Source organism: Streptacidiphilus cavernicola (assembly GCF_042510955.1).
GTDB lineage: Bacteria > Actinomycetota > Actinomycetes > Streptomycetales > Streptomycetaceae > Streptacidiphilus > Streptacidiphilus cavernicola.
The window spans coordinates 170,002-226,428 of record NZ_JBHFAB010000007.1; the positions used below are offsets into that span (position 1 = coordinate 170,002).

A 56,427-nucleotide genomic window follows, 5' to 3' on the forward strand; every position below is an offset into this window, starting at 1 on the left:
GGCACCGCGCCGCCGAAGGAGCCGGAGTGGATGTCCTGGGCCGGACCGGTCAGGTCGATCTGCAGTTCCACCATGCCGCGCATGCCGGTGCACACGGTCGGGGTCCGCTCGCCCCACATCCCGGTGTCGGAGATCATCACCACGTCCGCCGCCAACTGCTCGGCGTGCTCCCGGATCAGCGCGCCGAAGTGCGGCGAGCCCGACTCCTCCTCGCCCTCGACCAGCAGCTTGAGGTTGACCGCGGGCGTGCTGCGGCCGGTCGCGGCCAGGTGCGCGCGCACCCCCAGGGTGTGGAAGAAGACCTGCCCCTTGTCGTCGGCCGCGCCGCGCCCGTACATCCGTCCGTCGACCACCACCGGCTGGAACGGGTCGGTCACCCAGCCGTCCGCGCGGTCGGCCGGCTGGACGTCGTGGTGGCCGTAGACCAGCACGGTCGGCGCGTCCGGGTCCCCGGAGGGCCACTCGGCGAAGACCGCCGGCAGGCCGCCGTCCGCGGTCTCCCACACCTCGGCGACCGGAAAGCCGGTCGACCGCAGTCTGGCGGCGAGCCACTCCGCGGAGCGGCGCACCTCCCCGGCCCGGTCGGGGTCGGCCGAGACCGAGGGGATGCGGAGCCACTCCGCGAGTTCGTCGAGGAAGGCGGGGCGGTGCTCGGCGATGAACTCGCGGACCGCGCTGTCCGGGGAAGTCGTCATGGGGACGACTCTAGTTCGAACCCGGGACCGCCCCGGAACCGCGTCCCTCCAGCCCCCCGGCCGGAGGGACGCGAACCGGTCGGTTCAGCCCGCCCGGCGGGTGAGCACCACCCGCGAGCGGGTGAAGCCCGCCGCCAGCAGCCAGGCCAGCAGCGGCAGTCCGACCACCACCAGCGCCATCGGGCCCCAGGGCACCAGCAGCGCCGCACCCGACTTGACGTCGATCACACCGGTGCCGAAGTCGTAGGACATCGAGCCCGAGCCGCCGCCGTGGATCCGCCACAGCGCCGCCGCGGGCACCAGGCCCGCCGCGGAGCCGAGCAGCGCCCCCATCGCGGCGATCACCGCGCACTGGAAGCCGGACAGCGTGCGCCGGATCCTGGCCGCCGCGCCGACCGCCGCCAGGGTCGCCAGATCCGCCTGGGAGTCGGCCGCCGCGAGGCCGGTGGCGATCCCGGCCGCGGCGACCGCGACCACCGAGGCGGTCAGGATCAGGCCGAGCTCGATCGCGGTGGACTCGCTCTGGAAGCCGCGCTCCACCGTGATCGAGGCGTCGTCGACCCGCTCGGCGGCGGCCTGCGCCCGCTGCTCGTCGGCCTTGCCCGGCATCCGCGGCGGCAGCCAGACCGAGCCGGTCGGGTTCACCGCCATCCCCATCCGCCGGGCGGTCTCCGGGGTCATCATCCCGGTGAAGCTGCTGACGTCGCTGGAGACGGCGAAGCCGGGAGCCCGGTACGTCTTGACGCTGCCGTTGTCGTTCGGGTTGTCAGGAGCGGGCGAAATGTCGACCGAGACGGTCACCATGCCGTCGTGGCCGATCAGTTGCGGGCTGCGGACCAGCACCTTCCCCTCGGCCAGGGCCCGCACCGCGGCCGGGTCGGTGACCCCGGCCAGATTGCGCAGCGTGGTGGCGTCCCCCGCGGTCAACGCGTAGCCGCTGTAGTTCGGCCCGGTGCCGTACGCGATCCGGCAGCGCGGGTCGGTCCGGCTGAGCGCCTTGATCTCGTCGGTGCTCCAGACCCGCGCGCCCTTGGCGTAGGCCGGGCAGACCTGGTCCTCCGGCAGGCTGACCGAGGCGTAGCCGCACGGGTCGTCGCCGGTGCAGTCCGCGCCCGGTGTGGTGACCGCGCCGAAGTCGCCGCGCGGGCCGAGCCCGGGGACGCTGCGCTGCACCGCGGCCCGCTGCTGGGCCAGGTCGGCGGCCGAGGAGCTCTGCGAGACCTGCATCACCAGGGAACCGACCGGGGCCGAGGCGCTGTACCCGGCCCGCTGCTCGGCCGTGCTGCTGCCCTGGTAGGCGACCACGGCGACGGCCCCGGCGACCGCCGCCATCACCGCGGCCACGGCCGGAGCCGTCCGCCCGCGATGCCGGGCGGAGTCGCGCAGCGCCAGCCTGGGGCCGAGCGGCAGCCAGCGGCTGAGCTTCCCGAACAGGCCGACCAGGAACGGGGTGCAGGCGACCACGCCCAGTTCGGCGATCATCGAGCCGCCCATGATCGCGGCGGTCTGGTCGCCCATGCCGACGCCCAGCAGCGCCATCGCCGCACCGGCCGCGACCGCGAGCGCGCCGAGCAGGGTGAGCCGCTTGGACGGCGGCTTGACCGAGCCGCGGCCGGTCAACGAGGCCACCACATCGGCGCGGGCGGCCTGGACCGCCGGGACGATCGCCGCGAGCAGCCCGGTGAGCAGGCCGACGCAGACGATGCCGAGCAGGTCGAGCGGCTGCAGCGCGAAGCTTCCGAACCGCGCGCCGACCCGCTGCTCCAGCGGGGTCCGGCCGATGGCGACCGTCGCCGCCCCGACCACCAGGCCGAGCACGGCCCCGACCGCGCCCAGCACCACACCGCCGCCGAGCACCACGGCGCCGATCTGGGACCGGTCGCCTCCGCCCGCGGCGAGCAGCCCGAGCTGCCGGCGGGAGCGGCGCGCGCCGACCGCGAAGGCCGGTCCGGCCAGCAGCACAATCTCCAGCAGCGCCATGCCCACCACGGTCGCGGCCACGGTCACCCCGGTGGCCGAGAGCGGGACGCCGCCGTCCGCACCGCGGTCCCGGAAGTAGGGGACGGCGCTGCGCGGCGGCGGGTCGGCCAGCACCGCGCGGGAGCTGACGGTGAAGCCGAACCCGTTGGCCCTGACCACGTCGGCCCAGCCGAAGGCCGCGCCGCCGGGCAGGGTGACCAGGTAGTCCGGCTGGCTCATCGGGGCCGGGGTGCCGCCGGGAGATGCCGCCGCGGCGGCGAGCGCGGCGATGTCGGCGGGCCGCCCGACGAGCCGGTCGCTGCCCAGGTCGCTGGGGAACTCCACCACGGCGGTGATGGTCAGCGGCCGGGTGGTGCCGCGGACCGTGGTGGTGCCGCCGAGCTTCAGCCCGGTGTCGGCGAGGAACGCCGAGGTGGCCGCGACCTGGTCGGCGGCGGCCGGGGGGCGGCCCCGAAGCACCGTCACCAGGCCGTGCAGCAGCGGGTCGCCGAGGTCCAGGCCCTGCACCCGCGTGGTGGTCTGCCCGTACGCGGTGGAGACCGAGAGGTAGTCGCTCGCGTTGACCGGCGTCACCCGCGCACCCGCCGGGAGCGCCCGCGCGAGCACCTGGCCGACCGGCTCCTTCGCGACCGCCTGCTGCTGCGCCGTCGGCTTGTCGCCGCCCGGCTCATCGGTTCCGTCGTCGGGATCGGGCGCCTGCTCGACCGGCCGTCCCAGGTCGTAGACCGAGACATACGCGGCAGCCGCGCCCATCTGCCGGTCGGCGGCCTGCTGGGCGCTGAGGTGGGCACTGCGGTAGGTGACGTCGGCGGCGGTGACGCCCAGGATCGGCAGCGCGATCATGGCGACGACCAGGGCGCTGCGCCCCTTGGCGCGCAGCGCGTCTCGGCGGGCGATGCGGAGCGCCACCCGGCAGGCGGAGAGCTTCACAGCGCGTCGCCCGTCCCGAGCAGGGCCTCGGCCGCGACCGGGCCCGACTCGTCCACCAGCCTGCCGTCGCGGAGGAAGACCACGCGGTCGGCCCAGGCGGCGTGGCCCGCCTCGTGGGTGACCATCACCGCCGCGGCGCCCGCGTCGCAGCGGGCCCGCAGCACGGCGAGCACGGACTCGCCGGTGCTGGAGTCCAACGCGCCGGTGGGCTCGTCGGCCAGGACCAGTCGGCGGTCGCCGATCAGCGCGCGGGCGATGGCCACCCGCTGCTGCTGGCCGCCCGACATCTCGTCGGGGAAGCGGTCGGCGAGGTCGGCGATGCCGATCTCGGCCAGCGCGGCCAGTGCCTCGACCCGGGCCTTGCGGGCGCTCAGGCCGTCCAGCTCGCGGGGCAGCGAGACGTTCTCCGCCGCCGTCAGCGCCGGGATCAGGTTGAAGTCCTGGAACACATAGCCGATGGACCGGCGGCGGACCGCGGCCAGGTCCTTCCGTGACAGCGCGCCCAGTTCCCGGCCCTCGACCAGGACCTGGCCCGAGGTCGCCGCGTCCAGGCCGCCGGCCAGGGTGAGCAGCGTGGACTTGCCGGAGCCGCTGGGGCCCATCACCGCGACGAACTCGCCCGGCAGCACCGCCAGGTCGACCCCGCTCAGCGCGTGCACCTCGGCCGCGCCGCGGCCGTGCACCCGGGAAGCCCCCCGCAACCGGAGTATCGCCGTGTCGGCGGCCCCCGGCCCCTGCTCTGTGCTGCTGCTCATCACTGCTGTTCTTCCCCTCGTACGGTCGCTTGCGCGGCGACTCTCGCGGCGTGCCTGGTCAGGCGGGTCTCGCAGTTGTTCAACCAGTGGATCTCGGCTTCGGCCTGGTAGACCCGCTGGTCCAGGACCAGCAGCCAGGCCAGGTCCTGGCTGGAGGAGTCCGGGCGCTCCAGCGCCGCCATGGCCTTGACCTTCAGCCGGGTGAAGCCCTGCATGGCGGCCATGGTGTGCCGCCGCTGGCCCTGGACCACGGCGGTGACGTCGACGCCCGAGCCCTCCAGCGCGCCGACGGTCACCGCCATCGCCAGCTTTATCGCCAGCTCGTCGCGCGGCGGCGTGCTCCGGTCGACCGGGCTCTCGAACCAGCTGCGCAGCTCGATCCGGCCGGCGTCGGTGACGGCGTAGAAGACATGCCCCTCGGCGTCCTCGCCGTGCGGCTTCACCAGGCCGTCGCGCTCCAGCCGGCCGAGCGTGGTGTAGACCTGGCCGACGTTCAGCGGCCAGGTCGCACCGGTGCGGGCCTCGAACTCGGCGCGCAGCTGATAGCCGTAGCGCGGCCCCTGTTCGAGCAGGGCGAGCAGGCCGTGGCGGATAGACATACTGCGTATGTATACCCGGTATGCACGACCGCTTCAAGCTGCGCTGCTGACCGGTACGGGCGTTCACCCGGGGCCGATAGGTTCTGGGGGTGAGCCAACTCCGTATCGCAACGTTCAACCTGCTGCACGGTCAGCCGCTCGGCCCGGACGGCAGCCCCCTCCCCTACCCGGCCGACCCGGCCGCCCCGCTCGCCGACGCGGTGGCCGCGCTGGACGCGGACGTGCTGGCGATGCAGGAGGTCGACCGCAACCAGGAGAGATCGGGACGGGTCGACCAGACCGCGGTCGCCGCGAAGGCGCTCGGGGCCGGGGACTGGCGCTTCGCCGCCGCGCTGCACGGCCGCCCGGCGCCCGGCGCGGGCTGGATCCACGAGCCCGGGGTCCCCGGCTTCCAGGTGTACGGGCCGGACCGCGGCGGCCCCGGCGACCGGCTCCCCTCCTACGGGACCGCCCTGGTCACCCGGCTTCCGGTGCGGCACTGGCGGGCCCGGCGGTTCGCCCCCGCGCCGTTCGGACTGCCGCTGCGGGTCGCCGGACGGCGCGGCCTCACCCCCGTGCCGGACGAGCCGCGGGCCGCGGTCGCCGCGGTGCTGGAGGGGCCGGACGGCCCGTTCACCGTGGTCGCGGCCCATCTGTCGTTCGTACCCGGCTGGAACATGGGGCAGTTGGCCGGGATCCGCCGCTGGATCGCCGACCTGCCCGCGCCGTACCTGCTGCTCGGGGACTTCAACCTGATCGGCCCGGTGCCGCGGACCGTGCTCGGCGGGGCGGCGATCGTGGACGGCCTCGGCCCGGAGCGCTGGCGTGGAGCCGGCGCGGAGCGCGGACGGGAGGCCCGCGAGGCCCGGCGCGAGGCCGCCCGCGAGGCCCGGCGCGAACTGCGCGGCCGGCGGGCCCGGCGCGGGGTGTACCTGCGGTCCCGCCCGGCGGCCCAGCGCGGGCAGCTGCCGCGCCGGGCGCTGCTGCAGGGCTGGCACGACCTGGCCAGGACGCCGACCTATCCGGCGCACCGGCCCTCGGTGCAGTTCGACCACGTGCTGGCGGTGGGCGTGCCGCGCAGCGCGGTGCAGGGCACCGGCACCCCGGCCCTGGGCGTCTCCGACCACCGCCCGCTGGTGGTCGAGCTGGAGCTGTGACGGCCCGTCAGTGCTGCGGCGGCGTCCGGTCGGTCCGGTGCGCCCGCTGCGGGCGTGCGCCCGGTCCGCGGCGCGGGCGGCCGACGAAGCCCAGCCCGCCGTGGCCGCCGTCACCGCCGCCCGCGCCGTTGCGGGAGGCAGGGACCGCGGGCGGCTGCGGGCCGCCGCCCACGCCCCGGCCGACCCCGAGGCCCTCCCCGGCCGGCCGCGGCAGCGGCGGCGCGTACTGGAGCAGCAGCATCGCCGCGTCGTCGCCGAGCTGGCGGCCGACGTGGCGGCGCACGTCCTGGTGCACCCGGGCCAGCACCTGGTCCGGGTCGTCGCCGGCGGCGCAGTCCGGCAGCCGCTCGGCCAGCGGGTAGAACACGCCCCAGCGGTCGCGGGCCTCGATCACCCCGTCGGTGAACAGCAGCACCCGGTCGCCGTCCAGCAGCGGCAGTTCCAGCACCGGCGGGGCGACCTGGTCCGGCTCCAGCACGCCCAGCGGAGGCACCGGCCAGGCCGGGTCCAGCGCCCGCACCGGTGCCCCGGGGCGGAGCAGCAGCGGCGAGGGGTGGCCGCAGTTGACGATCTCGGCCACCCGGTCCGGGCGGACGCTCACCAGCGCCAGGGTGACGAACTCCTCCTCGGTGCCCTCGTGGTCGTTCTCGTGCAGCGCCCGGTGCAGGCTGTCCGCCAGCCATGCCGCGACCCGGTCCAACTGCGGCTCCTGGTGCGCCGCCTCGCGAAAAGCGCCGAGCACGGCAGCCGCGGTCTCCACCGCCTCCAGGCCCTTGCCGCGGACGTCGCCGATCACCGCGCGGACGCCCCAGCGGGTCTGCACCACCTCGTAGAGGTCGCCGCCGATCCTGGCGTGCGCCGCCGCCGCGGCGTAGTGGACGGCGGTGCGCACCGGTCCGATCCGGGCCGGGATCGAACGCAGCAGCACCCGTTGGGCGACCTCGGAGACCAGCCGGGCGTCGGCCAGCGCCCGGGTCTGCCGGTTCCGCAGCAGCACGCTGGTCGCGCCGATCAGCGCGATCAGCACGATCGCGAACACACTGGCGGAGTGGACCGACTGGCCCAGGGTGTGGTCGTAGGCGGCGAGGCCGAAGGCGGCGCCGACGGTGGCCGCGCCCACGCCGAGCGGGTACCAGGTCCGGTCGGTGACGACGGCGGCGAGGGCGGGCCCCGCGGTGAGGGCCGGTTCGAAGGTCCGGTCGGGGTTGCCGCTGGAGAGGTCGATGGCGATCACCAGGACGATGCCCAGGAAGGGCAGCATCCCCACGATGCGGCCCCAGCCGATCAGCTGACGAATCCTTCCGGCAACACTCAACTCGCCACTTCTCTCACTAGGCCGAAGTTGACTGGTTACTGACTCCACATTAGGCACGAAAAGGACAAGCTGCACAGCCTTTTCACGAATGTTCCGTGTCCTCTACACCCATGGACAGCCCGTTTGGCGTAACGCCTGTCATCAGCTGTTCCAGCTGTTCCCGGCCGGGCAGACGGTCCGGACGCACCACGCTGCCGCTGCGCACGTAGAGGAACGCCGCGGAGACCCGCTCCAGCGCCACCCCCGCCGACTCGGCCCAGGCCAGCCGGTAGACGGCGAGCTGCAACGGGTCCGCGGTCTGCTGCCGGCTGGTCTTCCAGTCGACCACCTCGAACCCGCCGTCACCGGTGCGGTAGACGGCGTCGATCCGGCCACGCACCACCCGCCCCGCCAGCAGCAGCTGGAACGGCGCCTCCACCCGGTACGGGGTGCGCGCGGCGTAAGGGGTGCGCAGGAAAGCCTCCTTGAGCCGGGCCAGATCCCGTTCGTCCTCGATCCCGTCGTCCTCCGCGCCCGGAAGTTCGTCCGCGCCGAGCAGCATCAGCGGCTCGAACCGCGCCTCCACCCAGGCGTGGAAGCGGGTGCCGCGGCGCGCGGCCGGCTGCGGCGGACGCGGCATCGGCCGGGCCAGCTCCCGGGCGAAGCCCTCCGGGTCGGCGGCGAGCCGCAGCAGCTGGGAGGCGGTCAGCGAGGCGGGCAGCGGGACGTCCCTGACCGTGCGCCGGGCCCGCAGCAGCTCACCGGCCAGGGCGTCCAGGTCGCGGTCCCAGGAGGCCACGACCCGCGCCTCCTCCGGGACCAGACCGCCTCCTGACGGATCGTCGAACGCCTCGTCGTAGGGCCCTTCGTCCCACACCTCGTCCGGCGGCTCCGCGGCCTCCGCGGCCGTGGACTCCGCCAGCCCGGCGAGCACCCGCAGCCCCACCTCGCGGCGGGCCGCCTGCGCCGCCGGGTCCAGCGGCAGCGGCCAGACCTGCTCCGGGCCGCGGCTGAGCGACGGGTTCTCGGCGTCCTCGGCCGGGGCGTCCGCCCAGACCTCGATCTCGCCGCCGGTCCCGCGCTCGCAGTACCCGCGCAGCTCCTCCAGGAACGCGGAGGGCCCGCGGCGGCGCTTCTGGGCCGGCCCCCACCAGTGCCCCGAGGCCAACAGCAGCTCCCGCGGCCGGGTGAAGGCGACATAGCCGAGCCGCAGCTCCTCGGTCTCCGCGTGCTGCTTCATCGCGGCAGCGAACTGCTTCATCCCGGCGGCGTTCCACCGCGGCGTCCCGGGCAGCGTCGCCCCGTCCCCGCGCAGCTCGTGCGGCAGCGCCTCGGGCCTGCTGGTCCACCGCTCCCGCCCGCGCTCGCCCGGGAACACCCCCTTGGCCAGGCCGGGGACGGCCACCACGTCCCACTCCAGGCCCTTGGACCGGTGCGCGGTGAGCACCTTCACGGTGTCGTCGCCGCCGGGCAGGCTGTTGTCCAGGCCGCGGTCGAACTCCTGGGCCGCGCGCAGGAAGCCGAGGAACGCGGACAGCGACGGGTCGCCGTCCAGGTCGGCGAACCCGGCCGCGACGTCGAGAAAGGCATGCAGGGTCTCCCGGCGGCGGGCGGCCAGCGCGTGCGGCGAGGCCGACAGCTCGACTTCGAGGCCGGTCACCGCCAGCACCCGGTGCAGCACGTCCATCAGCGGTTCGGCCAGCGCCCGGCGCAGCTCGCGTATCTCGGCGGCGAGGGCGGCGAAGCGGGCCCTGGCCTCGTCCGAGAACGGCAGCTCCCGGCCGTCGGCCGGGTCGGGGTGCAGGAACGTCTCCAGCGCGTCGGCCAGCGAGACCACCTCGGTCGGGTCGGTGCCCGCGACCGCCCCGGCCAGCCGGTCCCCGTCCTCCCCGCCCCGGGCGACCCGGACCAGGTCGGCGGCGCGGCGGCCGAGCAGCGCCAGGTCGCGCGGGCCGATCCGCCAGCGCGGGCCGACCAGCAGCCGGACCAGCGCCGCGTTGGCGGTCGGGTCCTGCAGCACCTCGCAGACCGAGACCAGGTCGGCGACCTCGGGCAGGTCGAGCAGCCCGGACAGGCCGACCACCTCCACCGGGACGTCCCGGGCCACCAGCGCGGCGTGGATGTCCGGGAAGTACTCGCGGCCGGCCCGGCAGAGCACCGCGATCCGGCCCGGCGGCACCCCGCCGCGGTGCACCAGGTGCGCGACGGAGTCGGCCAGCCAGGCCACCTCCTGCTCGTAGGTCTCCAGCAGGGCGCAGCGGGAGAAGCCGTCGTGCTCGGCGCCGGGGGCGGGGCGCAGCGCCTCGACCCCCTCGTGCATCTCCCGCAGCGGCGCGGCCAGGGTGTTGGCGAAGTCCAGCAGCCGGCCGCCGCTGCGGCGGTTCTCGCTGAGCGAGTAGCGGGCGGCCGGGCCGCCGTCCGCCGCCGGGAAGTGCCGGGGGAAGTCGTCCAGGTTGGCGACGGACGCGCCGCGCCAGCCGTAGACGGCCTGGCAGGGGTCGCCGACCGCGGTCACCGGATGGCCGCCGCCGTGGTGCTCGCTCCGGCCGAACAGCCCTGCCAGCAGCAGCCGTTGGGCCACCGAGGTGTCCTGGTACTCGTCCAGCAGCACCACCCGGTACTGCTCCCGCAGCAGCCGTCCGACCTCGGGGCTGCCCTGGGCGAGCCGGGCGCAGGCGGCGATCTGGTCGCCGAAGTCCATCAGCCCCGCCTCCTGCTTGCGGCGGCGGTAGCGGCGGACCAGGTCGGCCAGCGCGATCCGGGCGGCGGCGGTCTGCGGCACCTTGCGCAGCTCGTCGTTGCTGAGCCTGGCCCGCCCCAACTCGTCCAGCAGCGCGGTGTCGTAGTCGGTGAGCGCGTCCGGGTCGACCAGATGCTCCGCCAGCTCCCCGTCCAGGGTCAGCAGTTGGGCAATCAGTGTGGAGAAGCCGCCGGTCAGCGCCGGGTAGGGGCCGGGGGCCTGGCGCAGCACCCGGGCCGCCAGCTGGTAGCGGGTGGCGTCGGCGAGCAGCCGGACGTCGGGTTCGAGACCGATCCGCAGGCCGTGGTCCTTGAGCAGCCGTCCGGCGAAGGCGTGGTACGTGGAGATCTCCGGCTCGCCGGGCACGTCCTCGGACGGCAGCGGGTCCAGCTCCACCACCCCGGCCTGCACCAGCGCCCGACGCACCCGCTCGGCCAGCTCCCCGGCCGCCTTGTTGGTGAAGGTCAGCCCCAGCACCTGCTCCGGCCGCACCTGCCCGGTGCCGACCAGCCAGACCACCCGGGCCGCCATCACCGTGGTCTTGCCGGAGCCCGCGCCCGCGACGATCACCGCGGGGGCCAGCGGCGCGGTGACCGCGCCCAGCTGCTCCGCGGTGAAGGGGATCCCGAGCAGCTGTTTCAGCTGGTCCGGACGGTCGATGACAGGGCTCACCCCGGAAACGCTAGCGGTCGCCGCCGACAGCCGGGGCCACGACCGGGATGAGCCCGGTCACTCCACGACCTGGCGGCCCTCCGGCTGGCCGCTGCAACTGCGGCGGAAGGAGCAGTGCTCGCAGCCGGGGCCGACGCCGGGGGTGAAGCGCTCGTTGACGATCCGGTCGGCGGCCTCGGCGAGCAGGTCCTCGATCCAGCCGGGGTCGCCGCGCAGCGAGGGCTGCGGCTGCACCTTGGGGCTGTCCTCCCGGCCCCGGCCCGCGATCTGCCGCAGCTGCACCAGCTCCGCGCCGCCCGGCTCGGCCGGCTCCCCGGCGAACGCCTCAAGCCCGTCCACCGCGCCCTCGGCGACCGCCAGCTGGTACACCCCGAGCTGCGGGTGGGTCAGCAGCTCCGGGCCGCTGACCACGGTCCGCCCGGTCTTGAAGTCGACCACGAAGGCGGCCCCGCTGGCGGTGTCCCGCTCGACCCGGTCCATGCTGCCGCGGATCCGGATCAGGTGGTCGCCCACCTTCAGCTCCACCTCGAACGGGTGCTCGGTCGCCACCGGGACCCGGCCGCGCTCGCTCGCGTGCCAGCTCAGGAAGCGCTCCAGGGCGGCCCTGGCCTCGCCCTTCTGCTGCTCGGACTTCCACGGGGCGTCGAAGGCCAGCGCGTCCCAGACCGTGTCCAGGCGCTCCATCAGCACGCCCAGGTCGGCTGGGGTCCGCCCGGAGCCGACCTCCTCGGCCAGCACGTGCAGGACGTTGCCGAAGCCCTGCGCCCCGCTGGACGCCTGCTCCGCGTGCACCTCACGGCCGAGGAACCAGCGCAGCCCGCAGCTGTTCACCGCGTCCAGGGCGCTGCCGGAGAGCGCCAGCGGCTCCCCCGGGTCGCGGACCGGGACCGCGTTCTCGGTGCTGTCGGCCATCCCCCACCAGCGCCGCGGATGCGCCGCCGGGACCAGCGGGTAGCCGTCGTCGTCCACCAGCGCGGCCAGCCGGACCAGCCGCCGGGTCGCCGCGTCGCGCAGCCCCGGCGTCCGGGACGGGTCCACCGCGACCGCCCGCAGCTCGGCCACCAGCGCGGCGACCGCGAGCGGACGGCGCGGGCGGTGGGCCACGTCCTCGACCAGCACCGCCGGGGTCCGGCTGCCGTCCGCGGCCTCCCGGTACAGCTCGCGCAGGAAGCGCGAGGGCTCGTCGCCGTCCTCGGCCGGGGCCTTCACCGCGGTGACGATCAGCCGCTCGCTGGCCCGGGTCGCGGCGACGTAGAACAGCCGGCGCTCCTCGGACAGCAGCGCGCCCGGGGTGAGCGGCTCGGCCAGGCCGTCCCGGCCGATCCGGTCCGCCTCCAGCAGCGAGCCGCGGCGGCGCAGGTCGGGCCACAGGCCCTCCTGCACCCCGGCGACCACGACCACCCGCCACTCCAGCCCCTTGGACCGGTGCGCGGTCAGCAGCCGCACCGCGTCCGGGCGGACGGTCCGTCCGGACAGGGTGTCCGCGGCGATGTCCTGCCGCTCCAGCTCGGCCAGGAAGTTCAGCGCCCCACGCGGGCCCTTGACCCGCTCCTCCGCCCTGGCGGCGGTCTCGAACAGGGCGCAGACCGCGTCCAGGTCCCGGTCGGCGTTCCGCCCGGCCGTGCCGGGACGCAGCGCCGCGGCCTCCAGTCGGCGGCGCCAGCGCTCGGAGCCGTCCCACAGCGCCCACAGCGCGTCCTCGGCGGACGCGCCCCCGGCGACCATCTCGCGGACCTTGCGGAGCAACTGCCCCAGCTGCAGCGCCCGCCCGGCGAACGACCGGTCCAGCGCCACCAGCCGCTCCGGCTCGGCCAGCGCCTCCCGGACCAGCACCTCCCCGGCCCGCACCGCGCGCGCCGCGACCGCGGGGGCCCCGCCGTCTTCGTCGCCCTCGGCGCCGTCCTCCGCGCCGCCGGGGGGTTCCGCCGACAGCCGCAGCGCCGCCCGCTCCTCCTCCCGCAGGGCCCGGCCGAGACGGCGCAGGTCGGAGCCGTCGAGCCCGCCGAGCGGCCCGGTGAGCAGGGTGTGCGCCAGCTCCACCGTGAGCGGGTCCTCCGGGTACGGGCCGTCCTCTAGCTCCGGCCCGCGCTCCGGCTCCCGCCCGTCCGCCCGGGGCGCCGTCGCGAGACGGTCCCGCACCGCGCCGACCGCGCACACCCGCAGCGCGGCCAGCAGCGGCGCGACCGCCGGTTCGGCGTGCAGCGGCAGGTCGTCGCCGTCGACCTCCAGCGGCACCCCGGCCGAGCCCAGCGCCCGCCGGAAGCCGGGGATGGACCGCCCGCCCGCCCGGACCAGCACCGCCATCTCGCTCCACGGCACCCCCTGCTCCAGATGCGCCCGGCGCAGCAGGTCGGCGATGTTGTCGATCTCGGAACCGGGGGTCGGGTAGGTGTACACCTCGACCCGTCCGCCGTCCCGGCCCGGACCCGGCAGCAGCCCGCGGTGCTGCGCCAGCGCCGCGGCCGGGAGCCGTCCCATCGGCATCCGCTCGGCGAGGGTCCGGGTCGCCGCCAGCAGCAGCGCCCCGGAGCGCCGGGACACCCGCAGCACCCGGATCTCCGCCGGACGGCCGTCCGCCCGCGGGAAGGCGTGCGGGAAGTCGAGGATGCCGTTGACGTCCGCGCCGCGGAAGGCGTAGATCGACTGGTCCGGGTCGCCGACCGCGACCAGCTCCCGGCCGTCCCCGGCCAGCGCGCGCAGCAGCCGGACCTGGGCCGGGTCGGTGTCCTGGTACTCGTCGACGAACACCACCCGGTACTGGCTCCGCAACTGCTCGCGCACCCCCGGCCGCTCGGCCAGCAGCACCGCCCGGTGCACCAGTTCGGCGTAGTCCAGCACGCCCTGACCGTCCATCACGTCCAGGTACTCGGCCAGGAAGTCGGCCGCCGCGCGCCAGTCCGGACGGCCGACCCCGTCGGCGAAGCGGCGCAGCTCCTCGTCGCCGATGCCCAGCTCGCGGGCCCTGGCCAGCACCGCGCGGACCTCGTCGGCAAAGCCGCGGGTGGTCAGGCAGGCGCGCAGCTCGTCCGGCCAGCGGATGCCCAGGCCGCTGCGGGCGTCCTCGGCCCCGCCCGCCAGCAGGTCGCGGACCATCACGTCCTGCTCCGGTCCCGACAGCAGCCGGATCGGGTCGGCGAACAGCTCGGCGTCCTGGTGCGCCCGGACCAGGGCGTAGCAGAAGGAGTGGAAGGTGGTCGCCTGCGGGACGCCGCGCCCGGCCGTGGCGGGATCGGCGCCGGCCCGCGCGGTCATCCGGTCCCGCAACTCCACCGCCGCCTTGCGGCTGAAGGTGAGCACCAGCACCTGCTCCGGCGCGACCCCCTCCGCGAGCCGCCGGGTGACCGCCTCGACCAGCGTGGTGGTCTTGCCCGTCCCGGGGCCCGCCAGCACCAGCAGCGGACCGCCCCGGTGGTCCGCCACGGCCTGCTGGTACGCGTCCAGCACCGGCGGGACGGGCGTCGCGACCGGCTCGCGCACCAGCCGGTACGCGCCCCCGCGCACGGTGGTGCCGGGCTGCGGCGACGGCGCGGACAGGAGCGGGGCGTCGGACGGGGGCGGTGCGTCGGGCTGCGGGGCGGGCTGCGGGGTGGTCATGGGGGCCGGTCCAGGGGAGGTACAGGGACACGCAGGGGGTCAACGGGATCTCAGGCGTCACCCGCTACCGCGAGCCTACGATCCTCCCCCGTCAATCACCCTGCTGTCCCCGGTTCACCGGAATCGCCCCGCGACCCGTCCGACCGTCCGCCATGACCTGCTACCGCCCGTCCCAGCGGGCCCGGGAGAGGTCCACCCGGGGCAGGTCCTCGGCCGCGGCCGAGCCCCGGGCCGGGCCGCGACCGCGCACGCTGCGCAACGGGGTGCCCTCGGCCCGGTACTGCTCCAGCGCCCGCAGCTCATGCCCCGGCAGCATCGCGCCGTCCGCCCGCACCACCCGCCACCAGGGCACCACCGCCCCGTACAGCGCCATCACCCGGCCGACCTGGCGCGGCCCGCCCTCCCGTCGCCCGGCCGCCACTCCTATCGGAATCGCTTCGCTCTCCCCCTCCGTCGCCAGGTACTCGGCGACGTCACCGTAGGTCATCACCCGGCCCGGGGGGATCCGCTCGGTCAGCTCCAGCACCCGTTCGGCGAAGGGCGGCAGCTCGCCAGGACCCTGCTCCGGCACCTCGTCATCGCTCACCCCAGGCATTCTGTCCCACCCCGCTGACACCGGGACCCGCACCGCCACCACCCGTGCCGACACGTCCGAGTGGCGCGCTCGTGGAACCTCCTCGCTCACCCGAGCGGAGGAATGTAGCATCCGGCCAGGACCCGCACAGGGAGTCCATCGGAGCGGCGGGACGAAGCAGGAGACCTCGGGGCAACGCGCATCCCCCACTCATGCCACCCTTGAAGGGTCGGTGACAGGCGACCAGAAGGCACACATCCCAGATGACCGGATCCAGCGCGAGCGCCGACCAGGCAGCGGACGCCTCCGGAGCCGTGCCCGACGACAGCCTGCGCCGCCTGAACGACGAGGCCGCCGCCCTCACGAAGGACTCGGACCCGGAGCACGCCGACGCCGGGGACTCCGGCAGCGCGCCCGGCCCCGACCCGGACCGCTCCGTCGACCTGGTCAAGCGGCCACGGTCGACCCTCCCGGCGGAGACCCGCGCCAGCTCGCACGTCTCGGTGGACGAACCGCTGCTCGCGGCCCGGGTGCACCGCCCCGCCGACCTGATCCGCTTCCTGCTCGGCGTCCTCGGCGTGGCCGCGGTCTTCGTCCTGGCCAGCATCGCCACCTCCACCACCAGCGGGCTCCAGGACGACATCACCAGCGGCGTCACCAAGGTCCCCGACTTCCTCACCACCATCACCGGCGTGGTCTCGACCGCCGCCGTGCTGATCGTCCCGCTCGCCTTCGCGGTGGAACGGCTGATCAAGCGGGACGGCCTCCGGGTCGCCGACGGGGTGCTCGCGGCGGTGCTGGCGCACGGCATCTCGCTGGCGGTGGACCTCTGGGTGGTGAAGTCCGCCCCCGAGTCGATCACCGCGGCGCTGACCGTGCCGATCCTCGGCACCACCTCGGTCACCGACCCGGTGCACGGCTACCTGACCCCGGTCATCGCCTATATGACCGCGGTCGGCATGGCCAGCCGCCCGCGCTGGCGGGTGGCGCTGTGGGGCGTGGTGCTGCTGGACAGCCTCTCCGAGCTGATCAGCGGCCACACCACGCCGCTGTCGATTGCAGCAACGATCCTGCTCGGCCTCAGCGTCGCCTACGGCACCCTCTACGCCGTCGGCACCCCGAACGTCCGCCCCACCGGCCAGCAGCTGCTGGCCGGCCTGCGGAAGGTCGGCTTCGCCCCGGTCAGCGCGCACCGCTCCTCGGACGGCCCCGAGGGAACCCGCCGCTACCTGGTGATCCAGGACGCGGCCTCGCCGCTGGACGTCCATGTGATCGACCGTGAGCAGCAGGCCTCCGGCTTCTTCTACCGGCTCTGGCGGCGGCTGCAGCTGCGCACCGTCGCCGTCCGCTCCAGCCCGCAGTCGCTGCGGCAGGCGCTGGAGCAGGAGGCGCTGATCGCCTACGCGGCCAACACCGCGGGCGCGCACTCGCCCAAGCTGATCGCCACCTCCGAGCTGGGCCCGGACGCGGTGATCCTGGTCTACGAGCGGGTCGAGGGCCGCTCCCTGGACGCCGCGGCCGACGCCGAGCTGACCGACGCGGTGCTGGCCGACGGCTGGACCTCGGTCAAGGCCCTGCACGACCGCCGGATCGCGCACCGCAGGCTCACCGCCGAGTCGTTGCTGGTCACCGCGGGCGGCGGGATGTGCCTGATCAACCTGGCCGGGGGCGACATCGCCTCCGGCGATCTGACGCTGCGGATGGACCTGGCCCAGATGCTCACCACGGTGGCGCTGCGGGTCGGCCCGGAGCGGGCGGTGGCCTCCGCCAACGCGGTGCTCGGCTCGGCCCGCACCGCGACCGCGCTGCCGCTGCTGCAGCCGGTGGGGCTGCACCGCTCCACCCGGATCGCGCTGAAGCACCACAACCGCGAGCGCAAGGCCGAGGTGTCGGCCGCCCGCGAGGAGCAGATCAAGTCCGGGGTGAAGGTCGAGGAGGCGCTGGCCGGGATCCCGGACGCCGAGGACTTCCTGGCCCGGATCCGCGCACAGATCCTGGAGGTGGTCCCGGAGGCCCCGGTCCAGCCCGCCAGGCTGCAGCGGCTCAAGCCGAAGACCCTGGTCACCGTGATCGCCGGCGCCTTCGCCGCGTATCTGCTGGTGGGTCAGCTGATCGCGAACAACCCGGTCACCGCGCTCTCGCACGCGGACTGGCTCTGGGTGCTGCTCGCCCTGGCCGCGTCCGTGCTCAGCTATGTCGGCGCGGCGATGAGCCTGGCCGGGTTCGTGCCCGAGCGGCTGCCCTTCTGGCGCACCTTCCTGGCACAAGTGGCGGGGTCGTTCGTGAAGCTGGTGGCGCCGGCCGCGGTCGGCGGCGTGGCACTGAACGCCCGGTTCCTGCAGCGGGCCGGCATCCGCTCGGGCCAGGCGGTGGCCAGCGTGGGCGCGTCCCAGCTGGTCGGTCTCGGCATGCACATCCTGCTGCTGCTGGGCTTCGGCTTCATCGCCGGGACCGGCAAGAGCTCCGACATCCCCTCCTCCCGCACGGTCATCGCCGGTCTGCTGATCGCGGCGGTGCTGGTGCTGGTGGCGGCGGCGATCCCACCGCTGCGGCGCTGGCTCACCACCCATGTGCGCAGCCTGTTCCTGGGTGTCATCCCGCGGATGCTGGACCTGCTGCGCTCACCGGTGAAGCTGGTCACCGGCTTCGGCGGGGTGATCCTGGTCTCGCTCGCCTTCGTGGCCTGCCTGGACGCCAGCATCAGGGCCTTCGGCGGGTCACTCCCCTTCGCCACCATCGCCGTGGTCTACCTGGCCGGCAACGCGGCGGGCTCCGCGGTCCCGGTGCCGGGCGGGATCGGGCCGATCGAGCTGGCCCTGACCGGTCTGCTCACCAGCTTCGGGCTGCCGCTGGCCGTGGCCACCCCGGCGGTGCTGGTGTTCCGGGTGCTGACGTTCTGGCTCCCGGTGCTGCCCGGCTGGATCTCCTTCACCTTCCTGCAGCGCAAGCAGGCGTTGTAGCCCCCGACGTCGAAGGGCCCCGTCTCCATGGGAGACGGGGCCCTACGACGTTCGACCTAGTACACCGGCTTAGTACACCGGCTTCTGCGGCTCGATCTGGTTGACCCAGCCGATCACGCCGCCGCCGACGTGCACCGCGTCGGAGAACCCGGCGGAGTGCAGCACCGCCAGCACCTCGGCCGAGCGGACCCCGGTCTTGCAGTGCAGCACGATCTTCCGGTCCTGCGGCATCCGCTCCAGCGCGTCGCCCATCAGGAAGTCGCCCTTGGGGATCAGCGTGGCGCCCGGGATGCTGACGATCTCGTACTCGCCCGGCTCACGGACGTCGACCAGGAAGATGTCCTCCTTGTCGTCCTGCCACTGCTTGAGCTGCTTCGGGGTGATGGTGGAGCCGATCGCCGCCGCCTGCGCCTCGTCGCTGACGACGCCGCAGAAGGCCTCGTAGTCGATCAGGTCGGTGACGGTCGGGTTCTCCCCGCACAGCGCGCAGTCCGGGTCCTTGCGGACCTTGACCTGGCGGTACTGCATCTCCAGCGCGTCGTAGATCATCAGTCGGCCGACCAGCGGCTCGCCGATCCCGGCCAGCAGCTTGATCGCCTCGGTGACCTGGATCGCGCCGATCGACGCGCACAGCACGCCGAGCACGCCGCCCTCGGCGCAGGACGGCACCATCCCGGCCGGCGGGGCCTCCGGGTAGAGGCAGCGGTAGCAGGGGCCGTGCTCGGCCCAGAACACGCTGGCCTGACCGTCGAAGCGGTAGATCGAGCCCCAGACGTAGGGCTTGCCGAGCAGCACCGCGGCGTCGTTCACCAGGTAGCGGGTGGCGAAGTTGTCGGTGCCGTCGACGATCAGGTCGTACTGCGCGAAGATCTCCTTGACGTTGTCCACGTCCAGGCGGGTCTCGTGCAGGACGACGTTGACGTAGGGGTTGATCTCCAGGACCGAGTCGCGGGCCGACTCGCCCTTGGACCGGCCGATGTCGGCCTGGCCGTGGATGATCTGACGCTGGAGGTTGGACTCGTCGACGGTGTCGAACTCGACGATGCCGAGCGTTCCGACGCCCGCGGCGGCGAGGTACATCAGTGCGGGAGAGCCGAGGCCGCCGGCGCCCACGCAGAGCACCTTGGCGTTCTTCAACCGCTTCTGCCCGTCCATCCCGACATCCGGGATGATCAGGTGGCGGGAGTACCTGCGGACCTCGTCCACGGTGAGCTCAGCGGCCGGCTCGACCAGGGGTGGCAGCGACACGGGGGACTCCGGTGATCGGTTTTCTGTACGGTTCTCCGGCCAACAGTGCCACGCCCGCCGCTATTCCAGGCCCCCGGTCCGAGGTACGAGACAGCTGCTGAGACGGTTTCCGGCGGATCAGACCCGGCAGGCGGTCTCCATCCAGATGTCCGCGAGCGACTCCTCCAGCGGGACCCTGGGCCGCCAGCCGAGCCGCTCCCGCGCGGTGCGGATGTCCGCCTGCCGCCACAGCACCTCGCCGGGACGGTCGTTGCCGCCGTCCGCGCCGGGGATCGGGCTGCGGGTCTCCTCCATCAGCCGCCCGTCGAAGCCGGAGGCGCGGACCAGCAGGTGCGCGGCGTCCCGCATCCGGACCCCGCTGCCGCCGCCGATGTTGATCACGCCGGTGGCCGCGGACACCGCCGCCGCCTGGACCGCCCTGGCCACGTCGCGGACGTCCACGAAGTCCCGGAAGGCGGACAGGTCCGCCGAGCGGACCTGCGGCTCGCCCCGCTCCAGCGCCCGGCGCAGGCTCTCCGACAGCCGTCCGAACAGCGAACCGGCCGGTACCCCGGGGCCGACCGCGTCGAAGATCCGCAGCACCACCGCGTCCAGGCCCGACGACAGCGCCAGCTCGGTCCCGGCGAGCTTGGTGACCCCGTACGGGCCGAGCGGGCGCGGGTCCGAGGTCTCGGCGGTGGAGGTGCCGATCGGGACCGGGCCGTACTCGGCGGCGGAGCCGACGTGGACCAGCCGGGCCGGGTCGTGGCTGCGCCGGATCGCCTCGCAGACCGTGGCCACCGCCTGGGTGTTGGCCCGGACCAGGTCGCGCGGGCTGCCGTAGGTCGCCCCCGCGCAGTTGACCACCACCCGCGGCATCACCGCGTCCAGGAATCTGGCCAGCGCGCCCGGACTCCCGGCGGCGAGGTCGAAGCGGATGTCGGCGGTGTCCCGCCGGCCGAGCACGGTCACCTGCAACTCCGGGTCGGCGAACAGGCGGTCGGCGACGCGGCGGCCGATGAAACCATCGGCGCCCAGCAGCAGCACCCTCATGGTGCGGTCCTTCCTTGGAACATGTGGAGAGAGGGAAAGGGAGTTCATTCGGTCGCGGCGGCGTGGTGCGACTCGGGTCGGAGCAGCACCGTCCAGGCGTACGGGAGCAGCAGCACGGCGGTCGGCCCGCAGCCCCAGAGCAGCGCCTCGGCGAAGGCCGTCCCGGCCGGGCCGCCCGCGGCCGGCACCCGCCAGGGCGCGGCGGCCCCGACCGCGGCCGCGGCCACCCCCACCGCAGCGAGCACGCCGAGCAGCGCGGCCAGCGCGTCCTGGCGGCGACCGCAGCGCCAGAGCAGCAGCACCAGCAGCAGCACCGCCCCGGCGCACTCCTGGGCGGCCCATACCGTCCCGTCGGCGCCGCCGACCGCAGCGGCGACGCCGGTCGCGCCGCGGTCGCGCTTGATCACCACCGCGGCGAAGGTCAGCACCGACAGCGCGGTCAGATACAGGAAGAGGGCGACCGGCAGGACCGGTCGCATCCGTTCTCGGAACTCGCTCTGCGACCTGGCCGCGCCGAGATGACCCCAGCCGATGTGCCGGAACCAGCGGGCGCACCAGTCGGCGGCACCGACCGAGCAGGCCAGCGCGGTGGCGACGGGCAGCGCCAGGCCGCCGGTGACGCCGAGGCCGAGCAGCCCGGCCAGGCCGAGCGCGAAGCCGAGCCTGGCCAGGAACGGGTGCTCGGGACCGCGCCCGCGGCCCTGGCCCGAGCCGACCGCGGCGACCAGGGCCAGCAGTCCGGCCACGGTCAGCGCGACGCCGGGACCGCGGGCGGCCCCGCCGGTCGACCGGGCCAGCCAGAGCGCGGCGCAGGGCAGCAGGTAGAGCAGGCCGATCCCGAGCGAGGGCCCGGCCCGGCGCCGCCAGGGGCTCTCCGGCGGCGGCACCCGGAGCGCGGACGGCCGCCGCGGCACCCGCGCGTACAGCTCCTCGGCCAGCGAGAACACGTCGCTGTGCCGGTAGCGCCCGGCCGTGCCGGGCCCGATCCCGGCCGCCTCCAGCTCGGCGGCGATCTCCAGCGGATCCACCGCGGTCTCGCACAGCGGGAGGTGACGCACCAGCAGATCGTGCACCGGGTCGGCGGGAACCCCGTGCGGCACGGACGCCGAGGACGACGCGGATGCCGGGAACGGCGGTGCGGAGGACGGCGCGGCCGGGGACGGCGGGACCGGCGGAGCCCCGCGCAGGCGTTGGCTCATCCGGCCCCCGCCTCCTCGACCAAGGCCCCGACCGGCACCGCGGTACGCACCCGCTCCCGACGCGGCGCGGAGACCCGCAGCTCGGCGAGCCGGGTCGACAACCGCCACCCCGACGCGGCCCGCTCCGCCTCGGCCAGACCCACGGAGGCCTGACCTGCCGCACCGACTCCCGCCGGACCGCCCTCCGCCGTACGCTCCCCCTTCGCGGCAACGCCGCCCCCCGCCGCCATGGCGACCGGCTGCGGCTGGGCCGCGCTCGCCGCCACCCAGGCCTCCGCGGTGCGGCCGAAAGGCCGCCGCGCGGCGACCGCGCCCAGCGGGGCCACCGGCAGCGGGCGGCCGGAGACCAGCTCCAGGTAGAGCCCGCGGAAGGCGGTGGCCGCGGGCTCCACCGCGTACATCTCCTGGGCCCGCAGCCGCCCGGCGTTGCCGAGTCTGGCGCGGCGCTCCTCGTCCGCGAGCAGCGCCGCGCAGGCCGCGGCCAGGGCGCGCGGATCCTCCGCCGGGACCAGCAGCCCGGTCGGCCCGATCAGCTCCCGAGCCGCGCCCACGTCCGTGGCCACCACCGGGCGCCCGCTCAGCATCGCCTCGGCGAGCAGCCGCGGCGGAGCGCCCCTGGTGCCGGAGAGGACGGTGACCGTCCCCCGCTCGTACACCGCGTCCAGCCGTGCACCGGCCTCCTCGAAGACCACGGCCTCGGCCTCGTCCGGAAACAGCGTCGCGACCAGCTCGGCGCAGTGCGCCCGATAGGCCTCGGCGCCGGCCGGAGCGCCGCCGTGCACCCGGAGCCGGGCCGTGGCATGCGTCTCCCGCAGCTCGGCGAGGCCCCGCAGCGCGGTCTCCAGACCGCCGTGCGGTTCGATCGGGCCGGTCCAGACCAGGGTCGGGATCTCCGGCTCGGCGCCGGCCGCCGGACGGTCCGCGTTTTCGGTGCCCTCGTAGACGACCCGGACGGTGGCCGGGTCCGCGCCGCAGTGGATCTGCCAGCGCTGGTCGTAGGAACTGCCGGGGGTGATCAGCCCGGCCTGCCGGTAGCCCTCGCGGGCCAGCAGCCGGAAGAAGGTGAGCAGCAGCGCCCGGACCGGCCGCCGGTAGGGGGCGTCCCGGTAGCCGCGGGCGCGTTCGCGCAGGTGCAGGCCGTGCTCGGTGATGATCAGGGGTATCCCGTAGAAGTGCTTCGCCAGCAGGCCGGGCAGCACCGCCGGGCCGCCGCCGACGGCGTGGCAGATGTCGGCGGAGGCCAGCCCGGCCGGACCCGCGGCCTGCCCCGGCAGTCGGACCGCGGACCACCAGCGCTCGCGCACCGGGCCCTCGGCTGCCGGCTCGGCGCCGTACCAGGGCGCGGACAGCGCCCGCAGATGGTGCGCCAGCAGATCCGCGGCCACCAGGACGTCCCTCACCTGCGGTTCGACCGCGGCGCCCGAGCCCGCGGCGCCGATCGCGCCCGGTGCCTGCCAGGCGGTCTCCAGCACCCGTAACGCCGCGCCCGAGCGCAGCAGCGCGGGCAGCCCGCCACCGCGGCCGGCCTCGGCCAGGGCGTAGAGGGCCGGACCGAACCCGGCCGCGGCGCCCGGCTCCACCAGCGAGCGGACCAGGGCCCTGTAGGCCAGCAGCGCCCGGCGCCGGGGCCGCCCGTGCAGCACGGCGGCGGCCGGGGTGCTGGGCCGCAGCGCGGACAGCCGGGCCGGCAGCGGCTCCGGCGGAGCCTCGCGCCGCGCGGCGCCCAGGGCGTACATCTCGAACTCGTGCTCGGGCAGGCCTCGGGTGAGCCGGTCGCACCAGCCGCCCTCGGCACTCTCCGCGATGGGGAAGCCACCCTCAGTGAGCAGTGCGATGCGCATGGAGACCTCCAGGAGCCGTAGGACGATGGTGTGGAGTGGGCCCCCCGACGTCTGTTCGGCCCGACGGGACGAAACTACGTCCGGGGACTGACACCCACTCGACCATTCGGCCGCCTACCACCCGAAGGAGTGAACCCCCGAAACCCCCGGCCCACTACGGCGTTGTCCTGCGGCGTTGCCCTGCAACATTGCCCCCGCGACTACCGCCGGGCCGCCTCCGGCCGGTCGGTCAGCGCCAGCAGCTCGCGGAACTGCGCCGCCACCAGCTCCGGGTACTCCATCATCGCCACGTGCCCGGCCTCCGGCAGCACCAGCAGCCGGGAGTCGCGGAACGCCTGCCCGGCCCGCCTGGCCATCCGGTAGGACACCAGCTTGTCCCGCAGCCCGTACACCAGCAGCACCGGCGCGGTGACCCGCTCCGCCTGCTTCCAGAGCGACTGCGGCCCGCGCTCGGTGTACGCCCTGACGATCCCGCGCGCGGTCCTGGCCAGCACGTCCATCGTGTACGGCAGCGCCATCCGGCGCTGGTACTCCGCCACCATCTCGCGCCGCCGCTCGGCGTCGATCAGGCCGGGGTCGCCGTAGCAGAGGTCCAGCAGCGCCTCTGTCTGCTGCTCCACCGGCTGGCCGCGGGTCAGCTTGCCGAAGGCGGCCGGAACGCCGGGCATGGCCAGCAGCCCGGTCGGCAGCGCGGTGTGCTGCGGCGGCAGCTCCGGCAGTGCCGGGGAGATCAGGGTGAGCGTCCGCACCAGGTCGGGGCGCAGCGCGGCAAGACGGGTCGCCACCGCGCCGCCGAGCGAGTTGCCGAAGAGGTGCACCGGGCCGCGCCCGGCCAGCTCCAGGTAGTCGACGACGGCGCGCATGTGCGCGGTGACGGACAGGTCGGCGTCGTCCGGCGGCGGGGACTGGCCGAATCCGGGCAGGTCCACCGCGTGCCCGTCGACGTCACCGGCCAGCCGCTCCATCAGCAGCTCCCAGTTCTGGGTGGATCCGCCGAGGCCGTGCACGAACACCGCGGGCGGCAGTCCGGCCCGGTCGGGACCGGTCGCCGCGACGTGCAGGGCGCACCCCGGCACGACCACGTCCCGGACCTGCCGGGAGCCCGGCTCGGCGGCAGGAATCGCTGTCTCGGGCATCTCGCCCAGTCCGCTCGTCATCCCCCGATGCTACGAGCGGAACCGGGCCGGGCAGGCACCGGCGGCGCCGGAGCGGCCCCAGCGCGTCGCGGTGAATTGAGTGGATTGCACCATCATCGGGCGTTCTGCTCAGTCCTGCGTTGTCAGTTCCTCACAACACATCGCCCGGACTTTCTTTCGGCGACCTGCGGCGCAGAGGATTACCGACAAGTAGGATGGCCGTCTGGAAGACCCACCACCACCGTGAGCGAGGAGCGCCGTGACGGCAGTTCAGGACACGGACGAGCGACCGCGTGCCGCCAAGGCGGCGACCGGCCGCCTGCCGCGCAGCGCCCGGCGCAACCAGTTGCTCGGCGCCGCCGAAGAGGTGTTCGTCGCCCAGGGCTACCACGCGGCCGCCATGGACGACATCGCCGAGCGCGCCGGAGTCAGCAAGCCGGTGCTCTACCAGCACTTCCCGGGGAAGCTGGAGCTCTACCTCGCCCTGCTCGACAAGCACTGCGACGCCCTGGTCGAGGCCATCCGCGCGGCGCTCGAGGCCACCACGGACAACAAGCTCCGGGTGCTGGCCACGACCGAGGCGTACTTCGCCTACGTCGCGGCCGAGTCCGGCGCGTTCCGGCTGGTCTTCGAGTCCGACCTGACCAACGAGGACGCGGTCAAGGAGCGGGTCGAGGCGGTGACCCGGGCGACCGCCACCCTGGTCAGCAAGGTGATCGCGGAGGACACCGACCTCCCCGAGGAAGAGGCCATGCTGCTCGCCGTCGGCGTCTGCGGCCTGTGCCAGATCACCGCCCGGTTCTGGCTGGCCCAGGGCGGCACCATCCCGCAGGACGAGGCGGTCCGACTGGTCTCCAGCCTGTCCTGGCGCGGCCTCAAGGGCTTCCCGATGCACGGCGGCGACACGGCCGCGCACTGAACCCGGCTCGTGCCGACCTCCGGTCGGTCTAAGGTTGCCCCGTAGGGCGCGATCATCCGCGCGAGGACAGTGAACAAAGCAACGCCTTGAGGGGCCGGAGGGACGTAGCCGTGGAGGTCAAGATCGGCGTGCAGAACGCGGCTCGGGAGATCGTTCTCGAGAGCTCGCAGTCTGCTGATGAGGTCGAGAGCGCGGTCGCCGCCGCGCTCGACGGCAGTGCCAAGCTGCTGAAGCTCACGGACGAGCACGGCCGCAAGGTCCTGGTTCCGGCCGAGCGCCTCGCCTACGTGGAGATCGGCGAGCAGGCCGCCCGCAAGGTCGGCTTCGGCGCGATCTGATCCGAGATCCAAGCAAGAGGCGCCCCTCCCGCTCCGGCGGGGAGGGGCGCCTCTTCGCTTTCCCTGGACGGGCTCCCGCCGAACCTCCCCGGCCGACCCCTAGCCGACGCCCGCGCGAGTCGCACGACGGGCCGCCCCGGCGGGTGATTCCCGGCCGTCGTCCGGCCCGAACCGCCGCTTCCCGCATGGCCTGTGCCATCGCTGGGTACGACCTGGGAGATATCCGCGCAACCAGGAAGGGGAGCACACCCGCATGCGATGGGACCTGCTCGCGTTCGCCCTGGTGGGACTGGCCGTCGGGGCCGCCGCCGCGCTGCTGCTGCCGCGTCTGTTCACGGTCCACCGGGGGATGGTGGTGCTGACCGGCCTGTGCGCCGCGCTGCTCACCGGCAGCCTCGGCTACGCCGTGGTCGGCTCAGGACACCTCTACCTCACCGTCCCCGGCTGCGCCGTCGGCGCCTGCGCGATGGTGTCGCTGCTGGCCCACCCGGAAAACCGGCGATCACCCTCGACCCGCTACCCGCACCACGCCTGAGGCCCGGCCCGAGCCTCAGGAGGCCAGCCCCAGCGCGGCCATCCGCCGGGTGTGCGCCTCGGTGATCCGGTTGAACATCTTGCCCACCTCCACCAGGTCGAAGCCGCGCACCTCCACCCCGCCGATCAGCAGGTTGGACAGCGCGTCCCGCTCGGCGACGACCCGCTGCGCCTGGCTCAGCGCCTCGCCCATCAGCCGCCGGCCCCACAGCGCCAGCCGTCCGCCGATCCGCGGGTCGGCCTCGATCGCCTGGCGCACCTTCTCCACCGCGAAGTCGGCGTGGCCGGTGTCGGCCATCACCTTGAGCACCAGGTCCCGGGTGTCGCGGTCGAGCCGGACCGCGACCTCGCGGTAGAAGTCGGACGCGATGGAGTCGCCGACATAGGCCTTGACCAGGCTCTCCGGCCAGTCGGACGGTGCGGTCAGCCGGTGGAACGCGTCCAGCGGCTCGGCGAAGGGCAGCATCGCCGCGGTCGGGTCGGCGCCGACCCGGACCAGCCGGTCGTGCAGCAGCCGGTAGTGCTGGAACTCCGCGGCGGCCATCCCGGCCAGCGCCGCCTTGTCCTCCAGCGTCGGCGCCAGCTTGGCGTCCTCGGCCAGCCGTTCGAACGCGCTGAGCTCCCCGTAGGCGAGCCCGCCGAGCAGGTCGAGCACCGCCGCGCGATACTGCGGGTCCGCCGAGCAGCTGTCCCAGTCCCCGATCGTGTCGCCGAGGCCGTCGCCCTTGCCGTCGCCGGTGCCGCCAGGAGTCTCCATAGGCGGCACTTTATCCGTCACATGTACGGAACTGTCGTCCGCGTCAGATGTTCGATCACTCGCTTGCGGGTATGGTGGTAGTGAGGACCGGCGTATGCGCCGCCCCTCACGTATGCGGATGCCCGGTCGGTGGAACGATCGGCTCCGACCGACCCAGCCCTTCCGATCCGGGGACGGACATCACGAAGGGCCCGCAGTGGCCGAGCGAGGGCCGCCGCAGACCGCACCTCAGCGGTCCCGCGCCGGACCTCCCATCAATGGCCTTCCGCAGTGCCGCCCGCCCGCGCGTGACGAACGAGTCCGCGCTACCGACGGAGCCGGCACGCGGGACGGCCGCGAGGTAGCCGGTTGCGGTCAATGCGCACGTACGCGACGTACGGACGCCCGGCCGCCCCACGCCAGGCCGCACACACCGGAAGAGGCATCGCCCTGACTACGTTCCGAGAGCTCGGGATCCTTCCCGAGACCGCAGAGGCCCTAGAGGCCGTCGGCATCATCAATGCTTTCCCGATCCAGGAGATGACCCTCCCGGTCGCCATGGGCGGCCACGACGTCATCGGCCAGGCCAAGACCGGCACCGGCAAGACCCTGGGCTTCGGGCTCCCCATCATCGACCGGGTCCGGGTCTCCGCCGACGTGGACGCCGGCCGCTGCACCCGCGAGGAGCTGCCGACCGCGCCGCAGGCGCTGGTCGTGGTCCCGACCCGGGAGCTGTGCACCCAGGTCACCAACGACCTGCAGACCGCAGGCAAGGTCCGCAACGTCCGGGTCCTCGCGATCTACGGCGGCCGGGCCTACGAGCCGCAGGTCGAGGCGCTGCAAAAGGGCGTCGACGTGGTCGTCGGCACCCCCGGCCGGCTGCTCGACCTGGCCCGCCAGCACAAGCTGGACCTCTCCGCCGTCCGCATCCTGGTGCTGGACGAGGCGGACGAGATGCTCGACCTGGGCTTCCTGCCCGACGTCGAGAAGATCATGACCATGCTGCCGACCAAGCGGCAGGCCATGCTGTTCTCGGCCACCATGCCCGGCCAGGTCATCAGCCTGGCCCGGCGCTACATGACCCAGCCCACCCACATCCGCGCGGCGGCCCCGGACGACACCGGCCACACCGTCGCCTCGGTCCAGCAGTTCGCCTTCCGGGCGCACTCCATGGACAAGGTGGAGCTGGTCTCCCGGGTGCTGCAGGCCGAGGGCCACGGCCTGGCCATGATCTTCTGCCGCACCAAGCGCACCGCCGCCGACGTCTCCGAGCAGCTCACCAACCGCGGCTTCGCGGCCGGCGCGGTGCACGGCGACCTGGGCCAGGGGGCGCGCGAGCAGGCGCTGCGCGCCTTCCGCAACGGCAAGGTGGACGTGCTGGTCTGCACCGACGTGGCCGCCCGCGGCATCGACGTCGACGGTGTGACGCATGTCATCAACTACCAGTGCCCCGAGGACGAGAAGACCTACCTGCACCGCATCGGCCGGACCGGCCGCGCGGGCGCGTCCGGCACCGCGGTGACCCTGGTCGACTGGGACGACATCCCCCGCTGGGCGCTGATCAACAAGGCGCTCACGCTGGGCCTGGCCGAGCCCGAGGAGACCTACTCCACCTCGCCGCACCTCTACGAGCTGCTGCACATCGCCCCCGGCACCAAGGGCGTGCTGCCGCGCGCCGACCGCACCCGTGCGGGGCTGGGCGCCGAGGCGATCGAGGACCTGGGCGAGCCCGGCGGACGCGGTTCCCGCGGCGCGGGCAGCCGTGAGGAGCGGGCCGCCCGCGGTCCCCGCGACAGCGGGCGCGGCGCCGGACGCGACGGCCGCCGCCCGGCCGCCGCCGAGGCCCCGGCCGAGGAGCAGCGTCCGCGCCGCGAGCGCCAGCGCCGCCGTACCCGCTCCGGCGGCGAGGGCGAGGCCGCAGGCGTGGGCACGGGCGTGCAGGAGCCGGTGAGCGCCGCTCCGGCGCAGGCCGTCGAGGTGCGGGCCGACGCGGGCGCGGTCGCCGAGGAGTCGGCGCCGCGGGCCCGTCGCCGTCGCCGCGGCGCGGCAGGCGCCGAGGACGCCGCTGTCGCGGTGGTCGAGGCGGCCACCGCCACCGAGGCAGTCGCCGAGGCGGTCGCGGTCTCCGAGCCGGTGGAGCAGGCCGCCGAGGCCCCCGCCCCGCGCAGCCGTCGCCGTCGCGGCACCGCCAAGGCCGTCGAGGCCACCGACCCGGCCGAGGTGGTCCAGGCCGCCGAGGCGCTGGTGGCCGCGACCGCGGTGCAGGCCGCGGACCCGGCGACCGCCGCGAGCGGCACGGACACCGCGCCGCCCGCCGAGGCCCCCGCTCCGCGCAGCCGTCGCCGTCGCGGCGGGGTCAGCGCCGAGGTCACGGCCGAGACCGGCAACGACGTCCCCGCCGCCGACGCCCCGGTGGAGGGCGAGGCCGCCAAGGCCCCGCGCCGCCGCCGGAGCAGCCGTCCGGCCGCGACCGCGGTGCAGGCCGCGGACCCGGCGACCGCCGCGGGCGGCACGGACACCGCGCCGCCCGCCGAGGCCCCGGCGCCGCGCAGCCGCCGTCGGGCCGCGCGTCCGGAGGGGGCCGCCGCGAGCGTGCCCACCCCGGCCGAGGTCCCGGCCCCGCGTCAGCGCCGCAGCGCGGTCGCGGCGGCCTCGACCGCACCGGAGGCCACCGAGACGCTGGTACCGCGCCGCCGCCGGCGCAGTGAGCGGCTCGCCGACGCCGCGGCGGCGACCGCCGCGGCCGAGGCCCGCGGCCTGCGCTAGGCCCGGCGCCGGTCCGCCGAAGCGCACCGGACGCGGGTGGGACGACAGCTTCTGTCGTCCCACACGCGCCCTTCGCTTTCCCGGCGCGCCCCGCCCGCGCCACACCGCTGTCATCCGCGGCGGCTAGGGTCGGATCCGTCCGCAGTCGCCCGCGCCCGGGATGGAGCCCGCCATGAGCACGCCGCCGTTCCTGACCCTGCCGGCGTCGGCCCGGAGCATCCGGCTGGCGACCGACCGCGGCGGGTTCGCCGCGTTGCACGGCCTTCCGCCGTCGGGCCCGGTCCGCGGCACCGCGCTGCTGGTCCCGGGCTTCACCGGCAGCAAGGAGGACTTCATCGCGCTGCTGGAGCCGCTGGCCGAGGCCGGGTTCCAGGTGGTCGCGGTGGACCAGCGCGGGCAGTACCAGACCGGCGGCCCGGCCGACGAGACCGCCTACGGCCTGGAGCCGCTGGCCCTGGACCTGCTGGCGGTCACCGAGGCTGTGGCGGGACTGGAGCGGACCGCGGGCGCACCGCTGCACCTGCTGGGGCACTCCTTCGGCGGCTACGTGGTCCGCGAGGCCGCGCTGCACTGCGCGGCGGGGGCGGAGGCAGCGGCGGGCGCGCAGCCGTGGGACTCGCTGACGCTGATGAGCACCGGCCCCGGCGCGGTCTGCGCGGACGAGGCGCAGCGGGCCGAACTGCTGCTCTCGGTGCTGCCGGTGATGGACCTGGAGGCCATCTGGCAGGCGATGAAGGAGCTGGAGGCAGCCGCGGAGGGCGGCGTCCCGCAGGCGCGTCCGGAGATCGCCGAGTTCCTGCACCGCCGCTGGCTGGCGAACGTGCCCGAGGCGCTGACCGCGATGGGCAGGCAGCTGACCGTGGAACCGGACCGGGTCGACGCGCTGGCCAAGGTGGGCCTGCCGACCCTGGTCCTGTCCGGTGAGCGCGACTACGCCTGGCCGGTCCCCGAGCAGGCGGAGATGGCGCTGCGGCTGGGCGCGCCGCATGTCGCCGTCCCCGGCGCGGGCCACTCCCCCAACGCGGAACAGCCCCGGGCGACGGCGGACGCACTGGTCGACTTCTGGCGCGCCGTGGGCCGAACCCCCGCCTAGGGTCCGACCCACGGCCCGGAGCAGCGGGCCCCGGACGGCGGGGCGAGCGGGGCGATCCCGCGGGCGAAGCAGCCGGGGAGGGGCTCGCCGGAGCCGTGCAGCCGTCGGACCAGGGCGCGGGCCCTGGCGACCTGGTCCGGCCCAAGTGCCGTGCTTAGTCGATGTGCTGACGCTCGGTCAGGTCGAGCGCGCCGTTCCGGTCGCCGTCCCGCAGCAGCTCCCAGAAGCCCTCGGCGACGTACCCGGCCGCCTTCGCTCGCTGACCGGGTCCGCCCCCGGCAGGCCCCCCGCCGGCCAGGCCGCGGGGAAACGGGCCTCACACCGTTCCCCAGCGACCGCGGCCGACGGGTCGAGGGCGCGCGGCGACGAGACCGCCGTGACCGTGTTCGTCCGGCCCGAGTTCCCCCGGCCGTCATATGTCGTCGCCGCCAACCCAATTGACATCCTTACCAAGAGAGCCCTCCTTGGCAAGGTCGCGTCAAAATTCTCTCCACCACCGCGCGCCCCCCGCGCGGGCGATTCCCCAGGACAGATCCGCCAGGTCTCAGTAAACTCTCCGGCAGCGGAATAAACATGCCGCGCATGGCAGTTCGCACGAATGCACGCCTTGCGCGCCCGTCACTTCCCCGTCCGGCGCCAGGCCGATACCAGGCATTAACGGATGGGCAATCACCACAACACAGCCTGGCTGCATTGTGGGCAGTGGAATTGGAAGGGAGACGCCCATGAGATTCGAGATCATGCGTCTGAGCGACATCGACGGCAGCACCACGGACCGCCTCATCGCTGATGCGGAAACCGTACGCGCCATGGTCGAGGACGCCGCCGCGACCGGAGAACGGCTCTACATCCGCCCGTACCAAGCCTCCTAGGCCGGGGAACGGCCGAGGGGGACGTACACACGCGAAGGGGCCCGGCAGGCACACCGCCCGCCGGGCCCCTTCACGCTCTGCGGGGCCCCGAGAACGCGAAGCGCCCCGCACCGCCTCAGGCCGGCACCGCCGCCAGTTCGTCGGTGAGCGCCGCGCCCGGCGCCGCGCCCGCCGCCTCCCGCCGCAGGTGCTTCCGCCGCACCACGACCACCAGCACGGCCAGCACCGCGGCCCCGGCCGCGACCACGAACGGCATCTGGGCGTTGACGTGCGCGGCCAGCTTGGGCGCCACGAACGGCGCAGCCGCCGCCGCGAACCAGCGGACGAAGTTGTACCCGGCCGAGGCCACCGGCCGCGGGGCGTCGGAGATCTCCAGGGCCAGCTCGGTGTAGACGGTGTTGTTCATCCCGATGAACGCGCCGGAGAGCACGGTGGCGGCGATCGCCGCGGCGTGCGAGCCGAAGCCGAGCAGCAGCAGGTCGGCGGCCAGCAGCAGCAGCGAGCCGCCGAGCACCCGGAGCGAGCCGAAGCGGTCCTGCAGCCGCGGCGCGGCGAACACCGAGCACAGGGCGAGCAGCAGGCCCCAGGCGAAGAACACCGCGCCGCTCCGGTACGGGCTCATGTCCAGCACGAACGGCGAGAAGGCCAGCACCGTGAAGAACGCGTAGTTGTAGCAGAAGGCGCTGGCGGCGGTGGAGGCGAGGCCCTTGTGCCCGAGCGCCCGCAGCGGCTCGGCCAGGCCCACCTTGCGCACGGGCGGCGACGGCTGCTGCGACGGGGACTGCTGCGGCTTCAGCAGGAAGGTGATCGCGACGAAGCCGATCGCCATCAGCGTGGCCGTGCCGAAGAAGGGGTAACGCCACTTCAGATTGCCCAGCACCGCGCCGAGCAGCGGGCCGCAGGCCATGCCGATGCCCAGCGCCGACTCGTAGAGCAGGATCGCCGCCTCGCTGCCGCCGGTCGCCGCGCCGACGATGACCGCCAGCGAGGTGGACACGAACAGGGCGTTGCCGAGGCCCCAGCCGGCCCGGAAGCCGACCAGTCCGCCGACGCTGTGCGAGGTTCCGGCCAGCGCCGCGAAGACCACCACCAGCGCCAGCCCGATCAGCAGCGTCCGCTTGCCGCCGATCCGGCTGGAGACCCAGCCGGTGACCAGCATCGCCACCGCCGTGACCAGGAAGTAGCTGGTGAACAGCAGCGAGACCTGTCCGGCGTCGGCGTTCAGGCCCTTGGCGATGGACGGGAGGATCGGGTCGACCAGGCCGATGCCCATGAAGGCGACCACGGCCGCCCCGGCGGTCGCCCAGACCGCCATGGGCTGGCGCAGGATGCTGCCGCGCTCCTGCTCGTGCTCCTGGAATCCGGCCGTTGTGCGTGGGTCCACGACCCACCTCCTCAGTCGATGCCTTTCCGATATAGATGCATAGTACATCTACTTGGTTGCAAAATACACCCATCCCCACCGACCGGGTGATCGTCCTTGACGACGCGGTCGCGAGGGAGGACCGTTGTGCTCCATGAGGGGCGAGCCCAGTTGCCCGAGGTGCGGGGGCCGCGTCCGCGCCCCAGGACTGTTCACCGACGCGTGGCAGTGCGACGTGCACGGCACCGTGCACCCGCTCCAACCCGTGGTCCCCCCGAGCGTGGAAGCGCTGACCGTGGCGGTGGCCCGGGCCGAGGTCCCGGTCTGGATGCCCTGGCCGCTGCCGGTCGGCTGGCTGTTCACCGGGATCGCGCACGCGGGTGACGACCTCTCCGGCGGACGCGCCAGCGCGGTCGCCTGCTCGGGCCCGGGGCCGCTCGGCGGACCCGGTGAACTCGTGCTGGTGGCCGAGGAGTTGGGCGTCGGCCTGGGCGCCCGCTTCGCCGGGCTGCCCGGCCCGGACCCGGGCGACGCGATCGCCGTGGACCGCCCCCCGCACGCCAAGGTGCTCGCCGCCGGACGGCCGACCGCGCTGTGGCACGTCGCCGGAGCCCCGGACGACCGTGCGGTGTTCGTCGGCGAGGCCCGCGGGCTGTGGCTGTGGGCCGTCGTCTGGCCGGAGCGCAGCGGGCTGCTGATGTACGACGAACTGGTGCTGACCGACCTCCGCGACGCCGGGGCCGAACTCGACCTGCTCCCCTGCGGCGCGCTCTCGCCGCGGCTGCTGGGCTGACCGCCGGAGCCGCGCTGCGGTCAGGCGTGTGAGATTCTCGGGCCCTGACCCGCGACCCGCCTGGAGCCCCCTCGTGCGCATCGACCTGCACACCCACAGCAACGCCTCGGACGGCACCGACACCCCCGCCGAACTGGTCCGCAACGCCGCCGCCGCGGGCCTGGACGTGGTCGCGCTGACCGACCACGACACCGTGGCCGGGCATCCGGAGGCGGTCGCGGCGCTGGCCGAGCACCGGCTGAGCGGGCTGACCCTGGTGACCGGGAGCGAGCTATCCTGCCAGGTCGAGGGCATCTCCATGCATCTGCTCGGTTACCTGTTCGACCCGGCCGACGAGGAGTTCACCCGCGAGCGGGAGCTGGTCAGGACCGACCGGTTCCGCCGGGCCGAGGCCATGGTCGAACGCTGCCGGGAGCTGGGCGCGCCGATCAGCTGGGCCCAGGTCCAGCGGATCGCGGGCGACGGCTCGGTGGGCCGGCCGCATGTGGCCAGCGCCCTGGTGGAGGCGGGCGTGGTGGCCGACATCGACGCCGCGTTCACCGCCGAGTGGGTGGCCAACGGCGGCCGGGCGGACGTCCGCAAGCGGGAGTTCGACCCGTTCGAGGCGATCCGGCTGGTCCGCGCAGCCGGAGGGGTCACCGTCTTCGCCCACCCCGGCGCGCACAAGCGCGGTCGTACCGTGTCCGAGCAGGTCATCGCCGAGCTGGCGGCGGCGGGTCTGGACGGCGTCGAGGTGGACCACACCGACCACGACCAGCCGACCCGGGCCCGGCTGCGCGCCCTCGCCGCCGACCTCGGGCTGCTGACCACCGGCTCCAGCGACTACCACGGCAGCCGCAAGGCGGTCCGGCTGGGCGCGAACACCACCGCGCCGGAGGTCTACGAAGCACTGGTCGCCCGAGCCACCGGAGCCAAGCCGGTCACGATCTGACGAAGCGTCCACAACGAGGGCGAAACCTCGCTGTGGAAGTCTTTACTCAACTGCTACCCTCGGCCGATTCCACCGTGTTCTCACACGGTGTCACCATCACGACAGAGGGATGCACTCATGGCGATTCGCCGTGCCAAGATGAAGGCCCAGGTCATCGAGAAGCTCACCCAGGCCGCGCCTGCCGGGGAGACCTTCATCGCCTGCGTGCACACGGAGACCGGCCCGAGCCCGTGGCTGAACGCGATATTCGACGAGATCCCGCTGGTCGGCATGATCGTCGCGTTCACGCGCAAGTTCTACTTCCTGACCCTCACCAACACCTCCATCGTGGTGAACAGCGCCAGCCGCTGGACCAACCGCCCCGGCGACATCGTCGCGGTCTACCCGCGCGAGGCGTTCCCGGTGAGCCGGGTCAAGCGGGTCAAGGTCTGGAACTCCATGTACGTCGAGTTCACCCCCGGCGCCAAGCCGACCCGGCTGAACGTGCACGCCTACTGGCGGCACGAGCTGGACCAGTTCATCGCCGCCTTCCCGGCGAGCGCGATGGCCGACGCCGCCGCTGTCCCGGCGCAGGCGACCGCCCCGGCCGTGGACACCCAGAAGACCGTCTGACGCCTCCTCACCCGATCCCGCCGGTCATCCCAGCGGGACGCCGCGGCGTTCGGGATCCCGCAGGTCGGTGCCGTGGCGCAGCCAGCGCTCCTGGAGTTCGGCCGCGCCGTGCACCCGCTTGTGGGCGGCCTCGTTGGGGGTCATCGGCAGCAGCGGCAGGAAGCGGACCGGGTCGGCCGGGTCGGGGAGTTCCAGATCCTCGACCAGGCCGCCCGGCTCAGCCACCAGGAACGCGGTGAACGGAGCCCCCTCCCAGAGCGGGCCACCCAGGTCCAGCGAGGCCCCCGGAGCCACCACCAGGCCTTCGACCTGCGGCGCCGCCGCCAGCGTGGCCAGCGGCCTGAGCACCTCGTCCCGGCCGCCGCGGACGGTCAGCAGCAGTTCCGCACGCGGACCGCGGAGCGGGTCGGCGACCGCACTGGTCGGATCGCCCATCGGCGCGGCCGACATGCCCAGGGTGGCGTAGCGGACCAGGCCCGCGCCGTCCGCGCCGTCCGCACCGCCGGCGAGGAAGCGCAGCACCTCGATCCGGTCGGTCCCGAGGAAGGTGACCGCGGCACGGGCGTCCGGCTCGCCGAAGGTCGTGGTCAGTCGGGCCTCGACGGCGCTCAGGACTTCATCGTGCTGCATGGCTCAGAAGCCTACGACAGGCTACGGCCTGCCCTGCTGACCGCGGATCACGACCACCAGGCCGACCAGGACGAGGGCCACCGCCGGGTAGACCGCGACCGGCGGCAGCTGGCCCAGCCAGACCGCGGCGATCAGGGCCGCACCCGGGGTCTCCAGCAGGATCGCGGTGGACACCAGCGAGGGCCCCAGGGTGCGCACCACCCGATTGCTGAGGGAGTGTCCGAGGAACTGCGCGGCCACGGTGAGCAGCAGGATCTTGGTCCAGGTGTCCGCGCTGTAGCCGGTCAGCGCCTGCCCCGAGGCCAGGCAGGCGGCCAGCAGCAGCACCGCCGTGGTGGTGTAGCAGACGAAGGTGTAGACCGTGGTGCCGGTGTTCCGGCGCACCTCGCTGCCGAGCAGGAAGTAGCCGGAGGCGGCGATCCCGGCCCCGAGCGCCAGCCCGTCCCCGGCCAGGGCGCGGGCCGAGAGGGTGAAGTCGACCCCGGTCAGCACCAGCACCCCGGCGAAGGCGACGCAGCTGCCGATCCACACCGTCCGCGGCACGTGCTGTCCGCGCAGCCGCAGGAACAGCGTGGTCCACAGCGGGGTGACCGTGCACAGCGCGGTGGACGAGGCGATCGAGGTCATCCGCAGGCTGGGCAGCCACATCGCGAAGTGCGCGGCGAGGAACGCCCCGGCGGCGAGGCTGAGCAGCACCGTGCGGCGGCTCATCGCCCGCAGCTCGGCCCGGTGCCGCAGCAGCGCGATCGGCGACAGCACGCCCGCGGCCACGCAGTTCCGCCAGAACGCGATGGCCACCGCGGGCGCGGCGGTCGCGGTGATCAGCGGCGCGGAGAAGGCGACGCCGCTGACCGCGAGCGCCAGCAGCAGGAAGTCGATCCTGGGCACGGTGGAGAGGTCCGGGTGGCCGACCGCGGGCGGGGGCTCGGCGGTGTCCGCACCGGCGGTCGAGGTGGGGGACGTCTGCACGGGGCTCCTCGGGCTACGCCCCGGGTAAGGGGCGTTTCGATGGTACGAGACTGACGCTCCCCCGGGCGACACCTTCCGCCCCCTGGACTTCCGCCCCCGGTCTCCGCGGCCGGACCCGGTCAGGCCCTAGGCTTCGGCCCATGACTGAGCTGAGCGGCGCGGAGCTGCTGGACCGGACCCTGGTGGAGGAGTCGGCGAAGAAGTCCGGACTGCTGTGGGTCCGGGTCGCCGACGGCACCGACCGGCCGCTGTGGCAGACCTGGCACGACGGGGCGGTGGTGCTGGTCGGCGAGGGCGCCGAGCAGCCGCTGCACGGGCTGGCCGACGGCCAGTCCACCGTGCTGACCGCCCGCAGCAAGGACAAGGGCGGACGGCTGGTCAGCTGGCCGGTGCGGGTCGAGCAGCTGGCCCCCGGCAGCGCCGAGTGGACCGCCGCCGCCGAGGAGCTCAGGGCCAAGCGGCTGAACTCGCCGGACCACGAGAGCGTCACCGACCGCTGGGCCCGCGAGTCCCGGCTGCTCCGACTGGTCGCCGCGGACGGGCCGGTCAGCGGCCCGGACGCGCTGCCGGACGGCTCGCACGCCGCCGCGCCGGTGCCCAGCCCGGCGACCACCCGGCAACCGGTCCCGGCCGCGCTGCCGAAGCTGCTGTTCGGTCGGCGGAGGAAGCCGCGGAAGCAGAAGTAAGAACTGCGGTATGACTGGTCCCGGGTGATCAGGACTGGGGCAGCGGGGGCGTCGGCGCACCGGTAGCCTGGCCATGCCCGGCCTGTGTCCGCGCACCCCCGGAGCAGCACCGACGACACGACAGGCAGGAGGGTCCGCGGTGACCGGAGCGTCCACCCGCGTGTTCGTCTCGCACCTGGCCGGGATGGCCGTGTTCGACCCCAACGGCGACCAGGTGGGCCGGATCCGCGACCTGGTGGTCAGCCTGCGGCTGGGCGGCAAGCCGCCGAAGGTGCTGGGCTTCGCCGTCGAGGTGGTCAGCAAGCGCCGGGTGTTCCTGCCGATGAACCGGGTGACCAGCCTGGAGTCCGGCCAGGTGATCACCACCGGGGTGATAAACATGCGCCGCTTCGAGCAGCGGCCGACCGAGACCCTGGTGCTGGCCGAGCTGCTGGACCGCAGGGTCGCCCTGCGCAGCGGCGGACCCGACGGCGCCGAGGGCGAGCAGGTCGTGGTGCTGGACGTGGCCATGGTGCAGACCCGCAGCCGCGAGTGGGAGATCGACAAGGTCTTCGTGGAGAAGGGCAGGTCGGCGGGCGCCGCGCAGAACGCCTCGGCACAGGGCTGGTGGCGGGCGACGGGCGGGCGGCTGCGGCGCAAGGGCGAGACGCTGACCGTGGACTGGTCCGCGGTCACCGGTTTCGCGCTGCGCGAGGAGGACCAGGGCGCCGCCAACCTGCTGGCCACCTTCGAGCAGCTGCGCCCGGCCGACCTGGCGAACGTACTGCACCACCTCTCCCCCAAGCGCCGCTCCGAGGTCGCCGCCGCGCTGGACGACGAGCGGCTCGCCGACGTGATGGAGGAGCTGCCCGAGGACGACCAGGTGGCGATCCTGGGCGGGCTGCACCAGGAGCGCGCCGCCGACGTGCTGGAGGCGATGGACCCGGACGACGCCGCCGACCTGCTCTCCGAACTGCCCCCCGACGACGCCGAGCGGCTGCTCCAGCTGATGGAGCCGGACGAGGCCGCGCCGGTCCGGCGGCTGCTCAGCTACGAGGAGCACACCGCGGGCGGGCTGATGACCACCGAGCCGGTGGTGCTGGAGCCGGACGCCACCGTGGCCGAGGCGCTGGCCCGGGTGCGCAACGCCGACCTCAAACCGGCCCAGGCCGCCCAGGTCTACGTCTGCCGCCCGCCGACCGAGACCCCGACCGGCACCTACCTCGGCCTGGTGCACTTCCAGCGGCTGCTGCGGGAGCCCCCGTACACGCTGCTCGGCGCGATCGTGGACGGCGACCTGGACCCGCTCACCCCGGACACCGAGCTGCCGCGGATCACCAGCTACCTGGCCACCTACAACATGGTCGCCGCGCCGATCGTGGACGCCCACGACCACCTGCTCGGCGCGGTGACGGTGGACGACGTGCTCGACCACATCCTGCCGGAGGACTGGCGCGAGTCCGCCCTGCACGGCGGGGAGGTCGAGGCCTACGCCGGCGACGGCGCCGACACCGCGAGCCCGAGGGGGGTGGCCGCCGATGGCCGATGAACGCCGCCGCAACCGGCTGGACCAGCCGCAGCCGCGCCGCCGCAGCCTGCTGACGCTGCCCAACCCCGACTCGGACGCGTTCGGGCGCTTCTCCGAGCGGATCGCCCGGTTCCTCGGCACCGGCCGGTTCCTGGTCTGGATGACGCTGATCGTCGCGGTCTGGATCGGCTGGAACTTCCTCGCCCCGCGCGCGCTGCGCTTCGACCAGTACCCCTTCATCTTCCTGACCCTGGCGCTGTCGCTGCAGGCCTCCTACGCCGCCCCGCTGATCCTGCTCGCGCAGAACCGGCAGGACGACCGTGACAAAGTCAACATGGAGCAGGACCGGGCCCGCGGCGAGCGCAACGTCGCCGACACCGAGTACCTGACCCGCGAGGTCGCCGCGCTGCGGCAGGGCCTGGGCGAGGTCGCCACCCGCGACTTCCTGCGGTCCGAACTGCAGGCGCTGCTCAAGGAGCTGGAGCAGCGAAACCCGGGCGGGCTCGGCGGCGCGGACGATCCCCCGGCCTAGTCCGGGCCCCGCGCGCCGTACCATTCACTCCATGGCTTCTGACACGCAGGCGACCGTCCTTGAGGAGTCCGTGCGCGCGGCCCTCGGGACGGTGCAGGACCCGGAGATCCACCGTCCCATCACCGAACTCGGCATGGTCGAGTCGGTGGAGATCGACCCCGGCGGCGCGGCCAGGGTCGTGGTGCTGCTCACCGTCTCCGGCTGCCCGATGCGGGAGACCATCACCAGCCGGGTCACCGACGCGGTCGGCGCCGTCCCCGGCATCAGCTCGGTCGAGGTGGTGCTGGAGGTGATGAGCACCGAGCAGCGCCAGGAACTGGCCTCGATGCTCCGCGGCGGCCAGGCCGAGAAGGAGATCCCGTTCGCCAAGCCCGGGTCGCTGACCCGGGTCTACGCGGTGGCCTCCGGCAAGGGCGGGGTCGGCAAGTCCTCGGTGACCGTCAACCTCGCCGCCGCGCTGGCCGCGGACGGGCTGAAGGTCGCGGTGGTGGACGCCGACATCTACGGCCACAGCGTGCCCAGGATGCTCGGCGTGGAGGGCCGTCCGACCCAGGTCGAAACCATGATCATGCCGCCGTCGGCGCACGGGGTGAAGGTCATCTCGATCGGCATGTTCACCCCGGGCAACACCCCGGTGGTGTGGCGCGGGCCGATGCTGCACCGGGCGCTGCAGCAGTTCCTGGCCGACGTGTTCTGGGGCGACCTGGACGTGCTGCTGCTGGACCTGCCGCCGGGCACCGGCGACATCGCCATCTCGGTGGCGCAGCTGGTCCCCAACGCCGAGATCCTGATCGTCACCACCCCGCAGCAGGCCGCCGCCGAGGTGGCCGAGCGGGCCGGGACGATCGCGCTGCAGACGCACCAGACCATCGTCGGCGTGATCGAGAACATGTCCGGCATGCCCTGCCCGCACTGCGGCGAGATGGTGGACGTCTTCGGCACCGGCGGCGGGCAGACCGTCGCCGACGCGCTGACCAAGGCGACCGGCGCCAAGGTGCCGGTGCTCGGGAACATCCCGATCGACCTCGGGCTGCGCCAGGGCGGCGACGAGGGCAAGCCGGTGGTGCTCGCCGACCCTGAGTCCCCCGCGGGCACCGCGCTGCGCGCCATCGCCGGCAAGCTCTCCAGCCGCCAGCGCGGCCTGTCCGGCCTCTCGCTGGGCATCACCCCGCGCAACAAGTTCTGACCGGACAGGGCCGACCAGGCAGCGCCCAGGGGCGCGGGGAACTGCGCGAACAGCTACCACCGACAGCGGTAGCCCGCCGCTCGCGCCCCCGCGCCTACTCCCCGTACGCGGCGATGTCGGTCACTGTGGTGAACCCGATCCCGTAGGCGCTGACACCGCGTCCGTACGCGCCCAGGTGCACCCCCGGCGCGTCGCCCGCCAGCACCCAGCCGTACTCCGACTCGCGGTAGCGGAACGGCTGCGGCGTGCCGTTGACCGGCAGCGTCAGCGAGGACCAGGCGTCGCCCTGGAGGTCGTCGGCGAGGTCCCAGGCCAGCGCGGACTGCTGCTCCAGCCAGTTCTGCCGCAGGTCGCGGGCCAGCGGGGAGTGCTCGGCCGCGGTCAGCAGCCCGGCCCCGGCCAGCCACGCGGCCGAGGAGACCGAGGTGGCGTCGAGAGTCCCGGTGCCGTCGCCGAGGCGGCGACCCGGGCGGCGGGCCACGGTGACCACCACGGCGTAGCGGCGGCTCTCGGCGGCGTCCGGCCTGGCGTAGGAGCGGACCGGCTCGTCGCCGTGGCCGATGGAGCCGTAGTCGACCGCGCCGTCGGGGGAGGTCCCGGCCGGGATCAGCCAGCGGCGGCCGGTCCACCCCTCGTCCAGGCTGTACCAGGGGAAGTCGGCGCGCAGGTACGCGTCGACAGTCGCCGTGGTGCGGCTCGTCGCGGTGGTGCGGCTCGTGGTGTCCATCCGGCCCTCCAGTTCTGTCGGTTCAGAACAATAGCGGGGCCGGGCCACCGTCCACCGGCTTGAACGGCGCGCGGACGGGTGGCCGACAGACGGACGAGCGCCGGGTCAGGTCGCGTCGAGGTCGTACCTGGGGGGCTCCTCCGCGGCTGCGGCCTTGGTCAGCGAGGTCGTGGCGGGGGCGTCCGGCGCCGCGTCGTCCACGGCCACCTTGGCGAGCGGGTCCGCGCGTACCGACTTCACCGCGGCGGTCGCGTCGGCCGCGTCCTTGGCGAAGCCGTTCCGCAGCTCCTTGAGGTCGCTCAGGCCGTACTCCTCACCGTGCACCGCGAGCTGCTTGCGGACGAAGGTCTTCGGGTTCAGGTCCTCGAACTCGAAGTCCTTGAACTCGGGGCCCAGCTCCTTGCGGATGTCCTCCTTGGCGCTCTCGGAGAACGCCCGCACCTTGCGGATGAAGGCCATGCCCTCGGCGATGAGCTTGGGGAGCTTGTCGGGGCCGAAGATGATCACGGCGAGGACAACCAGTGCCACCAGCTTGAATGGACTTATGTCGAACACCGTGCGGCTCCCCTGGAAGGTGAAGTCTCCCGCTCGTGGACCGAGCGGTACCGGGACCAGCCTAGTCGGCCCGGAGCCGCAAACGAACGGTCACGCGGCTACGCGCTGTCGGCGGGGGCGGAACCGGGCGCTGAACGGAGCAGGACGGACAGGCTGCGGACGTCGCCGTCGCGCCACAGGGTGAGCACCGCCCGCTGTCCGGGACTGCCGCCGCGGATCAGCGCGACCAGGTCTGCGGCGCTGGTCACCGGGTTGCCGTCGACCGCGGTGACCAGGTCTCCGGCCCGCAGTCCGGCCCGTGCGGCGGTCCCGGTGCGGCTGACCGAGCCGACCTCGGCGGAGCCGGTGTGGTCCGGCAGCAGGGTCGCGCCGATGGTGGTGCGGTCCGCCCGCCCGGTGTTGACGAGCTGTTCGGCGACCCTTATCGCCCGGTCGATCGGGATCGCGAAGCCGAGCCCGATGCTGCCCGCCTCGTCGTCGGCCGCGTAGGGGTCGGCGCTGTCGGCCGTGGCGGAGCGGATCACCGTGTTGACGCCGACCACCGTCCCGGCCGAGTCCAGCAGCGGTCCGCCGGAGTTGCCGGGGTTGATCGGCGCGTCGGTCTGCAGCGCGTCCAGGTGCGCCAGGCCGGTGCCGGAACTGGCGCTGCCGGAGGTCAGCGGGCGGTCCTTGGCGCTGAGGATGCCCGAGGTGACCGTGCCGACCAGGCCGAACGGCGCCCCGATGGCCACCACCGGGTCGCCGACCTGCAGCCCGGCGGCGCTGCCCAGGGCCAGCGGACGCAGCCCGCGCACCCCCTTGACCTGGATCACCGCCAGGTCCGAGTCGACGTCCCGGCCGACCAGCGCGGCCGGGTGCCGCTGGCCGGTGCTGAAGGTGACGGTGACCTGCCCGGGGCGTCCGGCCGGGGCGACCACGTGGTTGTTGGTGAGGATGTGCCCGGCCCCGTCCAGCACGATCCCGGTGCCGGTCCCGGTGACGCTCTGCCCCGCTGTCCGGACGCTCAGGTAGACCACGCCGGGCAGCGCCGCCTTGACCACGCCCGCGGTGGTGTCGGCGGGACGGCTGACGCCCGCCTCGGTCGCCGGTCGCAGGGTGATCCGGCCGCCCTGCCGGGTGCCCTGGACCACCGCGCCGACGCCGCCGCCGAGCAGCCCGGCGCAGAGCACGGCGAAGACGGCCAGCACCGCGATCCGCAGCCCGGTCCCGCCGCGCCCGGACGCCGCCGGCGCGGGTGGTTCCGACGGCTGCGGCCGGGACGTGGGCCCGGGGGCCGCGGCGGGGAGCCGGTCCGGCGGGAGCCGGAAGCCCGCGCCCCGGCCGGTGGAGCCGTCGGGATGGCTCCACCAGCTGGGCGCACCGGTGCCTGCCCCGGTTCCGCCGTCGCCCATCCGCCGCACCGCCCTCCGTTTCGAGGGCACGATTCAACCAGGTCCGGGCCGAAACCGCTGCCGACAGCACCCGCCTGAAAGGGTAGGTAAGGGCCCTAACGGACGGCGGCGCCCGCGGCGGCGTAGCCGGTGGGCAGGGCGGTCGCCGAGGCGGCCGGTGCCCCGGGGCCGAACTGGCCGCCGTACTGGGCCTCGTACTGGCTGTTGTAGGTGGGGATGTAGGCGGGGACGTCGGCCGGGACGCCGTAGGCGAGCTGCCCGCCGCGGCTGCGGTCGGCGCCGCCCTGGGCGCCGGGCGAGGTGTCGGCGACCGGGGCGACATTGCCGTACGGCTCGTCCACCGTGGGCTCGGCGGCGGTGACGCCGGTGATCGCGCCGCCCAGGGCGACCGCGGCGACCGAGAAGGCCCCGGCCGCGGCGAAGGCGAAGCGTCGGCCACGGGCCGCCGACGGGCGCGGGGCCGCGGCCCGGCGGGTCCGGTCCTGCTCCCGCTCGGTGAGGCGCTGCGGGCTGTCGTCCCGGTAGTCGGCCGAGGCCGCCGGGGCGAAGCCGGAGCGGAGCCGGGCGGCGATCGGCCCGGCCTGGTCCTGGAACGGCAGTCGGCGCTCGGCGCGCGGGTCGACGCCGGGCAGCGGGTGCTCCGCGCCCAGTGCGCCGCTGCCGAAACGGCCGCCGCCGAGGCCGTTGGAGCCCCAGCCGCCGGTCGTCCCGCCGAAGCCGCCGGTGGCGCCGCCGCCGAAGGCGCTGCCGCCGAAGCCGCGGCGCGGCTGCTGCGGGCCCGAGGACGGGGGCTGCTGGTCGGAGTCCCCGGCGATGGACATCAGCCGGGACATGAACAGGGCGCTGGGGTCGGGCGGCGGGGCGGCCGAGATCCGGCTCTTGACCCGGCGCTCCTCCTCGGCCCGGCCCAGGCAGGCGTCGCAGGTCGCCAGGTGCGACTGCACCCGCTCCCTGGCGTCGTGGTCCAGTTCGCCGTCCACGAAGGCGGCGAGACGGTCGCCGAGGTGGCCCTCGACCGGTACCGGCGGTACGGCGGTGGCGGTCGAGGGGCGGGCCACCCGCAGCTCGACCATCTCGACCGCGAGGTCCTGCGGTCTGGCACGGCGGGACTGCTCGCTCACAGCGACCGCCTCCGCTCCGAGAGGTCGTCCACGGCCTCGCCACCGGCGGTGCCGGCCCTGGTCAGGGCGGCCTCGGCGGGCTCGGCCTCGGCACCGGCCCGGCGCTCACGGCCCTCGGCCGCTCCGGGCGCGCGGTGCTGCAGGGCGGAGCGCAGATGCGCGCGACCGCGGTGGATCCGGCTGCGGACGGTCCCGAGCTTGACGCCCAGGGTCGCCGCGATCTCCTCGTAGGAGAGGCCCTCGATGTCGCAGAGCACGACGGCGGCGCGGAACTCGGGCGCGAGGGTGTCCAGCGCCTGCTGCACGTCGGCGTCGAAGTGGGTGTCGTGGAAGTGCTGCGCGGGCGACGGCTCGCGGCTCGGCAGGCGCTCGGCGGCGTCCTCGGCCAGCGCGTCGAAGCGGATCCGCTGCTTGCGGCGGACCATGTCCAGGAACAGGTTGGTGGTGATCCGGTGCAGCCAGCCCTCGAAGGTGCCGGGGGTGTAGGTGGACAGCGAGCGGAACACCCGGACGAAGACCTCCTGGGTCAGGTCCTCGGCGTCGTGCTGATTGCCCGTCAGGCGGTAGGCGAGCCGGTACACCCGGGCGCTGTGCGTCTGGACGATCTCCTCCCAGCTGGGCGGAGTCCAGACGGGAGCCACGGCCCCCTCGTCGAAGGAGGCGGTCTGCGGGCTCTGCGCTTGCTCGGGCTGCGACTCACTCATCACGGGCTTCGGCATCGGGGCCGACGCATGGCCGCGGACGTGCCGCGAACCGACGCCCCCCTCAGCCACACCTCCTCGTCCGGCTCTTCTGCCAAGCAGGGCCACCACCATATCCGCCTCACCCGTTAGTACCGGATAAAAGCCAATCACCATACGACTCACCTGCGGTGATTCGCCGGCCTGGACGGAGCGGCTGTCGCCGGCCCGTCCGGACCCACCTCCTCCAACGGGCCGCGTCCCGCTCGGGTTCCTCCAAGACCCACTAACCTGTGGCCTGCATGTCGACACGAAGGCAGGTCGACCCGAGCACCAGGACCCCCCGAGGGAGCGCCCATCACCGGCTACGGGCAGTCGGACGCGGGACTCGCCGACGCCTACGCGGTGGAGGACGAGCTGCTGCGGCATGCCCGCAGGCAGTCGGAGCTGGCCGGGGTCCGCCCGGTGTCCCCGGCCAGCGGCGCGGCGCTGACCCTGCTGGCCGCCGCGCTGGGGGCCCGCTCGGTCGCCGAGATCGGCACCGGCGCCGGGGTGTCCGGAATCTGCCTGCTCCGCGGGATGCGCCCGGACGGGGTGCTGACCACCGTCGACGTGCAACCGGGGCTGCAGCGGCAGGCCCGCGAGGCCTTCGCCGCGGCCGGCTACGCCACCGGGCGGGCCCGCTGCATTCCGGGCGCGGCCCTGGAGGTGCTGCCGCGGCTCGCCGACGGCCAGTACGACCTGGTGTTCTGCGACGGCGACCCGGCGGAGACCCCGCAGTACCTTGCAGAATCGTTGCGCCTACTCCGACCGGGGGGAATGGTCTGCTTCGAGGGGGCGCTCAGCGCGTTGGACGCGGCTGCATTCGAGGCGCAGAGCCATGCCGCGCGGGAGCTGGTGCGGACCGTGCGGGAGCATCCGGCGCTGCTCAGCGCGCTGCTGCCGGTGGGCGACGGGCTGCTCTGCGCGGTCAGGGGCTGAAACCCGAATCGGGAGCGGGTCCGGACGCAACTGTGGCCCTGGTACCGGGCCCCGTGGCGGGGTCCGAGGCCAGAGCCACAGTCGTCACACTCATTGTGACCAGGAGGTCGTCAGCCGCAGGCCTTCTTCAGCGCCTCGCCCAGCGCGTCGGCCTCGTCCGGAGTCAGTTCGACCACCAGCCGTCCGCCGCCTTCGAGCGGTACTCGCATGACGATGCCCCGCCCCTCCTTGGTCACCTCGAGCGGGCCGTCGCCCGTCCGCGGCTTCATGGCCGCCATGCTCGTTCCCCTTCCTGCAACCTGCTCACCGACGCACCCACGGCCCGTCCACCGCAGGTATCGAACGCATTGATCGGAGTCCAGTATCCCGCATGAGAGGGCCCGATGACCAACATCACTGCTCTCTCCTGCCCCGTTGGCCCCTGCCGCACGCTCTGGAGACGCGCCCGATCGCAAATCAGTTCCCCTGCCCCGAGCGGCAGGTCCCGGTCCCACGGCGGATCTGGACACGAACCGCTTCCGCGCCGAGAGTGGTCCACGTCACATCTGCGAAGCAGCTGTCGATCCGTCATGCTGGCATCGACCTACCGACGAGTAATGGGGAGACCCGCATGGCCGACACCGTCCTCTACGAGCTCAACGACGGGCTCGCGACCGTCACCATCAACCGGCCCGAGGCGATGAACGCCCTCGACACCGCGACCAAGGTGGCACTGCGGGACGCCATGATCGCGGCCAAGGACGACCCGGCGGTGCGGGCGGTGCTGCTCACCGGGGCGGGCGAGCGGGCCTTCTGCGTCGGCCAGGACCTCAAGGAGCACGTCGGCAAGCTGGCCGAGGCCCGCGCCGGAGGGGAGGCGCCGCTGTCGACGGTGAAGGAGCACTACAACCCGCTGGCGACCGCGATCGCGACCATGCCCAAGCCGGTCGTCGCCGCGGTCAACGGCGTGGCCGCGGGCGCGGGCGCGGGTCTCGCCTGGGCCTGCGACTTCCGGATCCTGGCCGACCACGGCGGGTTCAACACCTCCTTCGCCGGGGTGGCGCTGACCGCCGACTCCGGCGCGTCCTGGACCCTGCCGCGGCTGGTCGGCCAGGCCAAGGCCACCGAGCTGCTGATGTTCCCGCAGACCGTCCCGGCCGCGGAGGCGCTGGCGCTGGGCCTGGCGCACCGGGTCGTCCCCGGGGCCGAGCTGGCGGCGACCGCGCTGGCCTTCGCCCGCACCCTGGCCGAAGGGCCCACCGTCGCCTACGGCGCGATCAAGGAGTCGCTGGCCTACGCCACCTCGCACTCGCTGGTGGAGACGCTGGCCAAGGAGGACGAGCTGCAGACGGTGGCCGGGGCCTCGGCCGACCACTGGATCGCGGTGCAGGCCTTCATCGCCAAGGAGAAGCCGCGGTACCTGGGGCGGTAGCCGCCGGGACGACTAGCGGGCGCAGCAGTCCGCGAGGTGGTCGTTGACCAGGCCGCAGGCCTGCATCAGCGCATAGGCGGTGGTCGGCCCGACGAACCGGAAGCCGCGGCGCTTCAGCTCCTTGGCGAGCGCCGTGGACTCCGGGGTGACCGCGGGGACGTCGCCCAGGGCGCGCGGGGCCCGGCCCGGCTTCGCCGGGGCGAACGACCAGACCAGCGCGTCCAGGGTGGTGTCCTCAAGGGCCAGCACCGCACCGGCGTTGGCGATGGTGGCGAGCACCTTGGCCCGGTTGCGGATGATGCCGGGGTCGGCCATCAGCCGCTCCACGTCCTCGTCCCGGTAGGCCGCCACCACCGCCGGGTCGAAGTCGGCGAAGGCCTTACGGAAGGTCTCCCGGCGGCGCAGGATGGTGATCCAGGACAGGCCGGACTGGAACGCCTCCAGCGAGATCCGCTCGTACAGGGCCCGGTCGCCGTGCACCGCCTTGCCCCACTCCTGGTCGTGGTAGGCGACGTAGTCCGGCGTGGAGAGGCCCCAGGGGCAGCGCAGCAGCCCGTCCGGACCGGCCACCGCCGCGGTCACAGCAGCCCGCCCGCGCCCGCCTCCGGCGCCGCGGTGGAGCCGCCCGCGCCGCCCGCGCCGCCCGCGGCCACATCGACGCCCGGGATGGCCTCCTGTGGCGGCTCGGCCGGGCTGCCGGGGGTGGCGAAGCGCATCCGCAGCGCCTCGAACTCGGCGGTGCCGGGACCGCCGCCGGCCGGTCCCCCGGCCGCCAGCGCCGCGCCCAGCGCCGCCTCCAGCTCGGACACCCGGACGTCACGGTGCATCAGCTCGGCGCCGAGGCGATCGAGCACGTCGTCCACCTCGTCCATCCGGTAGCCGCGCAGCGCCATCGGGAAGCGCAGCGAGTCGACGTCCGCCCGGCCCAGCGGGCGGTCCAGCGGCAGCCGGGCGGCGAGGCGGTCGCGCTCCGCGTCCGGCAGCGAGCCGCCGCTGCCGAGGGCGACCAGTGCTGCGGCTCCGACCACCAGCACCATGACGACGAGGATCAACCAGAACACAAGCCCACGACTCCCGGCTCCCGGTGGGGGATCATGGATGGGCCCCCACAGCAGTGAATGCTGCTCATCATGGCCTACGGACCTTGGAGGACGCATGGCTCTCGCGCTCGGACCGCGGATTTTCGGTGAGGACGAGCCGGTCATCATGGCCATCGTGAACCGGACCCCCGACTCCTTCTTCGACCGGGGGGCGACCTTCACCGACGAGGCGGCCTTCGCCGCGGCGGACCGGGCGGTGGCCGAGGGCGCGGCGATCCTGGACATCGGCGGGGTCAAGGCCGGGCCCGGCGAGGAGGTCGACACCGCGGAGGAGCTGCGCCGGATCGTCCCGTTCGTGGCCGAGCTGCGCAAGCGCCACCCGGACACCGTGATCAGCGTGGACACCTGGCGGCACGAGGTCGGCGAGGCGGTCTGCGCGGTCGGCGCGGACCTGCTGAACGACGCCTGGGGCGGGGTGGACCCGCTGCTGGCGGAGGTGGCCGGGCGGCACGGCGTCGGCATCGTCTGCACCCACGCGGGCGGCGCGGAGCCGCGCACCCGGCCGCACCGGGTGGCCTACCAGGACGTGATGGCGGACATCCTGGAGCGGACGGTGGCGCTGGCCGAGCGGGCGGTGGCGCTGGGCGTGCCCAGGGACGCGGTGCTGATCGACCCCGGGCACGACTTCGGCAAGAACACCCGGCACTCGCTGGAGGCCACCCGGCGGCTGCCGGAGATGACCGCGACCGGCTGGCCGGTGCTGGTCTCGCTGTCCAACAAGGACTTCGTCGGCGAGACCCTGGACAAGCCGGTCGGCGAGCGGCTGCTCGGCACCCTGGCCACCACCGCCGTCTCGGCCTGGCTGGGCGCCCAGGTCTACCGGGTGCACCAGGTGGCGGAGACCAGGCAGGTGCTGGACATGGTCGCCTCGATCCGCGGCACCCGGCCGCCCGCGGTGGCCCGGCGCGGGCTGGCCTAGGGCCCGCTACTCCGGGCTGTGCGCCGGGTTCTGCACGCCGTTGCGGCGGGCGGCGTCGTCCAGGATCTTCAGCGCCTCGTCCACCGAGTCGGTGAGCTGGATCAGCTCCAGGTCCGAGGGCGAGGCCTTGCCCTCGGCGATGACCGTCCGCTTCACCCAGTCGACCAGCCCGGACCAGTAGTCCACCCCGAACAGGATCACCGGGAACCGGGTGACCTTGTGGGTCTGCACCAGGGTCAGCGCCTCGAACAGCTCGTCCAGGGTGCCGAAGCCGCCGGGCAGCACGATGAAGCCCTGGCTGTACTTCACGAACATGGTCTTCCGGACGAAGAAGTAACGGAAGTTCAGCCCCAGGTCGACGTACTGGTTCAGGCCCTGCTCGAACGGCAGCTCGATGCCGAGGCCGACCGAGGTGCCGCCGGCCTCGTGCGCGCCCTTGTTGGCCGACTCCATCGCGCCGGGGCCGCCGCCGGTGATCACCGCGTAGCCGGCCTCGGACAGCGCCCGGCCGATCCGCACCCCGGCCTCGTACTCGGGTGAGTCGACCGGGGTCCGGGCCGAGCCGAACACACTGATGGCGGGGCCGAGTTCGGCCAGCGTGCCGAAGCCCTCGACGAACTCGGACTGGATCCGCATGACCCGCCAGGGGTCGGTGTGCAGCCAGTCCGAGTTCTGTGCCGAGTCCAGCAGGCGCTGGTCGGTGGTGCTGCTGTCCACCTGCTCGCCGCGGAGCAGCACGGGGCCGCGCCGCTTCTCCGCGATCTTCTTGGCCACCGGGAACCGCTCGTCCTTCGTCATACCTACGGAGGGTACGACCCGTACCGACCCCCGGGTGGGATCTTCAGCCCTGCAGCCAGTCCCGGATCCGCTTCTCGCACTCGGTGACCGCGGACAGCGAGCAGTGCTCCTCCCGGGTGTGCGCGAGGTTGGGGTCGCCGGGGCCGTAGTTGACGGCGGGGACGCCGAGCGCGGAGAAGCGGGCCACGTCGGTCCAGCCGAACTTGGCCTGCGGGGTGGTCGCGGTGGCGGCGATGAAGGCGGCGGCGGCCGGGTGGGCGAGGCCGGGCAGCGCGCCGGGGGCGGAGTCGGTGACCGCCACGTCGTAGCCCGCGAACACCTCGCGGACGTGCGCCTCGGCCTCGGCCTGGTCGCGGTCCGGCGCGAAGCGGAAGTTGACGGTGACCGCGCAGGCGTCGGGGATGACGTTGCCGGCCACCCCGCCCTCGATCCGCACCGCGTTGAGGCCCTCGTGGTACTCCAGGCCGTCGATCTCGACCAGCCGCGGGGTGTAGTCGGCGAGCCGCTGCAGGATCGGCGCGGCCTTGTGGATGGCGTTGTCGCCGAGCCAGCTGCGGGCGGAGTGGGCCCGGTGCCCGCCGGTGCTGACGGTGGCCCGCATGGTGCCCTGGCAGCCGCCCTCGACCTGGGCGTTGCTCGGCTCCATCAGCACCGCGAAGTCGGCGGCGAGCCAGTCCGGGTGGTTCCGGGCGAGCCGGCCGAGGCCGTTGCGGGGGGCCTCGACCTCCTCGCAGTCGTAGAAGACGAAGGTGAGGTCGCGGTTGGGGTCGGCGACGGTCGCCGCGATCCGGAGCTGGACCGCGACGCCGGCCTTCATGTCGGAGGTGCCGCAGCCGTAGAGCAGGTCGCCGTCGACCCGGGACGGGAGGTTGTCGGCGATCGGCACGGTGTCCAGGTGCCCGGCGAGCACGATCCGTTCGGCCCGGCCCAGGTTCGTCCTGGCGACGACGGCGTCCCCGTCCCGGTCCACGGTGAGGTGCGGCAGTGCGCGCAGGGCGGCCTCGACCGCGTCGGCGAGCACCCGCTCGTCGCCGCTGACCGACGGGACGTCGACCAGTTGGGCGGTGAGTTCGCCTCCGGACAGGGTGAGATCCAGCACAGGTGCGGCCGCGGTGGCGGCAGGGGAGCGAGTCATGAGCAGCCACGATACGGCGTGGGGCTCGGCTGCGGCCGGATCGTCCGACCGGTGGGTACGGCGGGGCGGGGCCCAGCGAACCGGTAGGACCACGGGGCCGTCCGAGTCGGTAGGGTGCATCGAACACCGTGAGGAGGAGCAGCCGGGTGAGCCTGAAGTCGATCATGGACTCCGCGGAGACCTCCCCTGTGCGCAGCAGGCGGCGGCGCTGGATGGGCTGCCTGCTCCCGTTCCTGCTGGTGGTCGGCCTGCTGACGGCGGGCGGCCTCTATCTGAACCGGCACCGCGACCTGCTGCCGATCCCGGCGCTGTCCGAGGGCTGCGAGGTGGACACCAGCGACGGGATCGTCGACCTCAGCGTCACGCAGATGGGCAACGCGGGCACCATCAGCGCGGTGGCGATCTCCCGCGACCTGCCCGAGCGCGCGGTGGCCATCTCACTGGCCACGGCGATGCAGGAGTCCCGACTGGAGAACCTCCCGGCCGGCGACCGGGACTCGATCGGCCTGTTCCAGCAACGGCCCTCGCAGGGCTGGGGCACCCCGGCGCAGATCGCCGACCCGGTCTACGCGACCGGCAAGTTCCTGGACAAGCTGGTGCGGATCCCCGGCTACGCGCAGCTGCCGCTGACCGTGGCCGCCCAGGACGTCCAGCACAGCGGCTACCCGGACGCCTACGCCCAGCACGAGGACGACGCCACCACCCTGGCCGGGGCGCTGACCGGGCGGCTGCCGGCGACGTTGAACTGCACGGTCAACGGCGTCGGCACGGCGGCGGCGGGCGCGGTCAGCTCGGACGGGCTGCAGCCGGGCGCGGCGACCGTGGCCAGGACGCTGACCAAGGACTTCGGCCGGAGCGTGACGCCGGTGGCGGCGGCGCCGCTGCCCGCCGCGACCGGCTCCGCCGCCGCCTCCGGCCCGGGATCGGCCTCCGCCTCGGCCGCCGCGCGGGGCCTGGACCTGGCCGTGGGGACCGGCGGGGGCGCGGCCGGGAAGCAGCTGGGCTGGGCGGTGGCGCAGTGGGCCGTCGCCAACTGCCAGCAGCTGCACATCACCGCGGTGTCCTACGCGGGCCGGACCTGGCAGAGCGGCTCGGTCTCGGCCAAGGGCTGGCAGCCGACCGCGGCGGGCGCGGCGACGGCGGCGTCGGCCACCTCGGTACGGATCACCGTCGCGGGTTAACCGCGCTCCGGCGGGTTGACGCCGGGGCCATCCGGACGGCCTAGTGCCCCGGCGAGTTGCGGAGAATACGTGCGCATCGTCAACAGCCCCGGCATTACGAGAAGAAACCTTCCCTCGGATTGCTGACACCGCGTCATTTCGTCCGCATTTGCACCGAAAAAGATAATGCGATGTTTAGGAATTCTTTGCCCGGGTCGGCCGCAACCTTCTCGCTCCTCAGGCGGTAGTCACCACGTCCGCCCGCCGGACTGGCACTGTCCCCATCTCCACGAGGAGCACCATGTCTCTCCCCCTCTCGCGCCGGATCGTCCAGGCCGCGTTCGTCGTCGCCGCCGGTGCGGTCCCCGCCGTGCTGACCGGTGTGGCGCACGCGGCGCCCGCGCTGCCCGGCGTCCCCGACCTGGGTGGGCTCAGCCGGCTCGACAGCGGCGCCCTGGGCGACGACGTGCAGTCCGCCGCGCACCAGACCGGCGACCTGACCGGCAACGGCGCGGGTGACGCGGTCGCCTCCACGGTGCCCTCGGTCACCGACGCGGCCGGCGGGGCGACCGCCAAGGCGCTGCCCCAGGCCGACAGCATGCTCGGCTCGACCACCGGCGAGCTGGCCCAGGTGGCCGGCTCCACCACGGCCGCCTCCAGCGGCCTGGCCGGCTCCGCCTCCGGCGCGACCCGGGCGATCCCGGTCGGCACCGGCAACACCGGGCTGCCCGCGACCGACTCGGCCACCGGTGCGCTGTCCTCGCTGCCGCTGGGCAGCCTGCCGGTGGACCAGCTGCCGCTGGGCCAGGCCACCTCCGCGCTGAGCGGCGCCACCGACCCCGCCGCCGCGCCCGCGCAGCGGCTCGGCGGGCTGCCCGCGCTGGGCGACACCTCCTCGCTGGGCGCGGTCACCCAGGCGCTGCCGCTGGCCGGCGGCGGCCTCCCGGTCTGACGGTCCGGCAGCACAGCGGCACGTCAGCACAGCGGCACGTCAGCACAGCGGCACGGAACGCGGGTGGGGCCCGGAAGCACATCGCTTCCGGGCCCCACCCGCGTTCGTTCCGGTCTGCCCGGTCACGCCTTCAGCCGCTGCACCGCCGCGCTGATCCGCTCGTCCGTCGCGGTGAGGGCGATCCGGACGAAGCGCGCCCCGGCCGCGCCGTAGAACTCGCCCGGCGCCACCAGCACCCCGTGCTCGGCCAGGTCGGCGACGGTCTCCCAGCAGGGCTCGTCCCGGGTGGCCCAGAGGTAGAGGCTGGCCTCGGAGTGCTCGATCCGGAAGCCGCAGGCCTCCAGTGCGCCGCGCAGCGCCGAGCGTCGGGCGGCGTAGCGGGCGCGCTGCTGCTCGACGTGGGCGGTGTCCGCGAGTGCGGCCGCCGTCGCCGCCTGCACCGGGGCCGGGACCATCAGGCCGCTGTGCTTCCTGATCTCCAGCAGCTCGCCGAGCACCGCCGGGTCCCCGGCCAGGAAGGCCGCCCGGTAGCCGGCCAGGTTGGAGCGCTTGGACAGCGAGTGCACCGCCACCAGGCCGTCGTAGACCCCGTCGCAGACGTCCGGGTGCAGCACCGAGACCGGCTCGGCCTCCCAGCCCAGCTCCAGGTAGCACTCGTCGCTGACCAGCAGCACCCCGTGCTCCCTGGCCCAGCCGACGGTACGGCGCAGTTCGGCGACCGTCAGCACCCGTCCGGTCGGGTTGGACGGGGAGTTCAGCCAGAGCAGCTTCAGCCCGGCCGGGTCGAGCTCCCACGGGTCGTCGTAGACCGTGTGCTCGGCCCTGGCCAGCCGCGCGCCGACCTCGTAGGTCGGGTAGGCCAGCCGCGGGTAGGCCACCCGGTCCCCCGGACCGAGGCCCAGCTGTGTCGGCAGCGAGGCGACCAGTTCCTTGGAGCCGACCAGCGGCAGTACGTGCCGGTGGGTCAGCCCGCTCGCGCCGAGCCGCCGCTCGGACCAGCCGACCAGGGCGTCCCGCAGCGCGGGGGTGCCCCAGACGGTCGGGTAGCCGGGGCTGTCGGCCGCCGCCGTCAGCGCGTTCTGCACCAGCTCGGGCACCGGGTCGACCGGGGTGCCGACCGAGAGGTCCACGATGCCGTCCGGGTGCTCGGCGGCGGTGGCCTTGTAGGGCTCCAGCCGGTCCCAGGGGAACACCGGCAGCAGGCCGGAAACGCGGCGAGCCGCCCCTCCGGGAAGGGGCAGCTCGGCGGCGGTGCGGTCGTGCGCGTTGCTCACGGCAGAGGTCACTGGTTCTGCGGCGGGAGGGCCGCGATGAACGGGTGGTCCTTGTCGATCAGGCCGAGCTTGGAGGCGCCACCGGGCGAGCCGAGGTCGTCGAAGAAGTCGACGTTCGCCTTGTAGTAGTCCTTCCACTCGTCCGGGGTGTCGTCCTCGTAGAAGATCGCCTCGACGGGGCAGACGGGCTCACAGGCTCCGCAGTCCACGCACTCGTCGGGGTGGATGTACAAGGACCGCTTGCCCTCGTAGATGCAGTCGACGGGGCATTCTTCGATGCACGCCTTGTCCTTCACGTCGACACAAGGCTGCGCGATGACGTAGGTCACGCTGACGTTCCTCCTCGTAGGGGCTGGCATTCGCGCAGGGGAGCGCGGCGTCGTCGATGCCCGCCCCTAGTATCGCCGTTCCAGGACGGCGGTTGCACCGGAGGTGGCGGGTATGGCGGACAACACTATCGGACATGCACGGGCAGAGATCCACATCACCCCATCTGACCTGGGCAGACGCGTTTCGGTACGGAGGATTCTGGAGGTTTCACAAGGTCGTCCGGTATTCGGCGACGTCGTCGGCGTGCTCACATCGTGGGACGACGGGGTGCTGACGGTCGTCGACCGCACCGGCGCGGCGGTCGCGATCCGCCAGGAGACCCTGGTCGCGGGCAAGCCGGTGCCGCCGGCCCCGGTCCGCCGCGGCCGGGGCGCGGTGGCCGCGCACCGGGCGGTGGGCACGGTCGAGCTGGGCCGGATCGCGGCCCGGAACTGGCCCGCCGCGGAGACCGAGCCGCTCGGCGAGTGGACCCTGCGGGCCTCCGGCGGCTTCACCAAGCGGGCCAACTCGGTGCTGGTCCTGGGCGGTTCCGGACTGCCGCTGGACCGGGCCCTGGAGCGGGCCCGCGGCTGGTACGACCAGCGCGGCCTGCCGACCTACCTCCAGGTCACCACCGGCGCCGAGGACGCCGACGACGCCCTGGACGCCCGGCTGGCGGCCCTGGGCTGGACCGCGGAGGGCTCCGCGCTGGAGCAGACCGCCCCGCTGTCCCCGCTGCTCGACGCGGCGCCGAGGGACGGCGTCCGGCTCGACCGGGAGCCGGGTCCGGCCTGGATCTCCCGCTACCACCGGGCCGCCGACCCGACCGCCGCCGCGACCGCGCTCGGGGTGCTCCGCGGCGGCCCCTCGGTATGGTTCGCCACCGTGCCGGACCCGGACGACCCCGGCGCCGCGCCCGCCGCGATCGGGCGCGCGGTGGTGGACGGGCGCTGGGTCTGCTTCAGCGCGGTCGAGGTCTCCGCCGGGCACCGGCGGCGCGGACTCGGCTCCGCGGTGATGGCCGCGCTCGCCCGCGCCGCCGCCGACGAGGGCGCCGACCTG

50 protein-coding genes (2 of these 50 cut by a window edge) are annotated in these 56,427 nt (G+C 74.3%); 21 read left to right on the forward strand and 29 right to left on the reverse strand.

The genetic code is table 11. The features are described 5' to 3' along the window. From ACEZDE_RS12065 to ACEZDE_RS12080, 4 genes are all read right to left on the reverse strand, one after another. Window positions 1-695: the 5' portion of a dipeptidase gene (locus tag ACEZDE_RS12065; RefSeq protein WP_380535440.1), read on the reverse strand. Its footprint begins 739 nt before the window's first position; only the first 695 of its 1,434 coding nucleotides appear in the window; the start codon lies at window positions 693-695; its stop codon lies beyond the left edge, outside the window. Between the two features lie 84 nt (window positions 696-779). After that, the gene (locus tag ACEZDE_RS12070) at window positions 780-3,605 is read right to left on the reverse strand and encodes an FtsX-like permease family protein (RefSeq protein ID WP_380535441.1); all 2,826 of its coding nucleotides are present in this window, start codon (window positions 3,603-3,605) and stop codon (window positions 780-782) included. Next, window positions 3,602-4,360 (reverse strand): ABC transporter ATP-binding protein, encoded by a 759-nt coding sequence (locus ACEZDE_RS12075; protein ID WP_380535443.1) that lies wholly within the window; start codon window positions 4,358-4,360, stop codon window positions 3,602-3,604. The genes ACEZDE_RS12070 and ACEZDE_RS12075 overlap by 4 nt, the downstream gene beginning before the upstream one ends. Next, window positions 4,360-4,959 carry a PadR family transcriptional regulator gene (locus tag ACEZDE_RS12080; protein WP_380535445.1) on the reverse strand — a complete coding sequence of 200 codons (600 nt, stop codon included), beginning with the start codon at window positions 4,957-4,959 and terminating at the stop codon, window positions 4,360-4,362. The genes ACEZDE_RS12075 and ACEZDE_RS12080 overlap by 1 nt, the downstream gene beginning before the upstream one ends. Before the next feature lie 89 nt (window positions 4,960-5,048). Here ACEZDE_RS12080 and ACEZDE_RS12085 point away from each other — a divergent pair, with 89 nt between their 5' ends. Then, entirely contained in the window at window positions 5,049-6,095 is a 1,047-nt protein-coding gene (locus tag ACEZDE_RS12085) for an endonuclease/exonuclease/phosphatase family protein (protein ID WP_380535446.1), read from the forward strand. Between the two features lie 7 nt (window positions 6,096-6,102). On the opposite strand, the gene ACEZDE_RS12090 is transcribed toward ACEZDE_RS12085, so the two are convergent. The 4 genes from ACEZDE_RS12090 to ACEZDE_RS12105 all read right to left on the reverse strand — a co-directional run bounded on the left by ACEZDE_RS12090 (window position 6,103) and on the right by ACEZDE_RS12105 (window position 14,981). Next, window positions 6,103-7,410 carry a PP2C family protein-serine/threonine phosphatase gene (locus ACEZDE_RS12090; protein WP_380535448.1) on the reverse strand — a complete coding sequence of 436 codons (1,308 nt, stop codon included), beginning with the start codon at window positions 7,408-7,410 and terminating at the stop codon, window positions 6,103-6,105. Between the two features lie 82 nt (window positions 7,411-7,492). Then, complete coding sequence (locus ACEZDE_RS12095) at window positions 7,493-10,801, reverse strand: ATP-dependent helicase (RefSeq protein ID WP_380535450.1); 3,309 nt, start codon at window positions 10,799-10,801, stop codon at window positions 7,493-7,495. 57 nt (window positions 10,802-10,858) lie between these two features. Next, entirely contained in the window at window positions 10,859-14,395 is a 3,537-nt protein-coding gene (locus tag ACEZDE_RS12100; RefSeq protein WP_380535452.1) for an ATP-dependent helicase, read from the reverse strand. Between the two features lie 160 nt (window positions 14,396-14,555). Then, complete coding sequence (locus tag ACEZDE_RS12105; RefSeq protein ID WP_380535454.1) at window positions 14,556-14,981, reverse strand: MGMT family protein; 426 nt, start codon at window positions 14,979-14,981, stop codon at window positions 14,556-14,558. 251 nt (window positions 14,982-15,232) lie between these two features. On the opposite strand from ACEZDE_RS12105, the gene ACEZDE_RS12110 reads away from it, so the two are divergent. After that, on the forward strand, window positions 15,233-17,929 hold the full coding sequence (locus ACEZDE_RS12110) for a flippase-like domain-containing protein (RefSeq protein ID WP_380535456.1): 2,697 nt from the start codon (window positions 15,233-15,235) through the stop codon (window positions 17,927-17,929). A 69-nt stretch (window positions 17,930-17,998) separates the two neighbouring features. Here ACEZDE_RS12110 and moeZ read toward each other — a convergent pair whose 3' ends face one another. From moeZ to ACEZDE_RS12135, 5 genes are all read right to left on the reverse strand, one after another. Further along, window positions 17,999-19,177, reverse strand: coding sequence for an adenylyltransferase/sulfurtransferase MoeZ (gene moeZ / locus ACEZDE_RS12115; protein ID WP_380535458.1), 1,179 nt, complete (start codon window positions 19,175-19,177; stop codon window positions 17,999-18,001). A 117-nt stretch (window positions 19,178-19,294) separates the two neighbouring features. Beyond that, a complete protein-coding gene (locus ACEZDE_RS12120) occupies window positions 19,295-20,209 on the reverse strand; it encodes an NAD-dependent epimerase/dehydratase family protein (protein ID WP_380535460.1) in 915 nt (304 codons plus the stop codon). Window positions 20,210-20,253: 44 nt separating this feature from the next. Then, on the reverse strand, window positions 20,254-21,408 hold the full coding sequence (locus tag ACEZDE_RS12125) for a hypothetical protein (RefSeq protein WP_380535462.1): 1,155 nt from the start codon (window positions 21,406-21,408) through the stop codon (window positions 20,254-20,256). Further along, the gene (locus ACEZDE_RS12130) at window positions 21,405-23,249 is read right to left on the reverse strand and encodes a DUF3492 domain-containing protein (RefSeq protein ID WP_380535464.1); all 1,845 of its coding nucleotides are present in this window, start codon (window positions 23,247-23,249) and stop codon (window positions 21,405-21,407) included. The genes ACEZDE_RS12125 and ACEZDE_RS12130 overlap by 4 nt, the downstream gene beginning before the upstream one ends. A gap of 200 nt (window positions 23,250-23,449) precedes the next feature. Further along, window positions 23,450-24,406 (reverse strand): alpha/beta fold hydrolase, encoded by a 957-nt coding sequence (locus tag ACEZDE_RS12135; RefSeq protein WP_380535466.1) that lies wholly within the window; start codon window positions 24,404-24,406, stop codon window positions 23,450-23,452. A gap of 238 nt (window positions 24,407-24,644) precedes the next feature. Between ACEZDE_RS12135 and ACEZDE_RS12140 the strand changes: the two genes are divergently transcribed. The 3 genes from ACEZDE_RS12140 to ACEZDE_RS12150 all read left to right on the forward strand — a co-directional run bounded on the left by ACEZDE_RS12140 (window position 24,645) and on the right by ACEZDE_RS12150 (window position 26,177). Continuing rightward, a complete protein-coding gene (locus ACEZDE_RS12140) occupies window positions 24,645-25,304 on the forward strand; it encodes a TetR/AcrR family transcriptional regulator (RefSeq protein WP_380535468.1) in 660 nt (219 codons plus the stop codon). A 110-nt stretch (window positions 25,305-25,414) separates the two neighbouring features. Continuing rightward, window positions 25,415-25,642, forward strand: coding sequence for a DUF3107 domain-containing protein (locus ACEZDE_RS12145; protein ID WP_380535470.1), 228 nt, complete (start codon window positions 25,415-25,417; stop codon window positions 25,640-25,642). Window positions 25,643-25,895: 253 nt separating this feature from the next. Beyond that, the gene (locus ACEZDE_RS12150; protein ID WP_380535471.1) at window positions 25,896-26,177 is read left to right on the forward strand and encodes a hypothetical protein; all 282 of its coding nucleotides are present in this window, start codon (window positions 25,896-25,898) and stop codon (window positions 26,175-26,177) included. A gap of 15 nt (window positions 26,178-26,192) precedes the next feature. Here the strand turns inward: ACEZDE_RS12150 and ACEZDE_RS12155 are convergent, their stop codons facing one another. Continuing rightward, window positions 26,193-26,933, reverse strand: a complete 741-nt coding sequence (locus ACEZDE_RS12155) for a ferritin-like fold-containing protein (RefSeq protein WP_380535473.1) — start codon at window positions 26,931-26,933, stop codon at window positions 26,193-26,195. A 357-nt stretch (window positions 26,934-27,290) separates the two neighbouring features. Between ACEZDE_RS12155 and ACEZDE_RS12160 the strand changes: the two genes are divergently transcribed. The 3 genes from ACEZDE_RS12160 (at window position 27,291) to ACEZDE_RS12170 (ending at window position 31,643) form a co-directional block, all read left to right on the forward strand. Next, complete coding sequence (locus ACEZDE_RS12160) at window positions 27,291-29,678, forward strand: DEAD/DEAH box helicase (protein WP_380535475.1); 2,388 nt, start codon at window positions 27,291-27,293, stop codon at window positions 29,676-29,678. Window positions 29,679-29,850: 172 nt separating this feature from the next. Then, the gene (locus ACEZDE_RS12165) at window positions 29,851-30,771 is read left to right on the forward strand and encodes an alpha/beta fold hydrolase (RefSeq protein ID WP_380535477.1); all 921 of its coding nucleotides are present in this window, start codon (window positions 29,851-29,853) and stop codon (window positions 30,769-30,771) included. A gap of 725 nt (window positions 30,772-31,496) precedes the next feature. Then, window positions 31,497-31,643, forward strand: coding sequence for a hypothetical protein (locus ACEZDE_RS12170; protein WP_380535479.1), 147 nt, complete (start codon window positions 31,497-31,499; stop codon window positions 31,641-31,643). A gap of 115 nt (window positions 31,644-31,758) precedes the next feature. Here the strand turns inward: ACEZDE_RS12170 and ACEZDE_RS12175 are convergent, their stop codons facing one another. Then, window positions 31,759-32,958 carry an MFS transporter gene (locus tag ACEZDE_RS12175; RefSeq protein WP_380535697.1) on the reverse strand — a complete coding sequence of 400 codons (1,200 nt, stop codon included), beginning with the start codon at window positions 32,956-32,958 and terminating at the stop codon, window positions 31,759-31,761. A gap of 202 nt (window positions 32,959-33,160) precedes the next feature. Here ACEZDE_RS12175 and ACEZDE_RS12180 point away from each other — a divergent pair, with 202 nt between their 5' ends. The 3 genes from ACEZDE_RS12180 to ACEZDE_RS12190 all read left to right on the forward strand — a co-directional run bounded on the left by ACEZDE_RS12180 (window position 33,161) and on the right by ACEZDE_RS12190 (window position 35,342). Next, window positions 33,161-33,799, forward strand: a complete 639-nt coding sequence (locus tag ACEZDE_RS12180; RefSeq protein ID WP_380535481.1) for a DUF6758 family protein — start codon at window positions 33,161-33,163, stop codon at window positions 33,797-33,799. 73 nt (window positions 33,800-33,872) lie between these two features. Next, window positions 33,873-34,730 (forward strand): PHP domain-containing protein, encoded by an 858-nt coding sequence (locus tag ACEZDE_RS12185; RefSeq protein ID WP_380535482.1) that lies wholly within the window; start codon window positions 33,873-33,875, stop codon window positions 34,728-34,730. A gap of 117 nt (window positions 34,731-34,847) precedes the next feature. Next, entirely contained in the window at window positions 34,848-35,342 is a 495-nt protein-coding gene (locus ACEZDE_RS12190; protein WP_380535484.1) for a hypothetical protein, read from the forward strand. Between the two features lie 24 nt (window positions 35,343-35,366). Here ACEZDE_RS12190 and ACEZDE_RS12195 read toward each other — a convergent pair whose 3' ends face one another. Beyond that, window positions 35,367-35,972, reverse strand: a complete 606-nt coding sequence (locus ACEZDE_RS12195) for a suppressor of fused domain protein (RefSeq protein WP_380535487.1) — start codon at window positions 35,970-35,972, stop codon at window positions 35,367-35,369. A gap of 21 nt (window positions 35,973-35,993) precedes the next feature. Further along, entirely contained in the window at window positions 35,994-36,941 is a 948-nt protein-coding gene (locus ACEZDE_RS12200; protein ID WP_380535489.1) for a DMT family transporter, read from the reverse strand. Between the two features lie 140 nt (window positions 36,942-37,081). Between ACEZDE_RS12200 and ACEZDE_RS12205 the strand changes: the two genes are divergently transcribed. From ACEZDE_RS12205 to ACEZDE_RS12220, 4 genes are all read left to right on the forward strand, one after another. Continuing rightward, window positions 37,082-37,627, forward strand: coding sequence for a hypothetical protein (locus ACEZDE_RS12205; protein ID WP_380535491.1), 546 nt, complete (start codon window positions 37,082-37,084; stop codon window positions 37,625-37,627). A gap of 139 nt (window positions 37,628-37,766) precedes the next feature. Next, a complete protein-coding gene (locus ACEZDE_RS12210; protein ID WP_380535493.1) occupies window positions 37,767-39,155 on the forward strand; it encodes a magnesium transporter MgtE N-terminal domain-containing protein in 1,389 nt (462 codons plus the stop codon). Beyond that, on the forward strand, window positions 39,145-39,666 hold the full coding sequence (locus ACEZDE_RS12215) for a DUF1003 domain-containing protein (RefSeq protein WP_380535495.1): 522 nt from the start codon (window positions 39,145-39,147) through the stop codon (window positions 39,664-39,666). Before ACEZDE_RS12210 ends, ACEZDE_RS12215 begins: the two co-directional genes overlap by 11 nt. A 31-nt stretch (window positions 39,667-39,697) precedes the next feature. Next, a complete protein-coding gene (locus ACEZDE_RS12220; protein WP_380535497.1) occupies window positions 39,698-40,852 on the forward strand; it encodes an Mrp/NBP35 family ATP-binding protein in 1,155 nt (384 codons plus the stop codon). Window positions 40,853-40,946: 94 nt separating this feature from the next. Here the strand turns inward: ACEZDE_RS12220 and ACEZDE_RS12225 are convergent, their stop codons facing one another. The 5 genes from ACEZDE_RS12225 to sigE form a co-directional block, all read right to left on the reverse strand. Further along, complete coding sequence (locus tag ACEZDE_RS12225; RefSeq protein ID WP_380535499.1) at window positions 40,947-41,579, reverse strand: hypothetical protein; 633 nt, start codon at window positions 41,577-41,579, stop codon at window positions 40,947-40,949. Between the two features lie 105 nt (window positions 41,580-41,684). Further along, window positions 41,685-42,107, reverse strand: coding sequence for a Sec-independent protein translocase subunit TatB (locus ACEZDE_RS12230; RefSeq protein WP_380535501.1), 423 nt, complete (start codon window positions 42,105-42,107; stop codon window positions 41,685-41,687). A gap of 125 nt (window positions 42,108-42,232) precedes the next feature. Continuing rightward, window positions 42,233-43,555: a S1C family serine protease gene (locus ACEZDE_RS12235; protein ID WP_380535503.1), complete on the reverse strand. Its 1,323-nt coding sequence runs from the start codon at window positions 43,553-43,555 to the stop codon at window positions 42,233-42,235. A gap of 65 nt (window positions 43,556-43,620) precedes the next feature. Next, the gene (locus ACEZDE_RS12240) at window positions 43,621-44,646 is read right to left on the reverse strand and encodes an anti-sigma factor family protein (RefSeq protein ID WP_380535505.1); all 1,026 of its coding nucleotides are present in this window, start codon (window positions 44,644-44,646) and stop codon (window positions 43,621-43,623) included. Beyond that, window positions 44,643-45,350, reverse strand: a complete 708-nt coding sequence (gene sigE / locus ACEZDE_RS12245; protein ID WP_380535507.1) for an RNA polymerase sigma factor SigE — start codon at window positions 45,348-45,350, stop codon at window positions 44,643-44,645. Before sigE ends, ACEZDE_RS12240 begins: the two co-directional genes overlap by 4 nt. A 333-nt stretch (window positions 45,351-45,683) precedes the next feature. Here sigE and ACEZDE_RS12250 point away from each other — a divergent pair, with 333 nt between their 5' ends. Continuing rightward, window positions 45,684-46,307: an O-methyltransferase gene (locus tag ACEZDE_RS12250; protein ID WP_380535699.1), complete on the forward strand. Its 624-nt coding sequence runs from the start codon at window positions 45,684-45,686 to the stop codon at window positions 46,305-46,307. Window positions 46,308-46,417: 110 nt separating this feature from the next. Here ACEZDE_RS12250 and ACEZDE_RS12255 read toward each other — a convergent pair whose 3' ends face one another. After that, window positions 46,418-46,585 carry a DUF3117 domain-containing protein gene (locus ACEZDE_RS12255; RefSeq protein WP_107101321.1) on the reverse strand — a complete coding sequence of 56 codons (168 nt, stop codon included), beginning with the start codon at window positions 46,583-46,585 and terminating at the stop codon, window positions 46,418-46,420. Between the two features lie 332 nt (window positions 46,586-46,917). Here ACEZDE_RS12255 and ACEZDE_RS12260 point away from each other — a divergent pair, with 332 nt between their 5' ends. Next, complete coding sequence (locus ACEZDE_RS12260) at window positions 46,918-47,718, forward strand: enoyl-CoA hydratase-related protein (RefSeq protein ID WP_380535508.1); 801 nt, start codon at window positions 46,918-46,920, stop codon at window positions 47,716-47,718. Between the two features lie 12 nt (window positions 47,719-47,730). On the opposite strand, the gene ACEZDE_RS12265 is transcribed toward ACEZDE_RS12260, so the two are convergent. Together ACEZDE_RS12265 and ACEZDE_RS12270 are read right to left on the reverse strand one after the other, a co-directional pair. Next, window positions 47,731-48,300: a DNA-3-methyladenine glycosylase I gene (locus ACEZDE_RS12265; protein ID WP_380535510.1), complete on the reverse strand. Its 570-nt coding sequence runs from the start codon at window positions 48,298-48,300 to the stop codon at window positions 47,731-47,733. After that, complete coding sequence (locus tag ACEZDE_RS12270) at window positions 48,297-48,779, reverse strand: DivIVA domain-containing protein (protein ID WP_380535512.1); 483 nt, start codon at window positions 48,777-48,779, stop codon at window positions 48,297-48,299. The genes ACEZDE_RS12265 and ACEZDE_RS12270 overlap by 4 nt, the downstream gene beginning before the upstream one ends. Before the next feature lie 94 nt (window positions 48,780-48,873). Here ACEZDE_RS12270 and folP point away from each other — a divergent pair, with 94 nt between their 5' ends. Next, entirely contained in the window at window positions 48,874-49,737 is an 864-nt protein-coding gene (gene folP, locus ACEZDE_RS12275) for a dihydropteroate synthase (protein ID WP_380535513.1), read from the forward strand. Window positions 49,738-49,743: 6 nt separating this feature from the next. On the opposite strand, the gene ACEZDE_RS12280 is transcribed toward folP, so the two are convergent. Together ACEZDE_RS12280 and dapE are read right to left on the reverse strand one after the other, a co-directional pair. Continuing rightward, a complete protein-coding gene (locus ACEZDE_RS12280) occupies window positions 49,744-50,535 on the reverse strand; it encodes an LOG family protein (protein ID WP_380535515.1) in 792 nt (263 codons plus the stop codon). A 43-nt stretch (window positions 50,536-50,578) separates the two neighbouring features. Next, the gene (gene dapE / locus ACEZDE_RS12285; RefSeq protein ID WP_380535516.1) at window positions 50,579-51,670 is read right to left on the reverse strand and encodes a succinyl-diaminopimelate desuccinylase; all 1,092 of its coding nucleotides are present in this window, start codon (window positions 51,668-51,670) and stop codon (window positions 50,579-50,581) included. Between the two features lie 146 nt (window positions 51,671-51,816). Between dapE and ACEZDE_RS12290 the strand changes: the two genes are divergently transcribed. Together ACEZDE_RS12290 and ACEZDE_RS12295 are read left to right on the forward strand one after the other, a co-directional pair. After that, window positions 51,817-52,851 carry a heavy metal transporter gene (locus ACEZDE_RS12290; RefSeq protein WP_380535518.1) on the forward strand — a complete coding sequence of 345 codons (1,035 nt, stop codon included), beginning with the start codon at window positions 51,817-51,819 and terminating at the stop codon, window positions 52,849-52,851. 280 nt (window positions 52,852-53,131) lie between these two features. Next, complete coding sequence (locus ACEZDE_RS12295; protein WP_380535520.1) at window positions 53,132-53,782, forward strand: ATP-binding protein; 651 nt, start codon at window positions 53,132-53,134, stop codon at window positions 53,780-53,782. A gap of 122 nt (window positions 53,783-53,904) precedes the next feature. Here ACEZDE_RS12295 and dapC read toward each other — a convergent pair whose 3' ends face one another. Both dapC and fdxA read right to left on the reverse strand, forming a co-directional pair. Then, on the reverse strand, window positions 53,905-55,023 hold the full coding sequence (dapC, locus tag ACEZDE_RS12300; protein ID WP_380535701.1) for a succinyldiaminopimelate transaminase: 1,119 nt from the start codon (window positions 55,021-55,023) through the stop codon (window positions 53,905-53,907). 41 nt (window positions 55,024-55,064) lie between these two features. Further along, on the reverse strand, window positions 55,065-55,385 hold the full coding sequence (gene fdxA / locus ACEZDE_RS12305) for a ferredoxin (RefSeq protein ID WP_370147204.1): 321 nt from the start codon (window positions 55,383-55,385) through the stop codon (window positions 55,065-55,067). A gap of 112 nt (window positions 55,386-55,497) precedes the next feature. On the opposite strand from fdxA, the gene ACEZDE_RS12310 reads away from it, so the two are divergent. Next, window positions 55,498-56,427 carry the 5' portion of a GNAT family N-acetyltransferase gene (locus tag ACEZDE_RS12310; protein WP_380535521.1) on the forward strand. The gene runs 108 nt beyond the window's last position, so the window shows 930 of its 1,038 coding nt (coding positions 1-930); its start codon is at window positions 55,498-55,500; its stop codon lies off the right edge, out of view.

What these genes read in the sequence shown, in the direction of transcription:
- ACEZDE_RS12190 (WP_380535484.1), top strand. Translation starts at nt 34,848, where the DNA reads ATGGCGATTCGCCGTGCCAAGATGAAGGCCCAGGTCATCGAGAAGCTC.
- ACEZDE_RS12100 (WP_380535452.1), bottom strand. Translation starts at nt 14,395, where the DNA reads ATGACCACCCCGCAGCCCGCCCCGCAGCCCGACGCACCGCCCCCGTCC.
- ACEZDE_RS12135 (WP_380535466.1), bottom strand. Translation starts at nt 24,406, where the DNA reads ATGACGAGCGGACTGGGCGAGATGCCCGAGACAGCGATTCCTGCCGCC.
- ACEZDE_RS12080 (WP_380535445.1), bottom strand. Translation starts at nt 4,959, where the DNA reads ATGTCTATCCGCCACGGCCTGCTCGCCCTGCTCGAACAGGGGCCGCGC.
- ACEZDE_RS12205 (WP_380535491.1), top strand. Translation starts at nt 37,082, where the DNA reads ATGACTGAGCTGAGCGGCGCGGAGCTGCTGGACCGGACCCTGGTGGAG.
- ACEZDE_RS12120 (WP_380535460.1), bottom strand. Translation starts at nt 20,209, where the DNA reads ATGAGGGTGCTGCTGCTGGGCGCCGATGGTTTCATCGGCCGCCGCGTC.
- ACEZDE_RS12075 (WP_380535443.1), bottom strand. Translation starts at nt 4,360, where the DNA reads ATGAGCAGCAGCACAGAGCAGGGGCCGGGGGCCGCCGACACGGCGATA.
- ACEZDE_RS12220 (WP_380535497.1), top strand. Translation starts at nt 39,698, where the DNA reads ATGGCTTCTGACACGCAGGCGACCGTCCTTGAGGAGTCCGTGCGCGCG.
- ACEZDE_RS12195 (WP_380535487.1), bottom strand. Translation starts at nt 35,972, where the DNA reads ATGCAGCACGATGAAGTCCTGAGCGCCGTCGAGGCCCGACTGACCACG.
- ACEZDE_RS12225 (WP_380535499.1), bottom strand. Translation starts at nt 41,579, where the DNA reads ATGGACACCACGAGCCGCACCACCGCGACGAGCCGCACCACGGCGACT.
- ACEZDE_RS12175 (WP_380535697.1), bottom strand. Translation starts at nt 32,958, where the DNA reads ATGGCGGTCTGGGCGACCGCCGGGGCGGCCGTGGTCGCCTTCATGGGC.
- ACEZDE_RS12160 (WP_380535475.1), top strand. Translation starts at nt 27,291, where the DNA reads ATGCGCACGTACGCGACGTACGGACGCCCGGCCGCCCCACGCCAGGCC.
- ACEZDE_RS12170 (WP_380535479.1), top strand. Translation starts at nt 31,497, where the DNA reads ATGAGATTCGAGATCATGCGTCTGAGCGACATCGACGGCAGCACCACG.
- folP (WP_380535513.1), top strand. Translation starts at nt 48,874, where the DNA reads ATGGCTCTCGCGCTCGGACCGCGGATTTTCGGTGAGGACGAGCCGGTC.
- ACEZDE_RS12255 (WP_107101321.1), bottom strand. Translation starts at nt 46,585, where the DNA reads ATGGCGGCCATGAAGCCGCGGACGGGCGACGGCCCGCTCGAGGTGACC.
- ACEZDE_RS12150 (WP_380535471.1), top strand. Translation starts at nt 25,896, where the DNA reads ATGCGATGGGACCTGCTCGCGTTCGCCCTGGTGGGACTGGCCGTCGGG.
- sigE (WP_380535507.1), bottom strand. Translation starts at nt 45,350, where the DNA reads ATGAGTGAGTCGCAGCCCGAGCAAGCGCAGAGCCCGCAGACCGCCTCC.
- dapE (WP_380535516.1), bottom strand. Translation starts at nt 51,670, where the DNA reads ATGACTCGCTCCCCTGCCGCCACCGCGGCCGCACCTGTGCTGGATCTC.
- ACEZDE_RS12125 (WP_380535462.1), bottom strand. Translation starts at nt 21,408, where the DNA reads ATGAGCCAACGCCTGCGCGGGGCTCCGCCGGTCCCGCCGTCCCCGGCC.
- ACEZDE_RS12155 (WP_380535473.1), bottom strand. Translation starts at nt 26,933, where the DNA reads ATGGAGACTCCTGGCGGCACCGGCGACGGCAAGGGCGACGGCCTCGGC.
- ACEZDE_RS12130 (WP_380535464.1), bottom strand. Translation starts at nt 23,249, where the DNA reads ATGCGCATCGCACTGCTCACTGAGGGTGGCTTCCCCATCGCGGAGAGT.
- ACEZDE_RS12280 (WP_380535515.1), bottom strand. Translation starts at nt 50,535, where the DNA reads ATGACGAAGGACGAGCGGTTCCCGGTGGCCAAGAAGATCGCGGAGAAG.
- ACEZDE_RS12165 (WP_380535477.1), top strand. Translation starts at nt 29,851, where the DNA reads ATGAGCACGCCGCCGTTCCTGACCCTGCCGGCGTCGGCCCGGAGCATC.
- ACEZDE_RS12180 (WP_380535481.1), top strand. Translation starts at nt 33,161, where the DNA reads ATGAGGGGCGAGCCCAGTTGCCCGAGGTGCGGGGGCCGCGTCCGCGCC.
- ACEZDE_RS12110 (WP_380535456.1), top strand. Translation starts at nt 15,233, where the DNA reads ATGACCGGATCCAGCGCGAGCGCCGACCAGGCAGCGGACGCCTCCGGA.
- ACEZDE_RS12295 (WP_380535520.1), top strand. Translation starts at nt 53,132, where the DNA reads ATGTCTCTCCCCCTCTCGCGCCGGATCGTCCAGGCCGCGTTCGTCGTC.
- ACEZDE_RS12260 (WP_380535508.1), top strand. Translation starts at nt 46,918, where the DNA reads ATGGCCGACACCGTCCTCTACGAGCTCAACGACGGGCTCGCGACCGTC.
- ACEZDE_RS12215 (WP_380535495.1), top strand. Translation starts at nt 39,145, where the DNA reads ATGGCCGATGAACGCCGCCGCAACCGGCTGGACCAGCCGCAGCCGCGC.